Annotated in this window: 53 protein-coding genes (1 of these 53 running past the window's edge); 31 read left to right on the forward strand and 22 right to left on the reverse strand. The window is 46.6% G+C overall.

The window, feature by feature from the left end; translation table 11 throughout:
- From M1125_00005 to M1125_00020, 4 genes are all read left to right on the forward strand, one after another.
- Positions 1-4,106, forward strand: a 4,106-nt coding sequence (locus M1125_00005) for a YncE family protein (protein ID MCL5404211.1), incomplete at its 5' end; no start/stop codon positions are given.
- 156 nt (positions 4,107-4,262) lie between these two features.
- Complete coding sequence (locus tag M1125_00010) at positions 4,263-4,655, forward strand: hypothetical protein (GenBank protein ID MCL5404212.1); 393 nt, start codon at positions 4,263-4,265, stop codon at positions 4,653-4,655.
- A 159-nt stretch (positions 4,656-4,814) separates the two neighbouring features.
- Positions 4,815-6,938: a DEAD/DEAH box helicase gene (locus M1125_00015; protein MCL5404213.1), complete on the forward strand. Its 2,124-nt coding sequence runs from the start codon at positions 4,815-4,817 to the stop codon at positions 6,936-6,938.
- Positions 6,939-6,974: 36 nt separating this feature from the next.
- Entirely contained in the window at positions 6,975-7,859 is an 885-nt protein-coding gene (locus M1125_00020; GenBank protein MCL5404214.1) for a helix-turn-helix domain-containing protein, read from the forward strand.
- Positions 7,860-7,875: 16 nt separating this feature from the next.
- Here the strand turns inward: M1125_00020 and M1125_00025 are convergent, their stop codons facing one another.
- Positions 7,876-8,607: a hypothetical protein gene (locus M1125_00025; GenBank protein ID MCL5404215.1), complete on the reverse strand. Its 732-nt coding sequence runs from the start codon at positions 8,605-8,607 to the stop codon at positions 7,876-7,878.
- A gap of 77 nt (positions 8,608-8,684) precedes the next feature.
- Positions 8,685-9,569, reverse strand: a complete 885-nt coding sequence (locus M1125_00030) for a nucleoporin Nup120/160 (protein ID MCL5404216.1) — start codon at positions 9,567-9,569, stop codon at positions 8,685-8,687.
- A 97-nt stretch (positions 9,570-9,666) separates the two neighbouring features.
- On the opposite strand from M1125_00030, the gene M1125_00035 reads away from it, so the two are divergent.
- The 7 genes from M1125_00035 (at position 9,667) to map (ending at position 18,851) form a co-directional block, all read left to right on the forward strand.
- The gene (locus M1125_00035) at positions 9,667-11,091 is read left to right on the forward strand and encodes a glycoside hydrolase family 15 protein (GenBank protein MCL5404217.1); all 1,425 of its coding nucleotides are present in this window, start codon (positions 9,667-9,669) and stop codon (positions 11,089-11,091) included.
- Between the two features lie 77 nt (positions 11,092-11,168).
- Entirely contained in the window at positions 11,169-13,988 is a 2,820-nt protein-coding gene (gene leuS, locus M1125_00040) for a leucine--tRNA ligase (GenBank protein ID MCL5404218.1), read from the forward strand.
- Position 13,989: 1 nt separating this feature from the next.
- A complete protein-coding gene (locus M1125_00045; protein ID MCL5404219.1) occupies positions 13,990-14,649 on the forward strand; it encodes an HAD family hydrolase in 660 nt (219 codons plus the stop codon).
- A 38-nt stretch (positions 14,650-14,687) separates the two neighbouring features.
- The gene (locus tag M1125_00050) at positions 14,688-14,879 is read left to right on the forward strand and encodes a hypothetical protein (GenBank protein ID MCL5404220.1); all 192 of its coding nucleotides are present in this window, start codon (positions 14,688-14,690) and stop codon (positions 14,877-14,879) included.
- Between the two features lie 67 nt (positions 14,880-14,946).
- Entirely contained in the window at positions 14,947-15,369 is a 423-nt protein-coding gene (locus tag M1125_00055; GenBank protein ID MCL5404221.1) for a hypothetical protein, read from the forward strand.
- Positions 15,370-15,432: 63 nt separating this feature from the next.
- Positions 15,433-17,913: a DNA-directed DNA polymerase gene (locus M1125_00060; protein MCL5404222.1), complete on the forward strand. Its 2,481-nt coding sequence runs from the start codon at positions 15,433-15,435 to the stop codon at positions 17,911-17,913.
- A gap of 11 nt (positions 17,914-17,924) precedes the next feature.
- The gene (gene map, locus M1125_00065; GenBank protein MCL5404223.1) at positions 17,925-18,851 is read left to right on the forward strand and encodes a type II methionyl aminopeptidase; all 927 of its coding nucleotides are present in this window, start codon (positions 17,925-17,927) and stop codon (positions 18,849-18,851) included.
- A gap of 2 nt (positions 18,852-18,853) precedes the next feature.
- Here the strand turns inward: map and M1125_00070 are convergent, their stop codons facing one another.
- The 5 genes from M1125_00070 to M1125_00090 all read right to left on the reverse strand — a co-directional run bounded on the left by M1125_00070 (position 18,854) and on the right by M1125_00090 (position 26,694).
- Complete coding sequence (locus M1125_00070) at positions 18,854-19,756, reverse strand: lysophospholipase (protein ID MCL5404224.1); 903 nt, start codon at positions 19,754-19,756, stop codon at positions 18,854-18,856.
- A 6-nt stretch (positions 19,757-19,762) separates the two neighbouring features.
- Positions 19,763-21,679 carry a hypothetical protein gene (locus tag M1125_00075; protein ID MCL5404225.1) on the reverse strand — a complete coding sequence of 639 codons (1,917 nt, stop codon included), beginning with the start codon at positions 21,677-21,679 and terminating at the stop codon, positions 19,763-19,765.
- Positions 21,680-21,751: 72 nt separating this feature from the next.
- Entirely contained in the window at positions 21,752-23,662 is a 1,911-nt protein-coding gene (locus M1125_00080) for a hypothetical protein (protein ID MCL5404226.1), read from the reverse strand.
- Positions 23,663-23,758: 96 nt separating this feature from the next.
- Entirely contained in the window at positions 23,759-26,035 is a 2,277-nt protein-coding gene (locus M1125_00085; protein MCL5404227.1) for a vitamin B12-dependent ribonucleotide reductase, read from the reverse strand.
- Positions 26,036-26,226: 191 nt separating this feature from the next.
- A complete protein-coding gene (locus tag M1125_00090; GenBank protein MCL5404228.1) occupies positions 26,227-26,694 on the reverse strand; it encodes a hypothetical protein in 468 nt (155 codons plus the stop codon).
- 78 nt (positions 26,695-26,772) lie between these two features.
- Here M1125_00090 and M1125_00095 point away from each other — a divergent pair, with 78 nt between their 5' ends.
- Positions 26,773-27,186, forward strand: coding sequence for a hypothetical protein (locus tag M1125_00095; protein MCL5404229.1), 414 nt, complete (start codon positions 26,773-26,775; stop codon positions 27,184-27,186).
- A gap of 159 nt (positions 27,187-27,345) precedes the next feature.
- Here M1125_00095 and M1125_00100 read toward each other — a convergent pair whose 3' ends face one another.
- Together M1125_00100 and lonB are read right to left on the reverse strand one after the other, a co-directional pair.
- On the reverse strand, positions 27,346-28,479 hold the full coding sequence (locus M1125_00100; GenBank protein MCL5404230.1) for a DNA topoisomerase IV subunit A: 1,134 nt from the start codon (positions 28,477-28,479) through the stop codon (positions 27,346-27,348).
- A 1-nt stretch (position 28,480) separates the two neighbouring features.
- A complete protein-coding gene (gene lonB / locus M1125_00105; protein MCL5404231.1) occupies positions 28,481-30,415 on the reverse strand; it encodes an ATP-dependent protease LonB in 1,935 nt (644 codons plus the stop codon).
- Positions 30,416-30,662: 247 nt separating this feature from the next.
- Between lonB and M1125_00110 the strand changes: the two genes are divergently transcribed.
- From M1125_00110 to M1125_00120, 3 genes are all read left to right on the forward strand, one after another.
- On the forward strand, positions 30,663-31,598 hold the full coding sequence (locus M1125_00110; GenBank protein ID MCL5404232.1) for a hypothetical protein: 936 nt from the start codon (positions 30,663-30,665) through the stop codon (positions 31,596-31,598).
- Between the two features lie 63 nt (positions 31,599-31,661).
- Positions 31,662-32,942: a hypothetical protein gene (locus tag M1125_00115; GenBank protein MCL5404233.1), complete on the forward strand. Its 1,281-nt coding sequence runs from the start codon at positions 31,662-31,664 to the stop codon at positions 32,940-32,942.
- Positions 32,943-32,952: 10 nt separating this feature from the next.
- The gene (locus M1125_00120) at positions 32,953-33,240 is read left to right on the forward strand and encodes a hypothetical protein (protein ID MCL5404234.1); all 288 of its coding nucleotides are present in this window, start codon (positions 32,953-32,955) and stop codon (positions 33,238-33,240) included.
- 59 nt (positions 33,241-33,299) lie between these two features.
- Here the strand turns inward: M1125_00120 and M1125_00125 are convergent, their stop codons facing one another.
- Together M1125_00125 and M1125_00130 are read right to left on the reverse strand one after the other, a co-directional pair.
- Positions 33,300-33,773, reverse strand: a complete 474-nt coding sequence (locus M1125_00125) for a hypothetical protein (GenBank protein MCL5404235.1) — start codon at positions 33,771-33,773, stop codon at positions 33,300-33,302.
- Between the two features lie 63 nt (positions 33,774-33,836).
- Positions 33,837-34,790, reverse strand: coding sequence for a VIT1/CCC1 family protein (locus M1125_00130; GenBank protein MCL5404236.1), 954 nt, complete (start codon positions 34,788-34,790; stop codon positions 33,837-33,839).
- 54 nt (positions 34,791-34,844) lie between these two features.
- On the opposite strand from M1125_00130, the gene M1125_00135 reads away from it, so the two are divergent.
- Entirely contained in the window at positions 34,845-35,696 is an 852-nt protein-coding gene (locus M1125_00135) for a TSUP family transporter (protein MCL5404237.1), read from the forward strand.
- 71 nt (positions 35,697-35,767) lie between these two features.
- The gene (locus M1125_00140; protein ID MCL5404238.1) at positions 35,768-36,850 is read left to right on the forward strand and encodes a tyrosine--tRNA ligase; all 1,083 of its coding nucleotides are present in this window, start codon (positions 35,768-35,770) and stop codon (positions 36,848-36,850) included.
- A 10-nt stretch (positions 36,851-36,860) separates the two neighbouring features.
- Here M1125_00140 and M1125_00145 read toward each other — a convergent pair whose 3' ends face one another.
- The gene (locus tag M1125_00145; GenBank protein ID MCL5404239.1) at positions 36,861-37,205 is read right to left on the reverse strand and encodes a hypothetical protein; all 345 of its coding nucleotides are present in this window, start codon (positions 37,203-37,205) and stop codon (positions 36,861-36,863) included.
- Positions 37,206-37,225: 20 nt separating this feature from the next.
- On the reverse strand, positions 37,226-37,714 hold the full coding sequence (locus M1125_00150; protein ID MCL5404240.1) for a hypothetical protein: 489 nt from the start codon (positions 37,712-37,714) through the stop codon (positions 37,226-37,228).
- A gap of 113 nt (positions 37,715-37,827) precedes the next feature.
- On the opposite strand from M1125_00150, the gene M1125_00155 reads away from it, so the two are divergent.
- The gene (locus tag M1125_00155; GenBank protein ID MCL5404241.1) at positions 37,828-38,469 is read left to right on the forward strand and encodes a chlorite dismutase family protein; all 642 of its coding nucleotides are present in this window, start codon (positions 37,828-37,830) and stop codon (positions 38,467-38,469) included.
- Positions 38,469-39,365, forward strand: a complete 897-nt coding sequence (hemH, locus tag M1125_00160; GenBank protein ID MCL5404242.1) for a ferrochelatase — start codon at positions 38,469-38,471, stop codon at positions 39,363-39,365. The genes M1125_00155 and hemH overlap by 1 nt, the downstream gene beginning before the upstream one ends.
- On the opposite strand, the gene hemE is transcribed toward hemH, so the two are convergent.
- Complete coding sequence (hemE, locus tag M1125_00165; GenBank protein ID MCL5404243.1) at positions 39,352-40,398, reverse strand: uroporphyrinogen decarboxylase; 1,047 nt, start codon at positions 40,396-40,398, stop codon at positions 39,352-39,354. The genes hemH and hemE overlap by 14 nt on opposite strands.
- Entirely contained in the window at positions 40,399-41,121 is a 723-nt protein-coding gene (locus tag M1125_00170; GenBank protein MCL5404244.1) for a uroporphyrinogen-III synthase, read from the reverse strand.
- Between the two features lie 162 nt (positions 41,122-41,283).
- Here M1125_00170 and M1125_00175 point away from each other — a divergent pair, with 162 nt between their 5' ends.
- Positions 41,284-41,757 carry a methionine--tRNA ligase subunit beta gene (locus M1125_00175; GenBank protein ID MCL5404245.1) on the forward strand — a complete coding sequence of 158 codons (474 nt, stop codon included), beginning with the start codon at positions 41,284-41,286 and terminating at the stop codon, positions 41,755-41,757.
- A 32-nt stretch (positions 41,758-41,789) separates the two neighbouring features.
- Here M1125_00175 and M1125_00180 read toward each other — a convergent pair whose 3' ends face one another.
- The 3 genes from M1125_00180 to M1125_00190 form a co-directional block, all read right to left on the reverse strand.
- Positions 41,790-42,359: a hypothetical protein gene (locus M1125_00180; GenBank protein MCL5404246.1), complete on the reverse strand. Its 570-nt coding sequence runs from the start codon at positions 42,357-42,359 to the stop codon at positions 41,790-41,792.
- A 140-nt stretch (positions 42,360-42,499) separates the two neighbouring features.
- Positions 42,500-43,033 carry a peptidylprolyl isomerase gene (locus M1125_00185; GenBank protein ID MCL5404247.1) on the reverse strand — a complete coding sequence of 178 codons (534 nt, stop codon included), beginning with the start codon at positions 43,031-43,033 and terminating at the stop codon, positions 42,500-42,502.
- A gap of 56 nt (positions 43,034-43,089) precedes the next feature.
- Complete coding sequence (locus M1125_00190; GenBank protein MCL5404248.1) at positions 43,090-43,707, reverse strand: hypothetical protein; 618 nt, start codon at positions 43,705-43,707, stop codon at positions 43,090-43,092.
- A gap of 96 nt (positions 43,708-43,803) precedes the next feature.
- Here M1125_00190 and M1125_00195 point away from each other — a divergent pair, with 96 nt between their 5' ends.
- From M1125_00195 to M1125_00210, 4 genes are all read left to right on the forward strand, one after another.
- On the forward strand, positions 43,804-45,393 hold the full coding sequence (locus M1125_00195) for a hypothetical protein (protein ID MCL5404249.1): 1,590 nt from the start codon (positions 43,804-43,806) through the stop codon (positions 45,391-45,393).
- 79 nt (positions 45,394-45,472) lie between these two features.
- On the forward strand, positions 45,473-45,715 hold the full coding sequence (locus tag M1125_00200) for a hypothetical protein (protein MCL5404250.1): 243 nt from the start codon (positions 45,473-45,475) through the stop codon (positions 45,713-45,715).
- A gap of 158 nt (positions 45,716-45,873) precedes the next feature.
- On the forward strand, positions 45,874-46,707 hold the full coding sequence (locus tag M1125_00205; protein ID MCL5404251.1) for a hypothetical protein: 834 nt from the start codon (positions 45,874-45,876) through the stop codon (positions 46,705-46,707).
- 204 nt (positions 46,708-46,911) lie between these two features.
- Complete coding sequence (locus tag M1125_00210; GenBank protein ID MCL5404252.1) at positions 46,912-48,090, forward strand: MFS transporter; 1,179 nt, start codon at positions 46,912-46,914, stop codon at positions 48,088-48,090.
- 20 nt (positions 48,091-48,110) lie between these two features.
- Here M1125_00210 and M1125_00215 read toward each other — a convergent pair whose 3' ends face one another.
- From M1125_00215 to M1125_00225, 3 genes are read right to left on the reverse strand one after another with little or no spacing between them, the layout of a single operon-like run.
- Positions 48,111-48,902, reverse strand: a complete 792-nt coding sequence (locus M1125_00215; GenBank protein ID MCL5404253.1) for an ABC-2 family transporter protein — start codon at positions 48,900-48,902, stop codon at positions 48,111-48,113.
- Positions 48,903-49,697 carry an ABC-2 family transporter protein gene (locus M1125_00220; GenBank protein ID MCL5404254.1) on the reverse strand — a complete coding sequence of 265 codons (795 nt, stop codon included), beginning with the start codon at positions 49,695-49,697 and terminating at the stop codon, positions 48,903-48,905.
- The gene (locus tag M1125_00225) at positions 49,694-50,695 is read right to left on the reverse strand and encodes an ATP-binding cassette domain-containing protein (GenBank protein MCL5404255.1); all 1,002 of its coding nucleotides are present in this window, start codon (positions 50,693-50,695) and stop codon (positions 49,694-49,696) included. The genes M1125_00220 and M1125_00225 overlap by 4 nt, the downstream gene beginning before the upstream one ends.
- 183 nt (positions 50,696-50,878) lie before the next feature.
- Here M1125_00225 and M1125_00230 point away from each other — a divergent pair, with 183 nt between their 5' ends.
- The 5 genes from M1125_00230 to M1125_00250 all read left to right on the forward strand — a co-directional run bounded on the left by M1125_00230 (position 50,879) and on the right by M1125_00250 (position 55,679).
- A complete protein-coding gene (locus tag M1125_00230; GenBank protein MCL5404256.1) occupies positions 50,879-51,040 on the forward strand; it encodes a hypothetical protein in 162 nt (53 codons plus the stop codon).
- A gap of 190 nt (positions 51,041-51,230) precedes the next feature.
- Positions 51,231-51,875 (forward strand): nucleotidyltransferase, encoded by a 645-nt coding sequence (locus tag M1125_00235; protein MCL5404257.1) that lies wholly within the window; start codon positions 51,231-51,233, stop codon positions 51,873-51,875.
- Between the two features lie 568 nt (positions 51,876-52,443).
- Entirely contained in the window at positions 52,444-54,159 is a 1,716-nt protein-coding gene (locus M1125_00240; protein ID MCL5404258.1) for a Fic family protein, read from the forward strand.
- Between the two features lie 228 nt (positions 54,160-54,387).
- The gene (locus M1125_00245) at positions 54,388-54,996 is read left to right on the forward strand and encodes a 2'-5' RNA ligase family protein (GenBank protein ID MCL5404259.1); all 609 of its coding nucleotides are present in this window, start codon (positions 54,388-54,390) and stop codon (positions 54,994-54,996) included.
- A 227-nt stretch (positions 54,997-55,223) separates the two neighbouring features.
- Positions 55,224-55,679, forward strand: coding sequence for a GNAT family N-acetyltransferase (locus M1125_00250; GenBank protein MCL5404260.1), 456 nt, complete (start codon positions 55,224-55,226; stop codon positions 55,677-55,679).
- Positions 55,680-55,820: 141 nt separating this feature from the next.
- Here the strand turns inward: M1125_00250 and M1125_00255 are convergent, their stop codons facing one another.
- Complete coding sequence (locus tag M1125_00255) at positions 55,821-56,846, reverse strand: HD domain-containing protein (GenBank protein MCL5404261.1); 1,026 nt, start codon at positions 56,844-56,846, stop codon at positions 55,821-55,823.
- Between the two features lie 252 nt (positions 56,847-57,098).
- Between M1125_00255 and M1125_00260 the strand changes: the two genes are divergently transcribed.
- On the forward strand, positions 57,099-57,263 hold the full coding sequence (locus M1125_00260) for a hypothetical protein (protein ID MCL5404262.1): 165 nt from the start codon (positions 57,099-57,101) through the stop codon (positions 57,261-57,263).
- Between the two features lie 5 nt (positions 57,264-57,268).
- On the forward strand, positions 57,269-57,671 hold the 5' portion of the coding sequence (locus M1125_00265; protein ID MCL5404263.1) for a PIN domain-containing protein. 38 nt of this gene lie beyond the right edge of the window; 403 of the gene's 441 nt are visible here — the first part of the coding sequence; it begins with the start codon at positions 57,269-57,271; its stop codon lies off the right edge, out of view.

The raw sequence follows: 57,671 nt of genomic DNA on the forward strand, positions 1-57,671 counted from the left end.
TTGCAAACACTTTGACCGCAAACACTGCCTCTACATTCGATTTCGAGGCGTATGGCACGATACACTATTTAAATTCCAACGTGATTGCAGGCAATTCCTACGCAATAAACGCAATAAGCACCAATTCGGTGAATCTGGTGCCTCTTGGCTCTGCTCAAGGTAGTATTGGCTACATCGTATCCAATACAATTTCAGTTACAACTGCTTCTCCTCCACTAAACATATCAGTGCCTTTGGACAAAATGACCTTTGCCTATGGCACATTTACCCAGTTCAACCAGATACCGGTAAGCCTTTATGTCAATAATGCACTTGTATCAAACACGATAACTGGCATACATAATTCCACAATCTCCGGCATCTACAGCCCATATGGTGTAGCCTTCTCCCCCAACGGCGCCTATGCCTATGTGACAAATTTTTTTAGCGATGAGGTCAATATAATAAATACCTCTACAGCCAAAACTACAACCTCTGCGGTCTCTGGCGTAAACGTTCCATCTAGTGTAGCCTTCTCCCCCAACGGCGCCTATGCCTATGTGACGAATAACGGCAACAACACTATAAGCATAGTCAATACTTCAACCAAAACCATAGTATCTACCATCTCAGGCTTTGATGAACCATACGGTGTAGCTTTCTACCCCGACGGCGCATATGCATACGTTACGAATTATGGCAAAAATGATGTCAGCATAGTCAATACTTCAACCAAAACCATAGTATCTACCATCTCAGGCTTTGATGAACCATACGGTGTAGCATTTTCTCTCAGCGGCGCCTATGCCTATGTGACAAATGAACGCAACGGCACCATCAGCATAGTCAATACTTCTACTAGTTCCATAATTTCAACCATCTCAGGCTTCGATTATCCGGACGGTGTAGCATTTTCTCCCAACGGTGCCTACGCTTATGTGGCGGCCGGAGGCAATATCAGCATAGTCAATACTTATACCAAAACTATTGCCTCTACAATTTCCGGCTTCCACGATCCAGTCGGCGTAGCCTTCTCCCCAAACAGGGCTTATGCCTACGTGACGAATAACGGCAACAGTACTGTAAGCGTAATTAATACAGAATTCAACTCGTATAAATTTTCAGCAGCTGGAACATATTCACTGACTGCCAACACTCTTGGAAATTCCAACTACACATCCAATACTATATCCTTAACCTTTAATGTGATTAACGAATCAATCACCATAAATTTATCCGCCACAAGTAATACTTCGTACACATATAATACCAAAGCCCCATCAATTATCGCTTCTTTAAAAAGCAATTCGATTTCTGGCAACGTATTGAATTCGCTCGCATTCAATTTCAATTCCGGCACTGGCAACATTATAACTTATAACAATGGCAATTCCCTAAAAGTGCAGATGCCATCAAATTCTTCATTTGCTACTGCTGGAAATTACCTATATATTATATCTAGCAAGATGCAGAATGACTTTTTGAACAGCACCAACACAATAATAGTCTATAACGATATTATTCCCAACTCCATAAAGATATCAATACTCAAGGCTGCGCCTGCAGTATTGCTCAAGACTCCAAGGAATACAGTTTACAACGGTTCATCTGTTTTAACCTACTATGGCACATTTACCCAGTTCAACCAGATACCGGTTAGACTTTACGCAAACAACGCAATAGTGTCCAATACTGTAATAGGAATACTAAATTCAACAGTGTCTGGCAATTTTGATTTCCCTCTTGGAATAGCTATATCCCCCAACGGCGCCTACGCCTATGTAGTAAACAATGGCAATAGCAACATCAGCGTAATAAATACCTCTACCTCAAAAGTCGTGCGCACTATATCCGGTTTTAATTATTCGGATGGTGTAGCATTTTCTCCCAACGGCGCCTACGCCTATGTGTCATCAGACGCCTATTTATACGTGAATAGCGAAACTGCATTGTTACAAAGCGATAACCTAAGCATCGTGAACACTTCAACGGGTTCCAGAATCGGAACCATTGCAGGTTTTAATGAACCATTAAGCGTTGCTATTGCTCCTTCAGGCGCCTACGCCTACGTTATGAACAACCAAAACAACACAATTAGCATCGTGAACACTTCTACCCGCTCAATAATCGGAACGATCTCAGGTTTTTCATTTCCGTATGGAATGGCCATCTCATCAAATGGCACTAACGCTTATGTGTCAAATTATGGCGTATCCCAGGTTTGGTTGATTAATGGATTAACTCACTCCGGTTATGAACCAATAATTAGCATAATCTCCAGTTTTCCTTTTGCTGCTGGATTAGAAGGTGTTGCTTTCTTACCTACCGACTCATACATTTACGTTGCAGGTATCAATTATAACAAAATAGCAATAATAAATACATCTACCAACGAAGTGGTCAGTACTATACCGATTAGCTCGCCTGCATATATTGCAGTATCTCCTTCAGGCGCCTACGCATACGTGACAGACCCTACCGACAATTATATCAGCATAATAAACACCGGGTTTGGCTCGTATAAACTCTCTGCTGCAGGCACATACTCGCTTACTGCAAATACTCCAGGTAATGTAAATTATACCTCAAACACTGCCTCTGCGTCGTTCACAATTGCAAAAGCCACACCAACGCTGCAGTTGAATGTATGCAGCAACTACACGTACAGCGGCTCTGCGGGATGCCTAATCACTGCTTCCATAAATTCCTTTGGCAACCAGTTGAAGGGATACCTTTACATAAATGGCAATGTCGTTGCGAATTCAACATCTACATCAAATACAATAACGTTCACTGCACATGAAGGTGCTGGGAATTATTCAGTAGTCTTCAATACTACGGGAAACAGGAATTATACATCCAATTCCATAAAAAAGGACTTCACGATTGCGAAGGCCTCTCCATCAATAACATTTCCAGTTTTCCCGCAAAATTTTGTCTATAACGGTTCGACAGCTACTGTCGAAGCCGAAATATCCACGTATAACAACCAGTTGCAGGCAAACGCTTTTGTAAATAACGCTTTGGTAAGTTCGTTCTACTCCAGCAATGATTTTGCTGTTGGTCCAGCAGCAGGTAACTACACAATAACCGCAAATACGCTTGGCAATGGGAACTATACTCCTATTTCTGTGTCGAGAATATTTACAATAATTCCTGCGCCTGTGCATTCATCATCTTCAACATCATCGCTCTATATAACAGACAATGTAAATAAAACGTACGCGTCAAACAGGAGCGTGTTTGACGTATACCTGATAAACTATTCGGACAATGCAAAGGTGCTGAACATAACGTATTACCAGAATCAGCTGCCTGCAGAGATATCGTTCCCAGCGCATTACTACGTCAGGTTCAATTTTGCATGCGCTTTCACTGCAAACGGCAATTATTATGTCTCAAACAATACGTACGGCCTTCTTGATTCAGTGCCATGCGGCACAAATTACACAACCACTGGCGGTTCCTACAGTGCATATTATTTGAAAATGATAATCCCAACAACCACAACTACTACAACGACCACCACAACCGTAACTACTACAACACTTCCGTCAATATCCATCACAAACAAGGGCTATGAAGTATCGCTGAATATTGCGCCCCATGAACGATCAAAAATAACAATAACGCAACTGCACATAGCGCTTAACATATATTCCAACTACACAAAGAACATTACAGAAGATGTAACGATAAAGAACGTAACATCAACGATGCCTTCCGTGCCTATAAGCTATCATACAATTTCAGGCTTCAACATATCCGCAACGCCGAAGGTGCCTGCAATCAACACTACAGTGACATATGCGTGCTCTCTAAATCCATCGCAGATAAAGCCTCTTATGTTTGTAAATGGCACATGGATGCCAGTAACCGACTATTCAATCAACCAAAGCGCATGCAGCATTGCATTCTTCGCTTCTGCACCTGCAGTTGTCGCAGTAGCTACAACTCAGAATATCACTACCACAATTCCTGCTACCACTGCAACGACAACGATATTGCCGGTTGCGAAGCCAACTCCTAACTATGAAGAATACGCCATAATCGTCGTGATTGTCGTCCTGGCAATCATAATAATCGCATACGCAGCCATGAAGGCCACTGCAAAAGGCAGCAGGTAACACGTCCTAAAAAACGCTTAAGCATGCTTCTTGTCCTTCAATGCTGTGCATGATTGACGAAGAGTCAATGAAACCGGTATTTTCTGCAAAAGACGTTTTACCGAAAAGCTTAAAAAGCCTAAAAGAGTTTTAAAAGCGATCTATATGGCAACCCATATGAGACATAGTGGAACAGGACAGCTTGGCGGAGGCATTTTTGCTTTGGAGTTTATCGGAAGCCTCTTCTACCTCGCATTAGTATATCTGATGGCTATAGATGGAATGAAAGCAAGCACAGTATTTACTGGAGTGGGCGCGTTCTGGCTGCCAGTATTCGTCGGCGTGGCCGTAATATCTGCCATAGCATTGCTATTCTTCAGCTTCAGCTACATAACAGATTCAAAGCTGCTGATGGGCATGCACACGAAAAACCTAGGCCTGGTTCTTGCAGTTGCATCTGGAATAACTTTCCTGACGCTGACTGTTGGCTCTGCATATTTCCTGATAGCGCTGATAGGATTCCTTCTGTCGCTAGTGGGCGGAATGGCAGGCTATAAGCCACAACCATGAAAAGGGATTGTTTCCCTTTTTCTTTTTCTTTTTCTTCATTGCGTGATGTTATAAATTGAAGCCTTTTTGGCACTGGCTATAAAGGAATAATAAGTTTGCAGCATAAGCTTATTCCAGAGCAATGCTGCTTTTGCGGGCAGCAGCAAAAAGGCATGCATCATGGAAGTTAAAAGCATAAAGGGCATGATACCCAGCGAAGCGCTTGAGTCGATCATTGCACGAGGCATAACCGAATTCACGCCTCCTCAGGAGCTAGCCATAAGGGCTGGCCTTTTGGACGGTGCGAACATTCTGGTAGCTGCGCCCACTGCAAGCGGCAAGACGCTCATAGCTGAAATGGCATGCGTGAACTGCATGATAGCTTCCGGCAAGAAGGCTGTGTATGTTGCGCCTATGCGTGCCATAGTGTCTGAAAAGTATTCGGAATTCAGGGAGGCATACCCGTACATAAAGGCAGCCATATCAATGGGCGACCTTGATTCATCGGACCAGTGGCTTGCGGATTATGAGATGCTTTTCGTGTCCACTGAGAAGCTTGACAGCCTGATAAGGCACGGGGCGCAGTGGATAAGCACAATAGGCTGCATAGTGTTTGACGAGGTGCACATGCTTGCAGATGAAAGCAGGGGCCCAACGCTTGAGCTGCTGATAACAAAGCTGATGCATTCCGTGCATGCGCAGGTGATAGCGCTGAGCGCTACGATCGGCAACGCAGAGGAACTTGCAATGTGGCTAGGCGCAAAGCTTGTGACAAGCGACTACAGGCCAGTAAGGCTGCTGAAGGGGGTTTTCGACGGGAAGATGCTCCACTATTGGGATGGGCAAGGGAAGCTCCAAAAAGCGGAAATGAATGGCAAAAGCAAGATACCTGAGATAAGGATTGCAGAGGATACGCTGGCTTCAGGCAAGCAGGCGATAATATTCTATTCTACAAAGCGCAACGCCGAGGCAGGCGCCGTAAAGCTTTCGGCATACTTCAAGGAAAGGCTGGGCAAGGCGGACTTGGATGCATTGCAAAAGGCATCAGAAGAGGTGCTCAACGTGCTTGAGAGGCCCACAAGCCAGTGCCGCAAGCTGTCGGAATGCATAAAGGGCGGCGTCGCTTTCCACCATTCAGGGCTCGTGAATGCACAGCGCAGCTATGTTGAGCATTACTTCAAGGAGAACCGCATAAAGGTAATATGCGCCACTACAACAATAGGCTATGGGGTCAACCTGCCGGCGCACACTGTAGTAATCCGTGACCTGAGCAGGCACAACGGCATAAGCGCAGAGAGGCTAAGCGTGAACGAGGTGCTGCAGCTTTTCGGAAGGGCAGGCAGGCCAAAATACGACACTGAGGGAAGGGCAATACTGCTATCAGGCAACCGCTATAGCGTTCAGGAGCTTTACCTGCATTACATAATAGGCACTCCGGAGCCGATAGACTCTGCGCTTGGTGTGGCGTCAGTGCTGCGTACGCACATACTTGCCTTCATAGCAGAAGATTTCCTAAATTCAGGCGAAGCAATAGCAGCATTCATAAAGAAGACGCTTTACGGGCATCAGTACGGCAACGACCTCCATATAAGCACAATAGTGCGGCAGGTGCTGAAGGAGCTTGAAGAATGGGGATTCATAGCGCTAAGGGAAGGCTACTATACTGCTACAAGGCTTGGCAAGAGGATAAGCGAGCTTTACATCGATCCGCTTTCGGCAAAATGGATAATCGAGTTCATGCAGCATGCAAGGGACGAGACGTCAACGCTGTACCTGATTGCCAACACGGTAGAGATGCGCCCGTACCTTCGCCCAACGGAGGAGGCTGAAGCCGAGTACGTGTTCTACAAGAACAGGCTGGACAGCGAAGCGATATCAAAGTATGAGGAGTCGTCGTACGGCTATTACAATCCCCTGGAGCCTTTTGCTACAGCGCTGATGCTCAGGGACTGGATCAGCGAGACTGAAGAAGATTCTATAATAGCAAAATACAGAGTTACCCCCGGGGCGCTTTATTCGAAGCTGACAAACGCAGACTGGATAGCTTATTCAGCAATTGAAATAGCAAAGCTGATTCGCATGCCTGCAAGGGGCCTTGTGGACATCAGGGTAAGGATGCGCTACGGCATACGCTCAGAGCTGCTCGACCTGGTCAGGCTTGAGCAGATAGGGCGCGTAAGGGCCAGGAAGCTGTACGCAAATGGCATAAAAAGCGTTGCTGACATAAGGGCAAACAGGCAGAAGGTTGAGATGCTGCTTGGCAAAGACATATCCTCAAAGGTGTTTTCCCAGCTTGAGGGCTAGAGCAAGGATTAAGAATTATGCATGATAAATAGTATCATGGCAAACGCTAGGGAAAAGACGCTTGCGACATGCATGCGCATGCTAGAGCAGACCGGCTTCAGCAGCGTAAGCATTTCAAGATTCCATTCACCGTTCAGCGCGATAGCCAAGCGGAAGGAAGAAGTATACATATTCAAAGTGGTGCAGAACATAGATTCAATAAGCCAGGCTGAGGGCGAGGCGCTCACTAAGCTTTCGGTCTTTTTCAACGCCCACACATACATAATAGGCTCAGGATACAAGAGCAGCAAGGTTGAAGAGGGGATGGCCTTTTCGAGGCACGGCGTGGATTGCATATCGGCAAAGACTCTGGAGGACCTGCTTTCAAACAAAAAGCCAAGGCATGCAGACAAGTTCATCAGGGGCAAGATGCACATAAACGGCTATGAGCTTAGAAGGCTAAGGAAGCTTGCAGGGCTGAGCCAGCGCGGGCTTGCTGGGCTTTCAGGCCTGTCGAAGGACAGCATATACAAATACGAGCGCGGCAGCGCTGCCATAAGCTCGGAATCCCTTGAGCGGCTTGAGCGCGTGCTGCTTTCAAACCTTGGCACAGAGTCCTACGCGCAGGAGCGTAGCTTCAGTGCAGCAGGCCAGACAAAGGTCGGGGAATTGCTATTCATGGAGACTGACAGGGCTCCTTTCGAGGTTGTATGCCGCTTCAGGCACCGCTTTGAGTTTGCAAAGATGACAGACCAAAGGACTATGAAGAAGATAGCGGACTTTTACAAGGAGTTTGACGGCATCTTCAACGACAGGCAGTTCATCATAGCAGATTCCAGCAGGGCCGAGGCATTTGGCATTCCAATAATATCAAGGCAAGAGCTCAACGGCATAGCATCCGAAGCAGATCTGATCGAGATGGCCGAAGAACGCTCAAGCTAAAACTATTTTCCTAAACCTATTTTCTTTTAGCTGCTGAGCTTTTGCGTGGGCTTTTTTGTGCATGCATGCTCTTGCCCTCTATAGTACTTACTATCTTTTCAAAGTCTGCTACAAAATCCTTTGTAGACCTAAACATCATGCTCATTCCAACGCTTCCAAAAACCACTATCAACGAGGCCATCGAAACGAACAGTATCACTATGTACTCTGAAGAAGTTATAGGGTTTATGCCGTTGCCTACAACAACCGCAAGCCCTATTATGAAAATCACCCATAGCACGCTCGCGCCGTAGGCTATTTCGAAATAGCTGTGCTTGAACAGCATCCTTACCGAAGCATACAAGACCCACATAATCCCTCCGAAGGAGAAAAGCAGTATTATGGGCTCCAGGTAATAGTTTTGTATGAATATGGCAGGCAGTATGAACGCAAGAGCCCCTATCACCAGCGAGGTCATCCATATGCCCACATACTTGCTGTGCTTCTGATGCTCGACCATATTCATGTACTTTACCGATGATATATGGGCTTCGACGAAGCTCACTGTAAGCGTAAGCGCAGTTATCAGGATAAGCACGAACCAGAACAGCATTTCCACGAGCGGGCTTATTATGAAAAGCGATGCGAGCATCGATGTGAATATCATGCCTATTGCAAGGGCTATGGCAAATGTGAACATGGATATCCCCAATGCCCTCCTGTAAGCAAAAACCCAATAACGCTTTATATGCTCTCTGGCGTAATTCACACAATCACGATAATCATTATACCTTATTCATTAAAAAACTTTTCATAATGCGCTAAAGCGCCAGTGAATGGCAAACCCTAAATCGGCAGGCGCGGTATCAGCGTAAAAAGCACATTGCCATAGAGCACCAGCGCCAGTGCTCCAACGAAAATCGGCACAGCAAAAGGTATGCCTTTCTTGTACACAGGAAGCTTTCCTGAATATTTTTTCGCCAACTCCTTCAGTAGCTCTGGGGTAACGAGCCTGCCGAAGCCTTTTATCCTGCGCTTTAGGCTTTTAAGCTTCGTTTCGTCAATCATCTGCACCGCTATCATGTCCCCTGGCTCCATCATCCTGTAATTTACATACTGGACCATGTATGCCATTATCCGCTTCTCGTAAAGCAGCACCATGCCCGAACCTATTGCTATTACTATGAGAAGCGCAATCCCGAAAGCTGATGAATGCACCACTGCTATAAGGAAGAGCAGGAAGAAGAGATACACTACCAGTATCAAAATCGTCTTGAAATAGTCTGCAAAATGCGGCTGCACAGCCTTTGCATGCTTGAAACGCTTCCCGGATTTCGGTATATAGTAAAGCGGCACTATTATCAATGCAGCTATGCCGCTATTTATGGCAAGGGATATTACTGAAGGCAGGTATCCCTGCGGGAAGCTGTAGATTAGCCCTGTCTTCTGGAACGGCAGTATCAGGGAAATCGTTGCGAACTCTATCACATCTGCAGCGCCAAGCTGCCCTGCCCTATAAACTGCATAGCCGAGCCCGAGCACTATTGCGGCTATGACAGCGCTTATCGCTATTTCAGAGGCATTGAGATAGAGAACCGTAAGGGCAAGCCCGTAAAGCAGCGCCGCATACGCAAATATGTTTGGCACATTCCTGCTGTTGAAAATGTCGAATAGCATGTATATTAATGCGATTACTATGAGCGACGCTGCGCGCAAAACATAAAGGTCCATCAGGCATCAGGAGGTTATACAAAACTAAATTGTAATATTAGCTAAAGTATTTATTAATATCATGCAAGAGACTTTTAAGCAGAAGGCTGGTGTAATCTTGGAAACCGTTCTTTCCGACCGACGCGTTCCTTCCAGCTACGATTCACGAGCTTCGCTTACGCGGAACGAGCTCGCAGAAACGTACAAAAATGCATTGAAAGCCATAAGCCACATATATGACAATGTGGAGCCTGACGGCTTCATGGTCGCAGCGCCTGACTTCACATGGTACAAGCTCATGTGGTTCAGGGATTCCTCATTTGTTTCCTCATCGCTCTCTTACGCGTATAAGCACATGGCGTTTGAGAAGGATGACAATGAATATGCGCTGAAAGCCAGGGAAGCCTCCGGAAGGATACTCGGGAAGCTTTGGGATGTGATAGACCTGAACGGGCCGAGAATGAAGCACGCTGTGGACTGCGGGCTCGAATCTCTGGAATTCAAGCTCCTTGAAAACCATGTTGCTGCAAGATTCTATCATGACGGAAATCACGCTAATGTACTTATAGACGGCAGGCACGTAAATGATTCTGCAGAGCTCAAAAACCCGAATTCATGGCTCAAGCAGTTCGATTCCGTTCCGCTGGTGCTTTTTGCGACTGCAGAGTTTATAAGGAACGTTGGCGCCGAGCACATAAGCCATGGCACGATGGAGAAAATCGGGCGAAACCTGGACCTGGCATGCTCGTACATAATTAATACATACAAATGCCCGTCGGCAGGCCCCTGGGAGCAGTATCCGCAAATGCTGCATTCATACACGGTTGCGTCCGCATTCGCAGGCCTAAAGGCAGCGCTGGAAATATCAGAGGCCACTGGCGTGCCAGTAGAAAGGGGCAGGATCCTTGATTCGCTGTATGCAAAGGATTACAACGGCATAGCGTTCTTCTTAAACAAGCTCTTCGTAGACGATGGCATACTGCACAAGTTCAGGCCTGAATTCGGCACGGAACCTGTAAAAACTCCGAAAGCAGATGCAGCATCGTACCTTGTATTCGCTCTTTTCAACGGCGACGGCCAGCTTTTCAGCAATGAAGTTGTTGAAAAAACAGTGAAGGAGCTTGAGAATAACCATGTCTTCTATTCATACAAGTCAAACAAGTTCCATGTCGACGAAGCGCCTAAAAGGTATGAAGGTGACAAGTACTTCGGCGGCTCCGGATGGCTTCTTGCAGAGGCGGCTGAAGGATTCCTAAGCCTGAAGATGGGCAGGGCAGAAGAAGCGACGCGCAAGCTTAAAGACCTGAACATGCAAGTATCCAGCTCCATTTCAAAATTCGGGGAGCTTAGGCTTCCTGAGCAAAAGATGCTGGACGAGGAGTTCCTAAACCCGGTTCGCGAGTCCGAAAGCGATGCCATAGGCAAGCTGCCTGCGCAGGATCTTATATGGAGCGCCGGCGAATACCTTAGGCTTGCTTCAGGCTTCCTGGAGAATTATTATTCCAGCAAATATACGCCAATGCTGCGCAATGGGAATAAGTAGGCTTGCAGCAGCTCGTACAAACGCTTTTTATTGATTGCCACATTAATATCATCTGAAACCAACAAAGGTGCTTATCCATGTTTTCCTATAACGATATTGAAGAGAAGTGGCAGAAGGAATGGAGATCTGCAAAGGCTGACGAATCAGACCAAAACGACAAGCCTTCGCTTCTGGTCACGGCTGCGTGGCCTTATGTCAACATGCCTCCGCACATGGGCCATATGAAGACTTACAGCATAGCGGATTTTTATGCAAGGTATATGCGCATGCGCGGCTTCAACGTCCTATTCCCCATGGGCTGGCATTATACCGGCACCCCGATACTCGCGATTGCAAAAAGGCTAATGCGAGGCGACAAAGACCTGCTTGAAGAGCTTAGCGCATTCGGCATAACCGAGGAGGTAAGCAAAGAGCTGACAGACCCGCTGAAAATAGCCGACTATTTCAGGAACAGCTTTAAGGAGGGCTTTACAATGGCGGGTTACAGCATAGACTGGAGAAGGGAATTCAACTCGATAGACCCATTATTCAGCAAAATGGTCGAGTGGCAATTCGGCAAGCTCATAGAGCACGGCCTGATAGTCAAGGGTACGCACCCTGTGGGCTGGTGCAACAACGAGGGCAACGCAGTGGGCCAGCACGACACCAAGGGCGACACACAGCCTGAGATAGAAAGCATGTACGCAATAAAATTCTCATCTTATGGCGAGGAAGCCAGCTTCGTGTGCGCAACGTACAGGCCTGAAACGCTCTATGGCGCAACGAACCTTTTTATAAACAAGGACGCCGAGTACGTCCTTGCAAAGCACGGCTCCGAGAAGTACTATATCTCTAAGGAGTCATTCGAGAACCTGGCGGCGCAAATAGACATCGTCATGGAGAGGCCAGTAGAGCCCGGGGAGCTGCTTTCAAAGAATGCCGTCAATCCCATAAACGGCGAGCACATACCTGTGCTCAACGGGAATTTTGTCAAGCCTGACTTCGGCACAGGCGTTGTGATGGCAGTGCCAGCGCATGCGCCCTTCGACTATTTTGCCCTGAAGAAAATCGAAAACGGCCCTAAGGATTTCAAGAAGGTCATAAAGCTCAGCGCGGAAAAAGAAGCTGGCGATGAAATCCCCGCCCTTGCATATGTGAAGGGCTTTGCAAAAGACATTGAAAATCCCAGCGCAGAGCAGCTTGAAAATGCTACAAAGAAGCTCTACAAGGACGAGCTTGCGTATGGCATAATGGCCGAAGGCGAGTTTGCAGGGGAGCCGGTAAGCTCTGCACGCAGCAAGATAGCGGAAAAGCTCGGCTCTGAAGGAAAGCTGTTCGAAATGTACGTGCTTGTAAACGATAAGCCCCTGTATTGCAGGTGCGGCTATAAGGTCGTTGTGAAGCTCATAAAGGACCAATGGTTCATAGATTATGGCAATAGGGAGTGGAAGGCCAAGGTGCTTGAGCATCTGCCTGCACTTAAGATATATCCCGAGAAGCTCATGGCCTCATTCAATGCCGCAGTCGAATGGATAAATCTGCGCGCGACAGAGAGGGCGCAAGGCCTTGGCACAAGGTTCCCGTTAAACAAGGACCATATTATAGAGTCGCTGTCGGATTCGACAATCTACATGTCATTCTACACGTTCGCAAACATTCTGCGCCAGTACGGAGTCAACGCGGAGCAGCTGAAGCCGGAGTTCTTCGATTACGTTTTTAATGGCAAAGGCAATGCAGAAGAGCTCGCAAAAAGCGCATCCATAGAAATCGACGCAATAAAAAAGTGCCGTGAATCGTTCAGCTACTGGTACAGGTTTACCTCCCGCCATTCGGCATCCGAGCTGCTTCCCAGCCACATAACGATGTACGTGTTCAACCACGTGGCTGTTTTCGACAAGCCGTATTGGCCAAAGCAGATAGTGCTTAACGGCGTTGTGCTCTTTGAAGGCAAGAAGATGAGCAAGAGCCTCGGAAATGTAATCCCCATGGCCAAGGCCATAAAAGATTATGGCGCAGACCCAATAAGATTCCTGATGGTGGCAAACAGCGACCTCAGCACCGACACCGACTTCACAAACGAAGGCGTCAACGGGATAAGATCAAAAATCGCGTACCTGTACGATATAATAAACGCAGCCAATGACATGGATGCCGGAGCGCTGGTGCATATAGACTACTGGCTATACTCCAAGCTCAATTCAAAGATCAAAAAAGCCACAGAGTACATGGAAGTCCTTTCGCTGAGGAATGCCTACGTGGAGATATTTTATGAATCCGTAAATGAGCTAAAGTGGTACATTGACAGGAATGGAAGAAACCAGATGGCATTAATGGACTTCATCGAGAAGCTAATCCTAATGCTGGCTCCTGCGATGCCTCACGTAGCAGAGGAGTTCTGGCACATGATAGGCAGGAGCACACTTGTAGTAAAGGAGCAGTGGCCTGTGGCTGACGAGTCAATGATAAGCGAAAAGGAGGAATTCATCGAGGATGTAATAAGGTCGACCCTGGAGGATGTCGAAAAGGCGGTGCGCCTTACCGCGCCAAAAGGCAGTGAAGGCACAAAGCCAAAGCGCATTCACATAATAATGCCTGCTGCGTACAAGCTTAAGGCCTATAACGAGCTCGCCTCTTCAAAAAGCATAGCTAAGACAATGGATGCAATGAATATGAAGGAGCAGGGGTCTAAGGAAAAGCTCGCGGCGTTCCTTTCAAGGTATTCCAAATCTATGAATTCGCTTGTGCCGATCCCGCAGCTCTCGCAGAACGACATGTATGAAAGCTTTGCCCAGGCCGAGGGCTTTCTTTCAGCAAAAACAGGCTCCGGAATTAAAATAGAAAGGGAAGAGGATTCAGCGTCCAAAAGGGCAGACAGGGCCGAGCCGTCAAGGCCTGCCATAGACATAGAGTGGGGTTGAGATGCCAAGGGGTATAAAGGACTTCAAAGCTTACATCTTCGACTGGGACGGCACGCTGAACAGCCCTACGATAATAAACCATCCGTTTTGGCTCAAATTCAAAAAGTTCAGATTCATATCGGAATTCCCTCCAGACGAAAAGGAGCTGGCAGCCTCTGAGGAGCGTGTCCTTTTCCTAAAGGCCAGAAAAGACTTCACCGACATTGAGGAATCGCTGTTTGTAAAGCTTGCAGACGTAGCGTTCTCAATGCTGAAGCCGAGGTTTCATAATGGCTCAAGGGAGCTTCTTGATTACCTCAACAGCACAGGCAAAAGCGTGGCATTATTCACAGACGGCGGGCTAAAAAGGGTGTACGTGGAGATAAAGCACCTGAAGGCATTCAATTATTTCGATGTCATAGTGAGCGCGCAGTCCATAAAGAGGATAAAGCCGGATCCGACAGGCCTGAAGATAATCGAGCGAGTGCTGAACCTTGAAAGCTCATCATGCATATACTTTGGTGACAGACCCGAGGACATAGCCGCTGCGCATGGCGCAGGCATGAAGGCAGCCGCTATGCTTAACGGGTTCTCCAACCCTGAAGCCCTAAAGGCGGAGAAGCCTGAATACGTATTCAATAGCATGGAGGAGGTGCTGGCCGCATGCAGGGGTAAAAAGTAATAAATATATGAATATACATGAATTGGATAGGGATTTTAATGGAAAAGGAAAAGACACCACCTCCGTGCAAACAGCAAAAAATAAAGGAATTTGACGAAACAGGCATGTTGCGCTACAAGGAAGAGCCGCAGAGCGCTCCAGTGCGCAGGGCTTCAAAAAGCAATCCTGAGACCGATCCGCTGTACGGTGTTGGGTCGTCCGAGGAAAGGGCAGATGTGGAAAGGTATTGAACAGCCGAAGCAGCCCGTCTGCTAACCTTTAAATATATTATTCCTAAAATTGATTAAGAGTGATAAAATGATAACAGCATTCAACATATCAAACGTAGAAGGCAAGATATCAGACATGAGCTCTCTCCCGCAGCAGAGATTCCCAAAGCTCAATATAAATGTAGAAGATGTTTCTTCAAAGGGCAACAAGCTCAATATCTCATATTCGTTTGTGGCTGACTACTTCGCAGGAGACGACGAAAAATCTCCGAGCGTTGGCCAGATAAAGCTCAGCGGCACCATAGAGATGGACGAAAAAGCCGATGCCATTGCAGAAGTCATCAAGAAGTGGAACGAGAGCCACACGCTGCCCGTAGACATGGCCGAAGAAGTGATAAACGGCCTGAATTTCAGGTGCAGTGCAACAGGCACACTGATTGCATATTCGCTAGGGCTTATACCACCACTTGTAATAACAAGGACAAAGATAGAAGAGCAGGGCAAGGCCTGAAATGCTTTGCGCTTTCTATTCCTGTGCACCGCAGCAAGATATTTAGCAATAAGGCGGTGAAATATGACTATGCCTACTACTGATGCCGCCAGCACTGCAGGCGGCTCAAAAAGCAGAAGACTTGACATAGAGGGTTTTCTGCTTGATGTTGATTATGTCACCCTGAACGAAAAGACCAAAATCAGGCTGACTGTGAAGGGCAAGGACGGAAAGGCGTACGAGATAATAGACACCGCGTTCAGGCCATATTTCTATTTTGTCCCTGAAAGCGGCAGGCAGCAGGACATGGCAGGAATCCGCATAGGCTCAGACCGCGGCATTATAAAGGCCGAAGAGATAGTGGAAGAGCCGCGCGGCATACTTGGCCACGCCGCAAATTCTTATAGGATATACGTTTCAAATCCTGCAGATGTGCCAAAGCTTAGCGACGCATTTTCCGCATACGGGGACATATACGAATATGATATCCCGTTTTCAAAAAGGTACCTGATAGACAACAGCATAACGCCATTGCGCAATATGATATTCAGCGTTGAGGAAGAGAACGGAATGCTGAGGCTTGTTGGCGCCTCGCCAGCGCCGGATGGCCCGGATGAACTATCGCTCAACATCATGTGCTTTGACATAGAGACCTACAATCCCTTAGGCGTGCCCAGGCCGAGCAAAGACCCTGTCATAATGCTCAGCTATTCCTACGTCTCAAACGGGAAGAAGGGCTCCGGCGTAATAACATTCAAGCGCATAGACAGGGAATTTGTGGAATATGTAAATGACGAGCACGAGCTCTACGCCCTTTTCATGAGGAAGCTAGACGAGCTTGACATCGACGTGATTTCAGGCTACAATTCCGCAAACTTCGACATAAGGTATATGATAGAGCGCGCCAAGGCAATCGGTATAGACTTTAACCTGAGCAGGTTCAAGGGCGAAACCAGGACTGAGCGCCACGGGCTTGTGGACAAGGTCAAGATAGGTGGCAGGGTGCATGTAGACATGTACCTGGTAGTAAAGTTCATAGCGGTGGTAGGCGCAGCCGAAAGCATCCTCAAGCTCAACAGCTACACTCTCAAAAACGTCTACGAAGCTGTGTCAAACACAAAGAAGACAAACGTAGAAAAGCGGGACATATACAAGCTCTGGGACGGCAGCAAAGAAGAAATAGAGGAGCTTGCAGACTACAACCTGAGCGACTCAGATGCGCTTAGGAAGGTTTTCGACACTTTTATGCCGATCATGATAGAGCTTTCAAGGACCACCGGGAACGCCCTTGGGGATGTTGCTGTTTCAACGACTGGCCAGCTTGTAGAATTCATGCTCATGAAGTATGCGCATGCGTTCAACGAGCTGATACCGAACAAGCCTTCTGAGAGGGAGATAAGGTCGAGGCTTGCAAACCCTATAGAGGGCGCATATGTAAAGACTCCAGATCCAGGCATCTACGAGCGCCTGGCCATATTCGATTTCCGCGGATTGTATCCTTCCATAATAATATCGCACAATATAGACCCATCGTCACTGTGCGACAAATGCGATGACTATTACGAATCGCCCACAGGCGCAAAGTTTTCAAAGTCGAAAAACGCGATAATGCCCACAATACTGAAGCTGCTGATAGCGCAGAGGGCAGAGGTAAAAAAGCTCTACAAAGTGGACAAGGGCAACATATTCCTTGGCTCAAGGTCGCAGGCGCTTAAGATAACGTCGAATTCGTTCTACGGCTATTTGGGCTATGCAAGGTCCAGGTGGTATTCCAGGGACTGTGCAGCAAGCGTGACCGCGTATGGAAGGCAGTACATACATGATACCATACAGGAGGCCGAGGCCAATGGATTCAAGGTCATATACGGGGATACGGATTCGATTGTGATGCTGCTCGGCGACAGGACGAAAGAGGACGCCATAGGGTTTGTCAAGAAATTCAATGGCAAGCTGCCGGGCTCGATGGAGCTTGAGCTAGAGGATTTCTACAGCAGGGGCATTTTCGTCGGCAAGAAAACCGAGAAAGGCGCAACCACTGGCGCAAAGAAGAAATATGCATTGATAACCGAAAGCGGCTACATAAAAATCCGTGGCTTTGAGCTCGTCAGGAGAGACTGGTCAAAGGTGGCAAGGACCACGCAGCGCCGCGTGCTGGAGACAATACTAAAAGAGGGCAGCGCTGAAAAAGCGATTGGAATAGTGAAGGACGTGATAAAGGAGCTGAAGGAGGGCAAAACGCCGATATCCGAGCTTGCGATAAGCACGCAGCTTAGGAAGAGCATAGACAGCTACGATGCGAAATCGCCTGAGCTCGCCGCTGCGAAGAAGGCGGTTGAGCAGGGGCTTAAAAGCCGCGAAGAGGTAGAGCACGGAGTCATAAGCTACGTAATAACCAAGCATGGCAGCAGCATATCGGATAAAGCTGAATTGGAGGAGTTTGCAAAGGACTACGACCCTGACTATTACATCAACAACCAAGTGATACCCGCAACGATGCGCATACTTAGCGAGCTGAATTACAATGAGGATGAAATAAAAGGGCTGGGGAAGCAAAAGAAATTATGAGGCGCAATATAATGGAAGACAAAAATGATGACGAAAGCATTGGGGATTTCAGGGCGAAGGCCATAGAGGTTGGATCCGCATCGTACAAGGCGTTGAAAAATGCCGAAAGGCTTGTGAAGCCAGGTGCAAGCTTGTTGGAAGTGGCAGAGCAGGCAGAGAAGTACCTTAAGGACAACGGCTTTGAAACTGCTTTTCCGATAAACCTTTCGATAGGCAACCAGGCAGCGCATTATACGCCGTCGATGGGCGATGAGGCCAGATTCGCTGAAAAGGACATAGTCAAGATCGATTTCGGCGCTGCCAAGGACGGTGTGCTTGGAGACTGCGCGCTTACCGTAGACTTTTCCGGAGAGTATGGCAAGCTTGTGGAAGCGACTTCGAAGGCCCTTGAGAATGCAATTGCAAAGGTGAAGGCAGGCGTTGCAGTGCGTGAGATAGGGCGCGAGATAAGCAGCACGATAGAGGGCATGGGATTCAAGCCAATCCGCAACCTTGGAGGGCACGGAGTCGGGGTCCACAACCTGCACGACAGCCCATTCATACCGAATTATGACAACGGCGACGAGGACGAGCTGCAGGAAGGGACTGTTGTAGCAATAGAGCCGTTTGCAACGCTCAACGAGGGCAAGGGCATGGTGGCCAATGGCGAGACTGCAGAGATCTACAGCTTTGCTGCGGATGTGCAGCCAAGGATGCAGAGCTCAAGGGCGTTGCTCAAGGAGATAAAAGAAAGGTTCAGCAGCGAGCCCTTTGCGGCCAGATGGCTTAAGGATGCAGTTGGCGGCAAGTTCGAGCTTTATTCAGGGCTTCAGGAGCTTGAAAGACTGTATGCGCTGGAGCCGCATCCAGTGCTTATAGAAATGTCCGGCAAGCCTGTCGCTCAGACAGAGGCAGCAGTATACGTCACAAAGGATGGCTGCGAGGTTGTCACAAAATAGCGTTAAAGCAATCTGCTGTAGAAGCTAGCAATGGTTTCTGCCACGCGCAGTCTCTTTCCATGGAAGGTATGGCCTGTCCCGCTTATCACTGCACATTCGATGCTAGGCCCGCTGTACTGATGCTTCAGCTTCCCAACAGCAGCATTGACACTTGTATCTGTCATGTATTCGTCTTTCGAGCCGAACACCGCAAGCATCGGCACATTTAACCCTTGTATGTAACTCATATTCTTGAGCCTGTAGTTCAGTATCCTTGCTTCAGGCCTTTCTGGCATTGCAGTGCTCAAGAACCTTTCAACCCCTATTATGCTGTTGCTTCCCACCAAGCTTTTCGGCATCAGCAGCTCCTTCTTTTTCTTCAGCTTGAGCGCATGGTTCACAAGGCTTGCGTGCCTTTTGCCGTAGGCAAGCCTGTCATAATTGTAGTCGTCGACAGGTGCCAGCAGTGCAATGCCTGCAACGCCTTTCCTGTATGCCTGGAATCTCTTTGAATTCATGAAGTACAGCACCTTCTGGCATCCTGTGCTATGCCCTTCAAGGAAGAATCTCCTATAGCCCATGCGCTTGAGCATTGCAATTGCGCCTGCAATATCGTATATGCAATCCTCAAAGCGCTCCAGCGCCGAGCCTGCGAGGATGCCGGAATGTTTCCCTGCAGAGCTGAACTCTTCGATAACGTAGCTGCCGCGGTTGAGTATTGATAAGAACGATATGCCGATGCCGCTGCATGCTCCTGCTATCTCTGGGATGCTGTTGCTATTGTAAAAGCTACCGCCAAGGCCATGCACATGTATGACTGCGGCCTTTGGTTTTCTTGGCTCCACAAGCATGCCTGCAAGGCTAATGCCGTCAGCAGCGTCGAATCCGACCAATGTGGCATTCTTGGCTATGATCCTTGTCTTCATGAACGTCTACCCTATGGTTATACTGCGGCATTCATACACGTAATCCTCTTTGTATATGAAGCACCTCAGGGAAAGCCCAGTGCTTGAATTGTAGTATGGCAGCTTCAGCTTAACCATGTAGCTAGTGCCGTTCAGGTGCAGTATGTTGTAGTTTATCGGGTTGCGCTCCTGGCACTGTGCATTGCATGAGCTCATGTTGGTTATTGTAGTATTGTTTCCTATGTTTAAGCCTTCGGTTGCCTGGCCGTGCTCCTTGTAGAAATAAAATGCCAAAATGCTGACGTTCTGCGTCTTAGGCCCAACATTCTTCAGGTTTAGCATGTCGTAGCCTGAATAGTTGTGGATAACAAGCGTTTGGTTTGTTATGCTTATCCCGAAATTGCTCTCGTATGCATTGTGATAATAGGAAATGCCGCCGAACAGGATAGCGACAAACGCAACAAGCATTATGCCAAACCCAAGGCTTTGGCTTATGCCAAGCTTAGCAATCAAAGCCCTGAAGTAGTTTTTCCTCAGCGCCATTGCAGGCATCAGCAATACAAGCGGGATAATTGTTATAAACACAGAGTAATACGCTATCAGGGCATGGTAAAGCATGTAATAGGAGAATATGCTCATCACAACTATGAAGAGCCTGCTTGACATGTACATTACGACAAGCGCCGATATTATCACGGAGAAATAGAATATGAACTCCATCCCGCCTATCGATATGGGGTAGAAGCGCTGCAAAAGCTGCGGGAACGGCGACAGGTAATACGGCAGCAGCGCTCCGTTAACCGGCTTGAACACAGCGCCTATGTACGTAGATGGGGATTGCGCTATGAAGTATGCGTTTATCGCAAGGAACAGGAGCACAGCGGCGCCCACCATCTTCGCAGTGTGCTTTGCGCCATGCCTGCTGTATATGTATGCAACTGCAAGCACTATCGGGACCCAGAGTATTTCCTGCAGCGATGCGGCAAGGCCCATCCACACCCATACGTATTTGCTGTCGATCTCAAGTAGCATTATGATGAGTAGTGCAAGCATCAGCAAGTATTGCGTTGAGGCTATCTGCAGGAATACCATTACATAAAGAGCTATTGCAGGAGCTATGTAAGCAATGCGCTTAAGGTTGTCCTTGCTTATGGCATAGGCAAATGCGAAAATGGCCATAAACATGAAAACTACGTACGCTGCAGTATTCCCATATGTTATTATGCTTCCGGGCGTTCCATGCAAGGCGATATAGAATGGTATGGCAGACAGAAGGTACAGCGCAGGGTAGTCGAACCTGCCCACAACGCTGTTGTTGGTGAGCAGCGTGAAGCCGTATCTTGAGGAGTTTGTAACCAGCACGTTTGCTATATTTACGTTATACGGATTTGCGTGCACTAGCAGCGCCTTGAACGCATAATAGGAAAGCGCCATTTCATCGTCTGCGTCTATCCCCTTGAGGCCGAACCCATATAACTGGTAGTATAAGAACAAGCCCAGCGCAGCGATTATAGCTATCGCAGCCAGGTATTTCGAAGCCCTTCCGAACGGCTTTATCCTAAGGGCATAAAATGCAAATATAAGGAATACCAGCGTTGGCACTGCGATCGTGTAATTTACTGCCATGCCAAATGCCACTTGCGTTACCGAGCCCAAATCCATGTAGCTGCCTATTATCTCTACCAGCCAGACGAACAGTGCAGCCTGCAGCACTAGCATGCCTGCGCCTGCATAGCAGAAGCGTTTGCTTTTCACAAAAAGCGCGTATGCTATGACATACGCTAAGTATGTCACCATTACAAGGTCTGCCACATAGCTCAGGGTCCCTGAAATGTAAACTATGTTGAAATACGGCTCCATATCAGCCAAAAATATGATGCTTATGATTACAAACAGTACCGTATTCAAGTGTGCAGCCTTTGTAAGGCTTTTTGTCCGGTGCATTTTAGCATGCCTCTGCATCAAGCGCATATAACCTTATTCCTACATCATAATAATAAAACTTTACTAAAGGCATCAGCCCAAAAATATGTTCCTGCATTCATATGCATAACCCTCCTTGTAGATGAAACAGCTCACTGAAGTCCTGTTCCCTGCATAAACAGGAATGGCCAGCTTAACCCTGTAGCCAGTGCCGTTAAGATGCAGTATGTTGTAGTTTATCGGGTTGCGCTCCTGGCACTGTGCATTGCATGAGCTCATGTTCGTTATGGTGCTTAAGTTGCTCACGCTCAGCCCTTCTATATTCATGCTGGAGCCATTGTAGAAATAAAATGCCAAAATGCTGACGTTCTGCACCTTTGGGCCTTCATTGCTAATGTTAAGCAGTGCGTATGTGCTCCCGTTGTGCATTGTAATGCCGTACACCTTTGCCGATATGCCGAAGTTGCTCTCATATGCTGCATGATAGGCTATAACTGCCAGCGCAATGCCTGCTATGCACAGCCCGAGCGCAAAGTAGAAAGCTGCCCTGTGCCTGCGCAGCGGCATTGCAGTGCGTTTGGCCCTTGCAGCGACCGGCATGCTTTTGTCAATGATCAGCGCAAGAGGTATAATTGCTATAAACATGGCATAGTATACTACAAGTGCATGATACAGCACGAAATAGCAGACTGCGCTCATTGCAAGAATGGCAATTAAATTCCTTGAATACAACACCACCAGTATTGAAATGAGGATTGCAATGTAAAAAAGAACGCTCATTCCGCCTATCGATATGGGGTAGAAGCGCTGCAAAAGCTGCGGGAACGGCGACAGGTAATACGGCAGCAGCGCTCCGTTAACCGGCTTGAACACAGCGCCTATGTACGTAGATGGGGATTGCGCTATGAAGTATGCGTTTATCGCAAGGAACAGGAGCACAGCGGCGCCCACCATCTTCGCAGTGTGCTTTGCGCCATGCCTGCTGTATATGTATGCAACTGCAAGCACTATCGGGACCCAGAGTATTTCCTGCAGCGATGCGGCAAGGCCCATCCACACCCATACGTATTTGCTGTCGATCTCAAGCAGCATTATGATGAGTAGCGCAAGCATCAGGAAATACTGCGGCGATGCGATTTGTATGAAGAAGCTGATGAATAGGAGTATTGCAGGCGCCAGATACCAAAGGCGGTCCAGCCTCTCCTTTGGAACGGTGTAGCAGAATGCGAATGCTGCTACAAGCATGAAAACAAGGTAACTGACAGTATTCGCATTTTCCATTATAGCTCTTGCCGTGCCGGAAAAGACTGCATAAAATGGCGCTTCGACAAGCATGAAGAGCGCAGGATAGTCGAACCTGCCCACAACGCTGTTGTTGGTGAGCAGCGTGAAGCCATAGCTGGTGTAGTTAGTTGCAAGTATGCCTGAAATGTTTATGCTGTATATGTTCGTGTGGGCTGCAAGCGCCTTGAACGCGTAATAGGCAAGCGCCATTTCATCGTCTGAATTTATCTTGCCAAGCTTGAACGCATAAAGCTGGTACGAGAAGAAAACAACCAGCGCTATCACAATCATAATGGCAGCCAGATACTTTGAGGCATCTCCGAGCGGCTTTTTCCTTATCATGTAGAACCCGAACAGCAGTATCACGATCGTAGGCAGCATTATCGTGTAAAGCACTATTTCGAACGACGCTACTTCCCTTATAAAGATCAAATCATGGAACCCTGCAAGAATCATTATGAAAGCCGTGCACAGAGCGGCAAACGCCGCAATCACACCTGCACCGGCATATTCCGCAAGCCTGGAATCGCTGCAAAAGGCAAAGACCAGCATGTAAAAAATGTAAAGCAGCATCAGCGCGTCAGCAATGTATGAAAGCGTCCCGGAAAGATAGATAAAGTCGTAGTAAAGAACAAGGAAAAAGAGCAGGATTATGCTCACTGCTACGAATATCAGCGTATTGGCCCTTGCAGCTGCATCCTTGTCAATGCTTTTGCGCATTTGCAATCTCTGCCTATGGGTCTTTAAAAATTAATAAGCCTTTACAATATTGGGCCTAAGCGCACCAAAAAATAAAAAAAGAAGAAGGGCAAGCGCTCAATCGCACTTGCTGTAGCCGCATTTAGGGCATGTGTAGCAGCCTTCGCTAGCCACCATGGCGTTGCCGCATTCCGGGCATTTGACCTCCTCCTTGGCTGAGATAACATAGCTGCTTGCACCGTTGTGTATGTATTCCATGTCTACGGCCTTCTGCTCAGACTTTGCAGCCATGTGCTCCTCCTTCATCTGCATTATCGTCTTTTGGTTCTGCGCCTTGTCGACTGCCTGCAGCACCTGCACGCTCTTGCTGCTGTCCCTGTATACTGTTATGCCCTTGCAGCCAAGGTCGTACGCCAGAACATATGCCCTTTCTATGTCCTGCGGCGTGGCCCAGCTTGGGAAGTTTATGGTCTTTGAAACTGCATTGTCTGTGTATTTCTGGAAAGCGGCCTGCATCTTCACATGCCATTCGGGCTCTATGTCATATGCAGTGACGAAAAGCTGCCTTACCTCCTTTGGCACCTCTTCTACGTTCTGTATAGAGACCATGCCTGCAAGCTTCTTCATGAGCTCTTCAGAATAGAAGTTGTTCTGTATCGCATACTGCTCGAACTCGTTGTTCACCTCTATGAGGTTTGAGCCAAGGCTTTCATGGACGTTCCTCATGTACACTACCGAGAATATAGGCTCTATGCCCTGAGATGCGCCCCCTGATATTATGCTTATCGTGCCTGTAGGCGCTATTGTGGTGACTGTGGAGTTCCTGAGCGGCTTGAATCCAAGCTTGTACCATATGCTGTTCTTGAATTCAGGGAAGGGCCCTCTTTCAACCGCAAGCTCTTGGCTCATCTCCCTGGCATTCTGGGTTATGAAGGACATCACGCGCTCCGCAAGCAGCAATGCTTCGTTGCTGTTGTACTTTATGCCTAGCCTTATTAGCATGTCGGCCCATCCCATGACACCCAGGCCCACACGGCGTATCGCTTTTGAAACTTCATCTATTTCCTTAAGCGGATAGGAATTGGCATCTATCACATCGTCAAGGAACCTGATCCCGAGCCTGACGGTTCTCTTTAGCTCTTCCCAGTCGACCTCGAAGTGGCCATCCACTGGCTTGAGCATGCGGGCCAGGTTTATGGAGCCCAGGTTGCACGAATCGTACGGATACAATGGCTGTTCGCCGCATGGGTTAGTTGATTCTATGGGGCCCCTTGACGGCACTGGATTCGCGTAGCTGCTGTTCATCCTGTCTATGAAAACAAGGCCAGGGTCGCCAGTCTTCCATGCCATTGTGACGATAAGATTCCATACTGCCCTTGCGTTTAGCCTGCCAACCACCTTGCTGTTGCGCGGGTTTACAAGCTCGTATTCCTTATTGTGATGCAGAGCGTCCATGAACTTCTCTGTTATTGCCACAGATATGTTGAAATTCCTCAAAGTGCCTTCATTCTCCTTTGCAACTATGAAATCCAGTATATCAGGGTGGTCAACTCGCAGTATGCCCATGTTTGCGCCCCTGCGCTTGCCGCCCTGCTTTATCTGCTCGGTTGCGGCATCGAAAACCTTCATGAACGATATCGGCCCTGATGCTACGCCGCCTGTGCTTCTTACAAGGTCGTTTGCAGGCCTCAGCCTGGAAAAGGAGAAGCCAGTACCACCGCCGGACTGGTGCACTAGCGCAGCGTTTTTGACGGATTCAAATATCTCAGGCAGCGAATCGCCCACAGGCAGGACGAAGCAAGCGCTCAGCTGGCCAAGCTTCGTGCCTGCATTCATAAGCGTCGGGGAATTTGGCATGAACTTGAAATTTACCATGGCATTGTAGAAGCTTTCCTCTATTTCTGCCACAGCATTGTCATCCTTGCCGTAGTTCCTTTCGGAATTTGCTATCGCTCTTGCGACGCGCCTGAACATCTGCTTCGGCGTTTCTGCAAGCTTGCCGTTGGCGTCCTTGAGCAGGTATCTGGCAGCAAGCACTATCAAAGTATTTATGGGCAGCTTCAGGTCATCATTGTCTATGCCCAGGGATGCCTTGTATGCCCTGACTTCTGCCCTCTTGTGCCTGTACAAAATGTAGGATTTTGCTACGGATGGGTCTTTTTCCATAAGCACCTTTTCAACAATGTCCTGTATCTCCTCCACATGCACGTTTTCCTTACCTAGGCTACCTACCATATCGGTAACCTCCTTGCTTATCGCCTTTGCCTCGTCCATATTTTTGCTTTCATCACGCCTTACATAAGTGTCACAAAAGGCCCTGTATATTGCGCTCGTTATCTTTTCCTCGTCAAAATCCACTTTCTCGTTATTCCTTTTTATTACGCTGGTCACCATTCACACACCCCTAATTTGTTGCAGTTGAATATTTTAAAATAAGATTTAAAAATCAATACATAAAGCGCATTTACTTAATATACAATGTTCACTTCCGCTATTAATTTAAAGCTTTTCAAAACTGTCGTGGAAGCTCCAATTTGCTTTACTTCCGCTATTCAAAAATATTACTCTAAAACAGCCTTTGCGATTCAGTTACTGCTTTGTTCAAGCTCATCGCATGCTCCTTCAAAAACTTTTTGCAGTTCCTTCCAGGCATTCTTATAGAGCTGCTGCTTGCTCTTATCAACGTTGAGGAAGAGCCACCTGTAAAATATAGAAGTTGGGACTGGTATGCTGGCAAGCTCTTCAAGATCATAAATTGATACGTTTTTCCAACGGCTGTTTTCAGCTTCCAAATACTCGTTTTTTATTTCTGCAGTGTCGAACCTGCCATTGCGGCTTTCAAGGCATTTATGCGTCTGCCAGGAATGGCTTGACGAAAATGAGGCTATTATGACAGCAAGCGCCTTTAGTGACTGTTCGTTCTTCTCAAGCTCCACGCCGTTATGCTTCTGCTGCAATGCGGAATAAGCTTGGTGGGCGTTGCATTTGAGCACGAGCTTGTGTATTTCACCGACCAGCATATCATAGTTCGTACGATTATACTTTATCGGCATGCACTACACTTATTTATAATTGTATAAAAACATATAAAAGCGTAATTGCAAATATAATTGCTGATTAAAGGCGATACGATGGCGTTGTTCAACATATTTGGCAAGAAAGATGCATCCGAGGACCTTGTGAAGCGTGTGCCTTACAAGATAACCACTGAGCTTGTTCCGTACAAGCTTTATTCAAGCAGGAAAAGCCAAGCGTCTCTGTTTCTCAAGGTCAAGAACCTTACAAAGGAGGTGCTTATGACCTCCATAGTGCTGGAGCTGCCAGACATGCTTGGATTTGACGAGATGGGCATGGCCAAGCAAAAAGAGCTGAGGGTTGGCGACATAAATCCAGGAGAGGAGCGCGAAGCGCGCGTTGACATATACAATTCGCTGAATGCTGACCCTGGCGAATATACGATAGCAATAACTACAATATCCCATTACAGGGACTACGGCCATGTTCTCAACGCAGTAAAAAAGAAGGCGACCATAAACGTAGTCTGAATCGCATACCTTATGCCGAACGACGGCTTTGGCGCTGCATCAAAACGCTTAAATATACCTCGTGCAGCCTTTTTATCATTTCTGCATGCGTGAAACGAACAGCTTCACATCGAAGTAAATGAAGGACGCGCTTACCGAAGCCTGGAATTCAACTTGATATCACGGCAGAAACTCCTTGTTCTTTATCTTCTCCTTGATATAATCGTCAACAAAAGTAAGCCTGGGCCCCTGAAGCGTGTCCTGCTCCAGTTTTTTCTTTGTACGCAGCACCTCCTTTAATTCGTTAACCCATTCTTTGTGCATGTTTATCCATGGGTAATTCAGCATTTCCTGGGCCCTTTTGAGGTCTATATCAGTTGCGCGCATGGTCATGTTCTTCAGGAATTCGTACCTGTCCAAATCCGCCATTGTGACTCCGATAAACCTGGCTTCGGGAGTTGCAATGTCCCTGCCTATGTATGCCAGGTTCATGCTTCCAGTCTTTATGGTCCAGTATATGTACCAGCCCCAGGCATCGCCGTCGTTGAAAACATATATCGGCAGATCCATGTCCGCAAGCTTCCTGATGAGCCTGCGCGTTCCGCGCGCGGCCTGTCCCTGCGGGCTTATAAGTATCGCATTTTCCTTCTTCCAAAAACCGTCCTCATTGAGGCGCTGCCACAGGGCGTCCTTCTCAACAACAAGCACGTATTTCGCCTTGACATCTACGAACTCTATGTCGTTGTCCACATCGCTTGGTATTGCCCATCCGCTTCTTCCCATCTTGCTGGTATCTATCTCTATGCGCTCATTGCCGAAGCTGTCCAATATGCGCATGTTGCCAGTAAGCACGCCTTTCCTGTTTGCATTCAGGTGCAGGTTCTCCCTCTTCATGTTCAGCGCCACTTCAAGGTCCTCTATAAGCGGGTTTGATTCGCTCTGCTCATTGAATATGTTCTCGTCAATGTCCTCGCCAAGCGAGTATTTAAGCTGGTAAAAGAGGCCCCTTATGGTCGTGTGCAGGTTCTGCTTTACGAAATCGTGGCATTTTGAAGCTATGGCTACGGTCTGCATGAAGCGCTTCGCCTGGGCCATGTTTATGAAGCTATGCTCCTCCTCTGCGCTGCCAAGCTTCAGGAACCCGTTCTTTTCATCGTACACTATGTTTGACCTGGTCCTGGTGATGACTTTGAAAGACGGGTTTTTCTTCTTCTTAATGTCTTCCAGTATGCTTTTACCAAAACCTTCTATGTTTTCTGCAGCGTTCCCGGCATCGTTGCTTACGCCGTGACTTGCCGCCTTTTCCTTTGCCATGTCAAGTGCCCTCGTATCGTTTAAGCTCCCTTATTATGTCATCGCGCCTCTTGCTCTTCTTTATCGCGTAGTTTAGCACTTCGGCAAAGCTCTTCACAGCAACTATGCGTATGCGCTTCCTGATGTCTTTGCCTAAATATACATCGTCCTTGTTTGCATAGGGTATTATGACTGTATGCATTCCAGCGCCTATCGCAGCCTCAACCTTGCTTGTCACGCCACCTACTGGAAGCACAGCGCCACGCACCGAAAGCGATCCCGTCATTGCCAGCGACTGGTCCACAGGCAGGCTTTCCATCGCAGATATTATGCTTACTGCTACGGATATGCTTGCGCTGTCGCCCTCAACGCCTTCGTATGTCTGCAGGAACTGGACGTGCATATCGTAGTTTGCCACGTCCCTGCCCATGTGCTTCTTTATTATCGCGCTTACGTTCTTTACGGCTTCGCTTGCTATCTTTCCAAGCTTGCCGGTAGGTATGAACCTGCCCTCGCTCCTGGAGCTTGCAGGCGTTACCTCTGCAACAATCGGTATTATTATGCCTGCGGTCATTACGGACGAGCCTACAACCGCAAGGCCGTTTACACGTCCTATTGCATAGCCCTTGCTGCTGAATACCTTGTAATCCTTCCTGTAGTCTATCTCCTGCGTTATGATCTGCGCTTCAACAGGCATTGCCAGCCTTTTAGCATCCTGCACTTCAGCTGCACTGACTGTTTTTTTGCCTCGTTCTACCGCAAGGTCCCCGGCAGCCCTTACGAGCCCGCCAAGATCCCTAAGTATCAGGCTTAGCCTGTTTTTCCTTCCTGCACGTCGCCTGGCCTCCTCTATTATTGCTTCGACTGCGTTTTTTTCGAACGGCGGTATCTTGTTGTCCTTCTTTACCTCCTGTGCCACAAACTGCGTCAGCAGCTTCCTGTTTTGAGGCGTGTCCGGCATTGAGGAATCCATAAACACCTCATAGCCGTAACCTCTTATCCTGGAGCGAAGCGCCGGATGCATGTGCTGTATGTCCTGTATGTTGCCAGCTGCTACAAGTATGAAATCGCACGGCACTGGCTCTGTTTTCACCAGCGCTCCAGAACTCATTTCACTCTGGCCAGTTATAGGATACTTCTTTTCCTGCATTGCAGTCAACAGTTCCTGCTGCGATTTCGGGTCTAGGCTTGATATCTCATCGATGAACAATACTCCTTTGTTTGCCCTGTGTATGCCTCCGCTTTCTACGCGCAAGTGTGCAGGTGTGCCCAGGCCTCCAGTCTGCAGCGGATCGTGCCTGACATCTCCGAATAATGCACCTGCCTTCGACCCTGTTGCATCTATAAACGGCGCATTAGTGCGGCCGCTGTTGTCCACTATAAGCTTTGGCTCATTGCCGTCTCCCATTCCAGGCACTCCTACGCGCCTTGTCAGCCCTGTCATAAAAAGCACTATTGAGCCAAATATCATTATGCCCAGGATGAGTGCAGCGAGCACTATTATCTCATAGCCCTTTATGTAGCCGCTCAACGAAAGCGCGAAGAGCGCTATTACGAGGATGAAAACTATAGGCATCACTATCGAGTTGCTTTTGCTTAGGCTCATGCGGTTGCTCATCCGCTCCTTCATAACTATTTGCCTTCCCTGCCCATCTCCATGCTTTTGGCGCTCCTCTTCGGTCTTATAAGTTTTTACTGTCTTTATCAGCGGTGTATTCTCATCGTTTGGGTTCCTGTACACGAGAATGTCTTCAAGCTCTGCTATAGGCAGCAGCTCGGCCATAGCCTGCGCAAGCATTGTCTTGCCTGTGCCTGGGTCGCCTATCAGCAGCACATTCCTGCCCTGCTTCGCAGCCTTTTTGATTATGTCAACTGCGTTTTTTTGGCCGATTACCTGGTCTATAAGCTTGTCAGGTATCTTTATGTCATCGGTTGTTTTAAAAGTATTTTCGCTCATAATACGCCCTGTAGAAAGCAATATGGATTTTCTAATAAAGTTATTTAACCCTTTTGTAAACCCGTTTAATATTAAACTATTGTACAAATTGAATGCGCGAAGCGCGGCCTAGGCTTTGCAGCAGTACACGATCCTTAGATATACCAATTGAAAGCTACTAGAGCCAGTTAAATTTATATATTATATGTGTCATTTAATTACGCAGCCCATCTAGTCATGCTATTTGTGCTGTGTCGGGTGAAGATATATGAAGCAAAAAGCAAAAAGAGAATTTCTAAAGCGTGAGATATTCAGGATCGGAAAGTTATCGTTTCCAGCATGGATGCTGATAGCAATAGCGGCAATAAGCATAACCGGAGCAGCGAGCGTAGTTACCTATTATGCCACAGTGGCCCATGTTACGCAGACGTCAAATGTCATATCTCCGATAGTCGTGAACACTTTTGCGATAAACGGCATATCTGACGCAGTGAATGCGTCTGCATCTGGAAGCAGCAGCTTTACAATCCCTGCAGGCTCATCGTTCATATTTTATGTCAATGTATCTAACAGGGCAAACAGGCCTGTAAATACCACAATCGTGAATATTGTAAACGAATCGCAGAGTTCCGGTTATGAGCTTCCTGTGAGCGTCTATTACCTTGGCAGCGCTGCAAACGTGCTCGTAGGCCCAAGTGTTCCTGCAACGCCAAACTCCATACTGGCAGGCTCAGCGTCATGCCCGGGCACCGCCAGCAGCTCGGCCAACAACATAGTTTCTTCTAACGAGAGCATAGGCAACTACTACAACATACTGAATGCCCTGTATGCCAAGAGGATACCAAGCAATTTTTACACATACAATGTGCCGGCTAGCGGCCCGTCAGGCCAAAGCATTTTCGGTACTAATTCAAATTCAATAACATCGGTTTGCAACTGGATAGGTAACCAGACGGCGTACATGCCTTCGAACAGCGTGGCATACTACTACCTGCTTGGCAATCCTCTGGTTCCAGGCCAGCCGCCAGTCACGCAGAATTCCGTAACCGGCCAGTTAGTGTTCCCATCAAACGCATTCAGCTATTACATGCCAGGGAACCAGCCTACGTACGTGCTTGGGGTCATAATGCCTGCAACGTACAATGGCATAGCAACCATAACAACGAAGGCAGTGGTAAGCAGCATGGCTCTCAGCAACACGTGATTTTTTCATTTTTGGCTTTTTGCCATTTTATTTACCCATTGGCCCGGTGATTGGATAAAGTGCATGGTTTGCGCAGCTTTTGTCTTATTCGCACTAGCCATTGGCGCAGCTACAAGCTACGCAGCTTATGTGCCCAGCACCATAATAGCGGGCAGCTACTATCCAGACATAACGACAAACTTCTCGGGATATGGGCTCACTACGGCAAACATAACCGTGCTTTCGCGCATAAATACCACCAACCAGTACTTTTTCTACTTCAATGAGACCGTAAACGGCAAGCCGCTTTCATGCTCTGTGCCATACCTCAATGGCAGCTCCATGGACTACTTATGCTTTGGATACAATATGAGCATTAGGCACAATACTATACTCAACCTTTATGGGCTTCTCGGCACTCCGAGAAACGAGCTGGACCAAAACCTTTCAATACTGGCAGTAACGCCGGAGCACGCGTACAGCATAACTACGCTCATATACTTGAACGGCAATGTAGTCTCGAACGAGACCGTCACTACGAAGCTGGTCAAGATAAACAGCACGGCGCAAATAGGGTATACACACATAGGCAACGCATCGGTCAACTGCTCCGACATAAAACCAGTATACGTGACAGGCAACCTGTCGGTAAGCCTTGTGCCGTATTCATGCTATTACAACAGCTCAAAGCTTTACAGCGCCAATTCGATAAATCAGAGCGTGAACAGGACTGTTTTGGACAACTTCTATTCTGGCAACATAATAAACCGAAGCGTTGTCAGCGGCATAAACATAAGCATATACGATCCGAATTCCACTTTGATTGATTCGGCGATGCCTTCAGGCTATGGCGAGTTCTATGCTATAGGTGTCAATGCCGTAACAGGCAGCAAAAACATGCTGTCATATGCCCTTGTGAACGCTACATATGCATGCAATGCCCCAAATGGCCCTCTTGGCGCTATGACCGTGCGCAACGGCACTGCAAGCTACATATCGCTGCGCCTTGGCACTCACGGTTTGCTATGCTATGCGAGCTTTCTTGCTCCTGTAGGCGTTAACGCTTCGATAATATTCAAAATACCGTCCGGCACTACCACCTCTTCGACTACCTCGTCCACTACCACTACGTCGTCAATAGCATATCACCAGCAAGCTTCTACCTCGGTGGCAACCACAACTTCAACAACCACTTCAACGACTACATCAACAACAACAGTGAAGCCCGCTACTACAACCATACAGCCGCTGCCGAACAAGGCGGCGCAGGAAAGGAAGACAAGGGATGCTGCCGATGTTACTGTCGCGATAACTTCTGCCTCTACTGCCTCAATAGGCAGCATAAGGCGTTTTAGCAGAAGATAGGGTGAACGAAATGAAAAAGTCCCAAGAATACCTGATATCCGTGCTTGGCATGCTGGGCGTAATAATAGCAATATTCTCTATTATATACGGCAGCAACGACCTTGCTTTGATTTCTTCGCTGGTGGCCATTGCCGCAATTTCCGTGTCAATGTACTTCGTTTACATAGAAGAGGAAGAGATACAGGTCGAAAAGAAGGAAATAAGCAAGGAGCAAAGCGAAATCAACAAGGAGAAGGACACAATAAGCAAGGACGAAAATGAAGCTTCATCGCGCAGGCGCCAAAGCCGCAGCAGCTGAGCCCTATTAAGGGCTGCCTGTGCTGTGCTTTCTGCAGTATTGCATATTGAAGAGTGCGGTCATCCTAAGGATTTCATTGCAGGTCCTGACAGTATGGCGTCGACCAGTTCCTTCGCTTTCTCGTTGTTTGACTCTACGTTCTTTACAAAATATTCTACCATATATGTATTGCTAAGCACTGCGGCATTATAGACTGCGCCGGTAACGATGCTGGAATTCATGTTTATGCTGACTATATTCTTATCCATTTTTTCAAGTATTGGCATTATGTCAATCCCGTATAGCTTTGACACCGTATCTGCCAAGTTTGAGTGGTTTGCGGCGTACTTCCTGGCTTCTTCCGAATTCATTTCACTGAAGCATTTTTTCAGCTCTTTGTATTCCTCTGTATGCTTCATAAAAAGCTTCTTTTCGCTTCTTAAAAAGCCAAACACGCCAAGTATATTGTATTCAATCTGTATTGCTTTCTCATAATTCTTTGGCTGTATCCCAACTTCAGTGCGCGGCTGTGCCTGTTTTTCTATTGACGCCATATATACACCATAGCATAATAGCAAAAAGCCTATAATATATTTAAGCCTTTTTACAGGGTACGCCTATGCTGAAATGGCTATTCCGAACACCACCCTCACTATGAAGCCTATAAGCGCAGTAACGAATGCAGTGCCAAGGGATAGCACGAGCATCTCTCCAACGCGCCGCTTTATGCTTGTATCGCTTATCAGCGCTATCATGGACGAGGCTATGGATAAAACTATGGCTACAGACACTACAGAGATTGCAATGCCAGCATAGCCTGAAAAGCCCAGTATGAACGGGTATGTTGCTACCAGCGCACCCGCAAAATAGAATATGCCCGTATAATATGCTTCGTTGGTTGGCTTTGTAGGCACTGAGCTGGTTTCTTCAAGCGATTCCTGCATGACTCGCTCGGATTTTGACGATATATATGCTCCGGCCGCCATGGAAAGGGTGCCTGAGACCCCAACAATAATGCCTGTAAGCGCAACTATAAGGCTTGACGTAGCTATCATTGCAAGCCCAGCAATCACTGCAAGTATCTCTACGAGGCCGTCATTCATGCCAAAGATTATCGATCTCGTATAGTTGAGCCTTCCCTCGTGCTTTTGTGTTTCCTCAAGCAGCATGCTTTCATGCTCCTCCTCGTCGCGTATTATTTCGCGTACCTTTTCCATCGTGGATTCTTCAAACTTGACGCTTTTGATCGCGTTTTTGTACTCCTGGAGCCCTAGCCTTTCGTTCCTCTCCAGCAGCTTTGTTACGAAAGCTATCCCGAAAAGCCGCCTGCCAAGCACGTACAGCCATATCTTCAGCCTTGTCAGCGCGCCAAGACTGACGCTGCCTGCCCTGACGCCAAGGATTGAGGCCCATATCTTTGTGTGCTTCAGTTCCGTATCCTTCAGCTTTCTTACAAGCTTCTTTGTTTCAGGGTTTTTTTCGCTCCTGTATATGCTGCTATAAAGCGTGAAATCTGATATCTCATCCTTAAGGAAGTCGAATTCGCGTTCCCTTGCGCTCTTTTTCTGCATAATCCACCAACTGCTATATAGTCTTTAATACTTGCCATCTGCAAATATTAAAATATGATGCTCTTATACGAGCTTGCAGTATTCTTTATCGCTGCCCTGGGCATAAGCATAATAGGAAACATCGTAGGCATAGGCGGTGGCGTTTTCCTAATGGTAATATTCCTATTCGCCTTCAAGCTGAGCCCCGTATTCGCAGGCGGATTAAGCCTTGTAACAATAATAGCCAGCACGGCTGCAGGATCGGTCTTCAACAGCAAGGAAGGAGCAATAAGCAGGAGCCTGTTCTATGCAGTGGCCATAGCGGCGTCATTGGGAGCAATAGCCGGCTCCGTAACGAGCTATTTCGTGCCTATAAAGTCTTTCGATGTGGTATTCGGTGCGATAATATTCTTGGTGGGCCTTTTTTCGTTGGTTTCTACAAGGCTTGAGGTAAAGCGCAACAGATCAAAAAGCTACATACGCAGGAGCTTTGCGGACTATGCGAGGAGCAAGGCTTCAATGCGCAGCATAACCTCATTGCACGTAGGCAAGGACGTATACGCCATCTCTTTCATAGCAGGCATAATATCCGGCCTTTTCGGCATAGGAATAGGCGGAATCATGGGCACCTTCCTGACTGCAATAAAGCATGTGCAGCCAAAAGTTGCCTTCTCGACCATCGTCGCTGCAATGATAGCAACATCGGTTGTAGGCGCTGTGGTCCATTTCATAAAGCCAGGGGTAGAGTTATCCGAACTGTGGCTTGCCGTCCCGCTGATACTGGGAGCAGTGATAGGAGGCGCCACTGGCGCAAAGGTTTCTGAAAAGATAAATTTCACGCATTTGAGGAGCTTTCAGGCAAGCGTGGTAATGTTTTTCGGGGCATTGTCATTGCTGATCGGCCTGCTGTCATACATCGCTGCATAAGCCATGCAATGCGCTCCATGGTGCCTGCACAAAATAAATAAATAATTAGATTAGAAATTTGAAGTGATTTTATGGATGTCGAATCAAAAATAGCAGTATTGAAGAGCTTTGCAGCTGAAATAGTGACGGAGCAGGAGCTTGAAGAGCTGCTTGGCTCAAACGCGCATCCGCTCGTGTACGACGGCTTCGAGCCTTCCGGCCTTGCGCATCTTCCATTCGGCATCTACAGGTCCAAGAACATAAAAAAGATGCTTGACATAGGCATGAAGTTCAACATTTACATTGCGGACTATTTTGCATTTGTTAACAAGAAGATGGGCGGAAACATAGACCACATACGCGATGTGGGCAGATACTTTATAGAAGTATGGAAGGCCGCAGGGATAGATAGCAGCAAGGTGAACATAGTTTGGTCAAAGGATCTTATGAACGATTTCGGGTACTGGGAGTGCTTCATGACCGCAGGAAAGCAGATATCCCTTGACAGGGTGAGGCGCGCGACAACCATAATGGGCAGGAAGGAAGGCGAAGCCCTGGAAGCCGCACAGCTATTCTACCCCGTAATGCAGGTGACTGACGTAATAAGGATGGGCATTGACATATGCCAGCTAGGTATGGACCAGCGAAAGGCAAACATGCTTGCAAGGGAGGTTACAAAAAAACTTGGCCTTAAAGTGCCGGTCGCAGTGCACCACAAGTATATACTTGGCCTAAAGGGTGCGCCCAAAAACCTTATGTCCATGAGCGACGACGAAGCCATTTCATACAAGATGTCAAAGTCAGATCCGAAAAGCAGCATACTGGTACATGATTCTGAGGAAACAATAAAAGAAAAGGTCATGTCGGCATATTGCCCTGAGCGCGTCATAGAGGGCAATCCCATGTTTGATTATCTGGAAAACCTGATAGTGGATGACAAAGGCGCCCCGATAAGGATTGAACGCTCCGAGAAGTATGGCGGGCCAATCGAGGCAAAGGATTACGAAGAACTAGAAAGGCTTTACAGGGAGGGCAAAGTGCACCCATATGACCTTAAAATGTACGTGGCTGAGGCATTGAATGTACTTGTCAAGCCGATAAGGGAGCATTTCGAAAAGAACAAGGCTGCAAAAGAACTGTACGAAAAGGTTAAATCTTACCAGATAACGCGCTGAGCATGCAGGCTTAGCCGCCTATCTGGTCTATGCTTTTTAAAGTCAGTGCTTTTAGGTACTCTTTCTTGACCTCAATCAAAACGCTCTTTATTATTGTATTGTCCGAGCTCTCTGAAATCTTTGCATTAAGCATTCTTATTATAACACTGGGCTTTTCTATCTTGATATTGAGGTCAAGAAGGCCTTTCTCAAGCTTTTTAATGTAAGCATCAATATCATCCTTGCTGATCGACGGGCTTTCTACGATCTCGGTCACCGTTTCGTCAAGCAACTTTTTGGCTCTCTCTATTGCATTCAAGTCTGTAAGCTTGATGTCTTTGAAGCCTGGTTTTCTTTGCTTTGTCCTGCTTGCCATGTTATGCACTTTTTGCTGCATTATTTGCGCAGCATAGCTTTTGAATTCTTCATGCCGTTAAGCTCCGCCTTTATCTCTTCTATTACAACATTGAACTCTTTGCTTGATACAATATCCTTATAAGCCGGATCATTGAGGTTATTGCCCCTTATAAGTGTGCGCGTAAGATGTGTTTCGAAATCCCTTTTCAGGCTAAGTTCTTCATTCTGCCACAATTTTATCGCATTATCTAGAGAGGTTGCATATTCGTCCGCATTGCCCCTTCTTTTGACGTATGCCGTAAATACTTCACTGATTATGGCTATCTGGGTATGCATCTTGTCCAACGTCCTTTCCTTCAACTCTTCTATCCTGCTGGATTTTACTGCAATCGGCTCCTTTTTAATTCTGTATTCGGCGATTTCAGCTATTGACTTGTATATGATTGTTGCAATACCCTCTTCTTTCTCAACCGGGGACAGTCCAGTGAGTTTTACCTCTACGTTTTCGTAATTTTTATATCCCTTCATTAGCTCACTACGCCTATTTAATATACCTTTTATTATTTATTTAAATGTTTTTATGAGCCGGTTTATAAATTATTCGGATTAATTTATAAATTAATATACATACGCGATGCACGATGGAAAATCTCATTTCGGAAGTGCTCTCCTATTCGATGGATAGCACATGGTGGGCGCTGAATGCCAACAAAAGAAAAGAAGTGCTCGAAAACGCTGCATTGCTGCTTTCATCATGGAAGCGGAAGAGCAATGCGGCAAAGGCAGGCATCTACGCTTCGCTTAGGCACGATTCAGACCTGATAGTTTGGCTTATGGCCCCTGAAGCGGAGTCAATCCTCAATGCAAAGGCGCAGATTGAAAAGCTGTTTTCGAAATATGGCACACACGCTGACGGATTCCTTTCAGTATATGCGCAGGGAAAGGAGCGCCTGCCTACAAAACAGCACCGTTACTTTGTTGCCTACCCGATGAGCAAGCTTCCGGAATGGTACCTGCTTGGCGAATCGGAGCGGAAAGCCATAGTGGCTGAGCATGTGAAAATTGCGGTTAACAGCAGCCATAACAACGGTGTTATCTCTTATACAACTGAATCTTTCGGAATAGGCGACAATGAATTTGTGGTTATCTATGAGCTCAAGGACCTTCCCAGTTGGGTCAGCGTCACTAAGGAGCTCAGAAGCGCAAGGGCCAGGAAGTGGATAAGCAACGAATCGCCAATATTGGTTGGCGCCAATGATCTAAGCGCATTGTGGTGCAAGTGATGTACGGAGTATTGCTGATGGCTTATGGAACGCCCCAAGGGTTGAATGGCATAAGCGACTATTATACAAACATAATGAAAGGCAAAAGCCCCACTAAAGAGCAGCTTAAGCGCCTTACTGACAGGTATAAGGCCATCGGAGGCAAATCGCCGCTGCTGGAAGTTACAAGAAGCCAGGCCGAAAAGCTTCAGAAAAAGATTGCACGTTCAGATTCTGAGACCAAGGTTTTCTACGGCATGAAGTATTCAAAGCCTTACGTGTACGATGCGCTTTTGGAAGCAAAGTCCTTTGACGTGGACAAGCTGATATGCATTCCCATAGCGCCGTTCTACTCTGCAATAGGCACTGGAAGCTATTATGAGCATGTGGACAATGCGCTTGCGGCTTTGAGCTACAAGCCGGCGCTAATCAAGGTAGCCTCATGGAACTTGCAAACAGGCTTAATAAAGGCATGGACCGACTGCGTTTCGGCATTGAAGCTTGGAAAGAGCGACGTAATGGTCTTCACCGCACACAGCATGCCTGCCACAAAACGCGATGACCTGTCAGTGTACAGGAAGCAGATCCTTCAGACATGCAATGCTGTCCAAAGCAGTTTCGGAAACCGATGGGCATTGAGCTTCCAAAGCGCTGCGGACATGCCTGGCAATTGGATAGGGCCTGATGCAGGCACCCAGATAAGCGGCCTTGCGCGCAACGGCGTGAAAAGCATTGCAATAATACCGATAGGCTTTGTCGCGGACAACCTTGAAACGATGTATGATGTTGGCATTGCCTACAAGGCCCTTGCGGAAGGCCTTGGAATGAAGTGCAAGATTTCAGGAATGCCAAACGATTCGGAAGGGATAATAGATGCACTTTATGGCGTGTATGCAGATGCGATCAGGCGCTTCTAGCTTTTATCTGCGTTGACTTGACAATCTCAACAACCTGCTTAAGGTTCTGGTATGGCGTTTCCTTAAGCACACCATGCCCAAGGTTGAAGATGAATCCGTATCTGTCTCCTGCTGCTTCAAGGATATCTTTTGTTGCGCGAACCATTTCATCGCCGCCCTTCACTGCAAGCTCTGGGCTCAGGTTGCCCTGTATTGCTACTTTATCGCCTATTGCTTCGATAGCTTCGCCAATGCTGATGTCAGACCCTATGCTTATTGCGTTGCATCCGAGGCCTGAGAATTCCTTCAAAAATCCTCCTGTTCGCGAAGAAAAGTATATTTTCGGAACGTTTGATGGCAGCCCTTCAAATACAAGCTTGGCATAAGGCATTACGTGCTTTACGTATAATTCTTTCGGGAGCAGGCCTGCCCAGCTGTCAAATAGCTGCACCGCATCTGCGCCTGCACGTATCTGGGAATGCAAATAGCCCAACGTCATTTCCGTAGCAAATGACATAGCCTTGTGCCATTCCCTCTGGCTGTTCCGCATGAGCCCTATGCAGCGTTCGAAGGTCCTGGAAGGCCTGCCCTCAAAAACGTAGCTGAGCAGGGTAAAAGGCCCTGCAGCGAAGCCTATCAATGGTATTGAAGCCGGCAACGCCGATTTTACCGCCTCGATGTTTTTGAGCACATACGGTGCGTTGTACTCGCATTTAAACTGCGACAATTCCTTGAGTTCATCTGCGCTCTCGATAAGCCTGCCCATTACCGGGCCTATGCTTTCCTCAATCCTAACGTCATAGCCGGATGCCTTAAGCGGTATCATTATGTCTGCGTATAATATCGCGGCGTCTACTCCAAGCATTTCTATCGGCAGCATGGTTATCCTAGATGCAGCGACAGGATTTGCTTGTATATCGAGCACGTTTATGCCATTTTTTATCTGGTTGTATCCTGGAAGATAGCGCCCTGCCTGGCGCATAAACCATACCGGATGCCTTTCAACGCTCTTGCCGAAGCATGCACGCATAAATATGCTGTCCCTCGCTTCCATTTACCCACCATTTACCATTTTTAGCGCTCCTTCTACGGTATTGCTGCCTGTAAGCTTTCTGATCCTGAAAAGGCTTTTTGCCATGTCATACGTTGCACGGCCTATGCATATTGCCGTTTTGGATTTCAGGGCCTCGATTTGCCGCGCGTCAATGCTTGCCCTAAGCGCTTCCACCTCTGAAGGGCTGAATAGCATAACATGCGTTATGCTTGACAGCTCCTTGGGACTAAGCTCAACCTTGTTGATCAAAGTGTCATATATATGGGCTTCCTCCACTGTTGCACCGCGAGCAAGAATTGCACCATAGTCGTTTTTGCTCAAATTGCTGCCGAATACCACAACAATTTTGCCTTTTAATCTCTCGGCAAGAAGCCTGGCTATTATTTTCGAAATTCCGCCGGTTCGCGGCGCAAAGGCAACGCGCACGCCTAAGCCCTTCAATAGCCCTGCGGTGGTTGTGCCGCTTGCAAATACCTTAGATCTGCATTTTTTAAGCGCAGGCATGGATGTTTCCATGCAGTGCACAGCGTTCCTGGAAGAAAATATTACGTATGCAGCTGCACTAGCCATCGCGCATAGCTTTTCCTTGTCGATGCTGTTGCATTTTATTTTTATTGCCTCTTTTGCCACGACTCCAAGCCCTGACGATCTTATCATATGGATGGCGCCGCGGCTCTCTGCTTCAGGCCTGAGCAACAATATGACCGCTTTTTTACCCTTCATTCAAGTGCACCACACTTGCCTGCTTAGCTAACACTATTTTACCATGCCAAGTTTAAATGTTTTAGGCATTTGGCAAGGGAACGCCAATGAGGAAAAAGTAATTTAGCATTAACCACATCAATAGTATGGAGTCATTTTGTTTGACTTGGCAGGTGCGCACATATGATGCATAAAAAAACAAAGGACATTGACAGCTTAATGAATGATATAAGCGAGGCCGAAAGCAAGGACAGCGCTGGTACGGGCGAAAGCAGTATTGAAACGCTTGAAAACGCGCCTTATGCATCCGAGAGCGTTGAAGAGCATGGAAGAATCAACTTTGACAAGTTCAATGCGGTTGATTTAAGGGTTGCAAAGATAATAGGCGTGGAAAAGCACCCAGGCACCAGGAAAGCAATGTACAAGCTAACTGTAGATCTTGGGCCGCTTGGAATAAGAACCATAGTGGCTGGAATAGCAGACTTTTACGGAAGGGACGAACTTTTGGGCAAAAAAATAATAGTGGTTGCAAATCTGGCGCCAAGGGAGATTGCAGGGATCGTCTCGGATGGCATGCTTCTTGCAGCAGAGGACGAGCTCAATATAGCGCTTATAGTGCCCGACAAGGATGCAGCCCCAGGAAGCAGGATTCATTAAATAGGACAAAAAGCCTTGTTTTATCTGCAGGTTTAATACTTACCTTCGTTGCTGTCATCATCGTTTTCCGCTTTGCGCTTCAGCTTTTTGTAAGCATCGTAATCGCTTGTTATTCCAACAGAGTATTTTTTCCCGTATTTGCCTGGCGGCTTTAGCTCTTTTCCATCAATGTACGATTTTACCCCAAGAGAATTATCAATTGCTGCAGAGTCTCTCAGGATATCGTTTCCTCGTTCATTCATGACTACAAAATTAATTTCAGCTATAACGCCGGTGAGCAGTTCCTCAACCTTATTTAAAGATTCCGCTGCATTATTGCCGCCTTTGTACTTTTCGTCGTAAAAACGTTTTGTTTCTTCTAAAAACTTTTTTGCCTGATCGGTATTGAAAAAATACTCGGTAATATCTTTTGGGTTCCTCATGCCTTTCTCATATTCGCTTAATGCGAACTTTTTTGCTTCCTCTAACGTCTGTGCAACAAGCGTTGCAAATTCCCTGTTTTCAAGTATTGATTTGTCTTTGACCCTTACATCAAACGTTTCCCCGTATTCGCTTTTGCCATTTGCTTTTTTGTCATCTTCTTTTTTTCTTTTTGGTGCCATAGAGCTGCCTCTTAAAATTGAATTATAGGATTGCGAGGTTCCAGATATTTATCCTTTTTGGCTGCGCTGCCAAGGCTACAATGCTAGATCCTTAGGCAGGCCCAGGAATGGAAAAGCATTGCGATGCAACGCCCTGCGGATTAGCTGCTTTTTATTTTTACTACCTCTATCTGGAACACAAGGGTTTTGCCTGCTAGCAGCGGGTTGAAATCCACAATGGCATTGCTCGTAGTCACGTTCGTTACTATGCCCTGCGCGCCAGTCTGCGTTGTGACCACCATGCCGGTTTGCACGGTCTTGTTGCCGAATTCCGACAACGGCACGCTTATTATAAGGCTGTTGTTAACCGGGCCATAAGCCTCAGAAGGCGGCAGCGTGACTGTTTTGTTCTCTCCTACGCGCATGCCTATGATTGCATTCTGGAATCCAGGTATTACCTCGTTGCTGCCTACCGTAAAGTTGAATGGAGCCTTTCCTACATTCGAGTTAAATACGGTGCCATTGGTAAAGCTGCCAGTATAGTAGACGCTGACAATGTCGCCGCTCTTGACAACTGCAGGGCTACTGCTTGAAGCCGCAGCGTACGCCACTATAGCCAATACCGCCACGACTGCCACGATTATCGCAACATAGGCAGCTTTATGCTGCATCATGCCTGTTTTTTTGCCTTCCATTAAATCACTTCATATATGGCAATCATAATTAAAATGATTTGCTAAACCGTTTGCACCTACTTTTCCATTGCTGCCTGCAGAAGGGCTTTTGTTGCCTCAACCGCGTAAATGTGCTTGCACTTGCCGCCTACGGTGTTTTTCCTGTATTTGAAGTCCCTGCAGGCGCATATGGGCGTTCCGTTATTGAAAATGACTGCGTACCAAAGGTTCCTTTCGGAATGGGAATGCACATGCCACTCCGTCTGGCTTACCTTCTCTATGAACGGCTTCCCTCCAAGTGTTACCAAGAGCTCTATCCCCTGCCCTTTCTGGCCGTAGTGTATTACGAGCTCGCCTCTCTTGACTACAGAACCGCCCCTGAGCTCGCGCTTCAGCTTCTCTATTGCAAGCTGAAAACTTTCGTCGCCAAATTCTTTCATGTACTTGTCAGTCCAATAATTGAGGTCATGCTTCCTGTTTGTCCAGTCAAGCTTCAGTATATAGCCTGCTATGGAAAGCGCAGCCTCCTCGCTGCCGCTTGAGTAAAGCTCTGCAATGGACTTGGCTATTCCATAGGCCATGTCCTTGTTTGTTACGGTATAAAGCTTCCTAAGCAGGTTGCTGCTATTGGCATCACGGCTTTCTTGGGCGCCCTGTTTTTCCGCTTCTTTGATGTTTGCCTTTTTATTTTGCATAGGACCAGTGATACACTCTATTTTATTATATATAAATATTTGCCATGAATCAAAAGCTTTATAATAATAAGGAGATTTTAATCACTAAATGATAGGATGGGTAAAGTTTCTGCCAAAGGCGTACGGGCACAATCCGCAATGGAATATCTGCTAACATACGGATGGGCGATAATACTGATAGTGGTATTCCTGGGCGCAATGTTCTATATTGGCCTATTCAATCCTGGCAGGCTTGTAAGCACAACGTGCTTTGCGAATTCGGGATTCCTCTGCAGTTCACCAAACGCGTATGGCACAACCTTTAGCGCAACAATAGGCCAAGCCACAGGAAACGACTGGAACAACGTCATAGTCTGTTTTGTGCCGAGCAATGTGTCTTACCCCGATTCCTGCAACGCATATCCTTCATACATTGTAGGCACTCTGAAGAGCGGCCAGAGCCACAGGAGCTTACTGACGATAGATTCCCCATCCGGAACAGCATATGGCACGCTTTGGGCAGAATACAGCTTTGGGAGCTACTCCAACCTTATGACCGAAATAGCTACAGTAAGGGTAAAGGGCCTTAGTGCAGTGAGCCCGCCTGCGCCAGCGCCTGTAAACATCACGCTTCAGACAGGCATAATCGCTTATGCTAAAATAGTCGTGGCAAACCTGCAAAATGCCTCTACGCCTGCGCCGTTCCAGCAACTCATACAGCTGCCTGAATCAGCTTACAACAACTATATAGAATACAATCCAGGACAGGCAAATTTTGAATTCTTTTACCCTAACGGGACAATAATACCTGCCTGGATTGAGGGCAACAGTTCAAGCACTTTGATAGTATGGCTTAACCTGAAGCGAGGCATACCTGCGGACAACAGCACATTGTTTTACATAGGCTTTGCCAACAAGACAGCAAACCTGCTGTCAAGCTCTGGAAGCAACGGAATAGGAGAAGCGCCTGAGCTCACTGCGCAGTATGCAGAATACGACGACGGAGCAAGCGTTTTTGATGCATACTTCAACGGGCTTGAAAGCGCATCCAACTTCACTCTCATGCCATATGCAAGCATGAATAGCGTAAACGCATCATATTGCAGCAGCATAGGCACAGCGGAATTTTGCAATAGGATAAAGGCGCTGCAGTTCGAGATCAGCAACACGTCAAAATACTCGTATGACTGGGTATACAAGACCGCAATACCGAACATGAATGGCTACATACTTGAAGCAAATTTTGAATCTGCAGGAAACCCTAATCCTATAGACGTGGCAGGGCTGTCAAGCAGCGATGCAAGCAATTCCACGCAGAGCACCACCATATCACTGGCTACCCAGGAGGACGGGTCACTTTTCAGCATAAACGCCCAAGCTGCAAATAGCATATATTTCGTTGATAAGAACGTAGGGACGTATACTCCTGAATGGCGCTACATGAACCTTACCTATTTTGGGCCTGAGAGCGCAACTGTGGACCAGGGCTATTCTTCCATCAACCTGTATGAAGTAAACTCCTCTGGCGAGTACAGCAGTTCCTATGTGGCACCGCTGATGAAGCCATACGCAAGCGTTTTTGTAGGGACTGACAGTTTTTCCACAGTGCCTGGGGCATCTGTAGAATACAATTGGGTAAGGGTCAGGGCCATGCCTCCGAACCTCGCGATGCCTGCGGTTTTCTTAGGACAAGCTTATGCTTCTTAGCAGGGGCAGGCCGCTTGATTGTCGTAGTCTATAGCAATCTTTAAATAAAACGATCATAGATTGATTGCCTTGTGGTTTTATGGAAAAAAACATCAGAACGGACGATAGCATAAGCAGTGAAATACTCCCGCATATAAATTCACTGCGAAGGGGAAGCAGCAGCATAAGCACCGACGATGCGCGTGTAGCAGAAAAGACAAAGGCAGCCAACAGGGCATGGCAGGAAAAGGAAAAGCACGTTAACGATCTAAAGAATAGTGGCGAGAAAAATGAGGCAGACCGGGTTGACGTGCTTAGCGACCTTATCGCCAGCCTGCTGTGAACTTGCATTACGGCTAGCCAGAGCCTGACGGCTCTGGCATAAAAAGCAGCCTTTGACCTAAGGAACCCGTACTGACACTTAATTGCTTGCAATGTCAGCTATAAGAAAAAAATAAATATATGAACAACGCTCATTACCCCTATTACGTGGCATTTAGAATGAAAGCACAAAAAAATAAATTTACAATAAGCCTAAAGGGCGACGTTGCACACGGACTCAGGGAAATATCCGGCATCGCAGGTGAAAACCCAGTGGAGTTCCTGGGCAAATTGCTGAACGGCGATAAGCGTGTGCTCTCATTCCTGAAAGACATAAACGATCCAAAAACCGCGCTCCTTATACAGAAAATGAGGCCTGACGGGCAGGTGTACATGGATACATCTGGCTTGCTCAGCGACTTTGAAATAAAGAAGGCAGTGGCAGACAAGCAGCCTATGCCTGTAGAACTGCAGATGAAGTTCGCGGTAAGCACTTCGCTTGCGACAAGGATAGCGCTTGCCGAAAATTCGAACCTTGCAGAAAATGTTCAGCTGGCACTAGCATGTGACCAGAGCATTCAGGTCCGTAAAGCGCTTGCAGCAAATGAATGCATAAAGCTCGGGACGCAGAAGCTGTTGCATGCATATGGGATTGAATCTATAGACATTGCCTTGGCAAGCAATCGTAGCCTGCAAAAAGAGATGCAGTTTGAATTTTTAAAATCGGGTTATAAGGTAAGAATGGCACTGTCACAAAATACCGGGCTTGTCGAAGATGTCCAAAGCGCGCTTGCCGAGGATCCTGTAGGCAACGTGCGTTGCGCACTTGCACCAAACGCTGCCTTGACTGAAAAGGTTCAGCTAAAGCTCCTCAATGGCAATGGAATTAAAATCTGGTACTACGACTGGGGAATAAAAACGAGGAGCCACTCTGATGTAATATCCGCCCTGATGAAAAACCCTGGCCTGAAAGAAACACTTCGCATAAGGCTAAGGAATCCCCTAAGGAAATAGCAAGCCAAGCGATAGTTTAATATATTTGGAAATGCGCCTTATATATAGCTGTGGGGGGTGGATTAGGAAGCAGGGTCTAAAGCTGGCTCGGCTGCGTGCTGTCAGTATTGCGGCCGGGTCTTGCTTTATGCTTGCATCGCCAGAATCAGCCGGGCAAATACGCTTATTGGTAACTATTAAATTGTTTAACGCCTAATGGCAATTATGGCCAGCTGGCTGACAAGAGACGTATTGCTAATATCTTTGTCAGCATTCTTTGCAGATGCAGGCTACCAGGCGCTGATAGCCGGGTTTCCGATATTCCTTGTGCTCTATCTTAGGGCCCCAGTATACTACCTAGGAATAGCAATGGCGCTTGCATATGGCATAGGCTCTGTTTTTGCTTATTACGGAGGTAGGCTTGCCGACAGGTACGGCAAGAAGAAAATAGCGATACTCGGCAATATTTTGATACCAGTGCTCTCATTTACCGGATTTGCCTCGTTCGCTGCGGAGGCCGCAGCCATATTCTCCGCGGGCTGGTGGGCGCGCAATTTCAGGACGCCTGCAAGAAGGGCCATGATCGGAGACATATCAAGCAGGCTTGACAAGCCAAAGGTTTACGGATTCCTTAATGCTTTAGACGTCGGCGGCGGCATCGTCGCTGTTTCTTACCTTGCCCTAGGCATATATCTGGGCGTCGCACTTAAGCTGATATTCCTCGCTACGGCCATACCTATACTGATATCATCGCTATGCCTTTTCCTGGTCAGTTACAAGGGCCTTCCATCGCATGGAAAGCGCAGCAAAAAGAGCATGCCTGTAAAATCAGCAGCCAAGGCAGTGCAAGCTAAAGCCGGCCCGTATAAAGGCGTAATACTCGCAACAGCCATATACGGCCTGAGCTTTTACAGCATGAGCTTTCCCGTTCTCACAATAGCCCAGCAGTCTACAGATTTATATGGAGCGCTGTCGTATGCAGTATTCCTTCTGGTGTCTGCGGCATTCGGTTATGTGGCTGGCGTCTTTACAAGAAGGGTTGTAAGGAATCTTGCAGTATTCGGCTATTTTCTTGCAGGCATAGGGTCGCTAATAATAGGCTTGTCATTCCATTTCGGCCTCGGTGCCGTTGCATCGTATGCTGGAATATTCGTGATAGGGATAGCAGTAGGCACTATAGAGACATTGGAGCCCACAATAGTAGCGCTTGCAAAAACAGCTGCCAGTTCAGGAAGCGGAATGGGCGCATTGACTTCGTCACGCAGCATAGGCCTTTTCATTGCCAACCTGGCATTGGGTTTCTTCTACGTCTTAGGGCCGCTGTATGCATACGGTTTTGCGGCATTCATGGCCATGCTTGCAGGTATAGTCCTTCTGGCCTTTGGCTTTAAGTCGAAAATCTGATTGGCGTGCTGCATTGCGCGTCAGCCGCCGCCGCTCCTATACTTTTTCACAAGCCACTTGCAAGCGTAGTAATAAACCGCTACGGTAAAAGCTTCGATTACTACCACAAGAACAATTGATATGGGGCTTATCTTACCGAAAACCAATGCCGAAGGGTAGAATGCCGCAAGGCCTACTGGCAATCCGACAGTGAAAAGCAGGATGCCAGGCAGCCCATATATCGTCAGCGGATACTGGGCAGCCCTGGAAGCTATATTTGCTACCCACTGCATGTACCCTGCGCTGTTGAAAAGGGTATAAGATATGAGGGTAATCATAAGGAGGAACATAGTCAGCGAAACGACCCCTAGCGCAAATATTATGATTATCCCCAAAATTCCAATGGCGCTTACGCCAGCCATGTAGGCAGCATATCCGAAGACCAGCGCTCCGCTTATCACGCTGCCTATGGAAGTCTTGGTCCCGTAAAGCGATAGCATCGTAAAGACAGGATTGTAAGGTTTGAGTATGTGCTGGTCAAACTGTCCGTTGCGCATTGTCTTTGCCAGCCTTTGTGGCGATATGTTGTAAAGCACCATTCCTATCATCATGTTGGCAAGCGAGCTCACAACGAGCATTTGGTAATAGCTCCATCCTGCCACTCCGCTTGAGACGTCGTATATTATGGTTATTGTTACTACGCTGGCTACAGTGCTAAGCATGAAAACAAATATCCAAACGGCGAACTGCGTCCTGTAAATTGCTATGTCCTTCCAAAGTATCTTCTGAGATGCATAGTACATCTTCAGGTTCCTGGATACGCTTTCAAGCATTCAAACACCTACTGCGTTTATGTCCCTGCTTACACGCCTCCATATGACAACCGCGACTACAAAGAGTACCAATGCCCAGATGGCTCCTTCTGCCACGAGCCCAGGCAGCTGCGCCGCGGTGATGATCCCTGTGAATGTCCCACCCGGGACATAGTAAAGGAACGGAAATGGTGTGAGCATCAGTATCCCGTAAAATAGCTTCGGATAGAGCAGCAGTGGCATGATTCCACCACCCAGCAGCGAAAACATCCACGTAACTCCGCTTAATATGCCATATATGTCGGTCAGGTAAATCGAGAGCGAGCCTATTATGAAGCCTATGAAGTTTATTATCAGGTAGGCAAGCATCATTTCTATTGCGAGCATCAAGACCTGCATTGCAGTAAGGTGCAGCCCTGCGATTATGTAAATTATTATGAATATGGGAAGCGTTCCGGCCAGTGAGAATATAAGGTTTTCCGGTATCTCCCTTATGAAGGCTGCATATGGGTATTTTATCGGCCGTATCAGCGAGCTTGCTATCTCGCCGCTGCGCATGTCAGATTCCAGGACGTTGGCTACTCCGGGCCATGAGAGGAACCCTATGCTGCCTATCGCAAAAAGGTAAACCGTCATGCTGCTTATTGTTATTCCGTTTATGCTTGTGAGTGCTGAGAAATGATAAACTGCTATCCACACTATTACCATTACCAGCGAGCTGAGCATGTAGAATGTTGCATCTAGGGCTATCTCTGCCCTGTACGCCATTGCATTTTTCAGGAAAACCTTGAATACGGAGAAGTACTTTCCATTCATTCCTCAGACCTTTTGTTCGAGTCTATGTATTTGTAAGTGCTCTCAAGTATGCTGCTGAGCCCAGGCTCTGATAGCCTGTAATCCTCTATGTTCCCATCTTCGAATATGGAGGCGAACGCATCGCTCTTTGTTATGTTTGGGTCTACCTTTAATCCAATATAGCCGTCCTTTTTGGAGAAAACCTTTCCCAAAGACTCGTATTTTGCGTAATCGAATTTTGCTTCCGGCTTGAAGTATAGCTCCAGTATGGCGTATTTCCCGAACCTCTTCTTGAGCTCTTCCTGCTTTCCATCGAAAAGCTTCATTCCCTTGTCCAGAAGTATTATCCTGTCGGCTATTGCTATGTCGTCAACTACGTGCGTCGTAAGAACGAACGTTATGCCAAATTTTTCCCTTAGATCAATGACTGCCCTGCTTATGGCCATCCTGGAGGGGAGGTCTACTCCCACTGTGGGCTCGTCCATGAACACAATCTTTGGCATGTGCAGTATTGAGGCGGTGAACTCGCATTTCATTCTCTCGCCCAGGGACAGCTGTCTAGTCTGCCTCTTATAAACATTGTCTATGCTGAGTATTTTTTTGAGGTATGCAAGCCTGGAATCATAGTCCTTCTGGCTTATGCCATAAAGCTCTTTCACGTATATGAATGTATCCAGTGGGGGCAGGTCCCAGAACAGCTGCGGATGCGTCGAGCCGAAGACCACGCCTATATTCATTGCAAGCTTTGTTCTTTCCTTCCACGGGTCCATGCCCAAAACTTTTATGCTTCCGCTGTCTGGATACAATATGCCGCTCATAAGCTTTATCATTGTTGACTTGCCGCTTCCATTCCTGCCGAGCAGTGCCACTACCTCTGACTCCTTCACGTTCAGGCTTACGCCCTTCAGGGCCTTTTTCATGAACGACTTTCTTCTGAGCGATCCAAAAAAGCCTTTTCTATTTTCGTAAGTCCTGAAGCTTTTCACTGCGCCCTTGACTTCTACTATGCTCCTAGGCAAAGCTTCACCTGCTTGTTTTACCAAGATTTTGAAATGTCAAGAATAATAACGTTATGTGCAATAGCAAGGCATCTACATTTCTGTTGGAAAATGCCAACTAAACTTCTTACATACGCTGCATATGCATAACGGCAAGGGTTAAATCCCTTTTCCTGCCCTTATAAGCCATATCAGGTGATGAAAATGCCAGTAAAGACAGGAGAATACAAAGGATTCCCAACAATAAGCCTGCTGAAAGACGAGCAGGATGCACGCCCGTTCACGTTCGGCCTTGGAAAAGCCAAGCTGATAATCGAGAACATAGAGGAGATAAAAAAATTCGTGGAAGAGAACGCCAAGCCATAAAGCCCATGGCTTTGGCAGTCTTGGCTGCATCCGAATGCGGCAGCCATGACGCCATGCACTTCTGCAAGACAAAAGAGTGCGTATACCTGGCTAAAAAACGCATATTCAGGCCATTTTTGACACAAACATGGCCAAATAGAAGGTATAAATATTAAAAAGTCGCCAAATATTAATGCGAGCAGGTGTACAAATGAATTACAATCAAAAAGCTTACAATCAAAGGTATAAATATAACATACCAGTATCGGTATTTGCGGATATTTATTCCAGGCTTACCGAAGGCTTTGGAGAAATGCCTGTAGTGATAGGTGGAAGAGCGGTAAACATCCTCTGTTTTAATGAAACGAGGTTTACTCACGATGTCGATGTGGTACTGTCAAAGGACCCATCAGAACGTAAGGAAAATCTCGAAAAAGAGAATTTCATGATAAAAAGGAATGAGAGAGGCAAGATTGTCGGTGCTGAAGATTTGAAAGATCATTCCTACGATCCCATAACTCTTGATTTTTACTATTCTAGGCCAATAAACGGCATAACTATAAAAGAGATATTAAAAAATGTTGAGGAGGTAAACGTTGCCCATACTAAAGTGCTAGTTCCAAAGCCTCCGATAATGCTAATGCTGAAATATGATGCCGGAAGGCTAAAGGACATAAAGGACTTTGAGCTTCTTTTGAGAAATTTTTATGGAAGCAAAAAAGAATCCCTTTTCGAAAATGAAAAAAAGTTATTCGATGAGCTTCTCGAAAACCACAAAGGCGACAAAAAGGGGATGAACAGGCTGTTGTCCGAATATTACTATTATAACCAGGCAAAGTCCCAACTAAGGAAATAAACCATTTTGCTATCTTGCGTAATACTATTATTCGAGGCTTCTTAGTTCCGCCCGGCCTCAAGCTTCGGCATTCTTTGTGCATCAGCAAAGCTATGGGCTGAATAAAGAGTACTACTTGGTCTTTCCGGCAACACAAAACGTCAGTTGGCTGCAGTGGGTTACGTCAGCAAACAAACGCACCTAATATCTTTAATAAATTAGTTACCAAATTAAAGAGCGTGATATCTATCTGCATACAATGAGAAATCAAAGGAAGCAGCCTGGAAAAGATATTATCAGTAAGCAGTTGTTTTGGCTGTGTGGATGCCTGACGCTCAAAATAATTGGCTTTGGCGCCAGAAAGTGCAGTATGCATTGTATCACTGCATCTACAATCCGCGCTTTCTAATAAAAGGTGGCTTTAATGGATATTTCTGGAATCGAGGAAGCAGGAAAGTTATATGGTACAATTGCAGGAATGCTCTCCCCAACTGGGCGAGGACGTTTTTTTATAAGAGAGGATATTACCAGAATCATTTTTTATTCTAGTGCCATTGAAGGCAATAAACTTGATGAATCAGAAGCCCTTATGCTCATAAACGGCGATCTTGAGATAGGAAGTGGAAGACTTACCGATTACATTGAGCTGCTAAATCACAAAGATGTTTACAACCGCATCGCGCAAATAGGCGATAATGAAATTACCTTGGATGACATCATAGAGCTGAGAAAACTGCTTTTTTCCAATATTCTGGACAATCTGCATTACGGCCTTAGAAGATCCATGACATCTGTGGGGGACCAGATCACGGAAAGCGCGTCTAAACTACCAAAGGAAATGGATGAACTAATAGAGATTCTGAACAGAAAGCCATCAAATGCATCAGATGCATTTTCAAATGCTGTGGAATTTCACCTTCTTTTTGTAGACAAGCATCCGTTTGAAGACGGAAACGGGAGAACTGTCAGGTTGCTGATGAACTGGTATCTGATCAAAAACGGGCTTGCGCCAATAACAGTTACCAGAGAGGACAAGAAGGAATACTTCAATAGCATAAGCCCTTTCCATTTCTGCGGTTACACCGATGCGTTTGCATCATTTATGCTTTATTCGGCACTGAAGACAGCCGGAATCCCAGTTGCAAAGTTCTCTGAAGGAATCGAAAAGGAAAGCATGATAAAGGATTTCCTTTCAATGTTTGACGGAAAGATTGATGAGGCTTCACTCTCCAGAAAGGTTTCGTCTTATTATTCTTCTGGAAACAAGAAGCAAAAGCTTGGCGCCATATGGATTGCAGGCCACTTAAATGTTCAATCTCCAGAGCTTTCCATTGCAGCCCAGGAAGATGACCCAGAAATCGTATCCATGGCATTGCTGGCAATGCAGAATAGGGCTTTAAACGGGTTTGAAAAAAGCATTGAAGAACTGGATAAGTTTACCGAAAGAATAAGGGAACTGGCAATAGCTGGCAGAGAAGAGCGTGAGCAACTGCTTGCTATAAGCCTTTTGGGTAAAATAAGCGCACTAGATAACGATACTGTACATAAGATAATTGAAGGGCAGAAGGATTACCGGATAATAGCCCAGACATTCAATGCGCTTAGGTATAACCAGACCAACCTAGATTCCGTTGCTTTACTGGAGGAATATTTAAGCAGCAGCAACCCTGATCTTGCCGAAAATGCTTACGCCGCGTTAATAGCCAATGCCCCGGTTCCGCTTATCGAAAAGCACCTAGAAGGCATTTGCAACGAAGAGGAAGTGGTAAAGGACGAAATAATAAAATGGCTTAGCAGAATAAGAAAAAAAGCAGGACAGGACAAAACCAGCGCCATGAATTTAGACGGCATAGCAAAAATGCTCGTAAATGCAGCCATTAAGGACGACCGCATAAGGATGCTGCTCTTGGGTCATTTATCCTCCGCAGACAGTCTAAATCCTGTATACTTGGATACGCTGAAGCGTATCCTTAAAGATCCGGCGTACAGCGACGTTGAAAAATCATATGCGGCATACTGCATAGGCATCAATATGGGATATGATTACCTGCGTTCGGAAACTGGGATATTGGTTCAGAGAACAAACGGGAAGCTTTTGAATATGTCTGCTTTTATTGCGCTGACTAAAGGCAAAGCCAAAAAACGAGAAATACTAGATGTGCTGGATATCAAGCAGAATTCGATAAGCAGTATTGATGCAATAAGCATGAAGAACATGCTTGAAAAAAACAGATTCGGGACGGATTTTTTATCGCTGTGCGAGAAAAACTTTTCTGCATGGAACAATATGCAGACAGGGAATTGACGGTGTAAGCTTTTATGATTTTGGAGGAAAGGATAAATAGAGCCATATCGTCTGAAAAACGCGGCATGCTTCTCTTAAGGATAGATAAAGGCAAATTCCGACATCGCGAAAAGACGAGTATAATTGCTATAAAACTGCAGACATCTGAAACAGCTTTGACACTATTAATTTTGCCTTTTTCCGTTGCTACTGATGTCATAATTTATATTTGTAATGCTTATTCCGATTATGACCGACACGAGGATTATACAGATATGCCCGCCACAAAGGCTCAGGAAAGAGATTATTGCAATAATGAGCGATTTTGCCAACAGGTACAGGGTTTACCGCGATGCCAGCAGGAAAAATCCCCATATTACCCTGCTTGACATTTCCGGATACGCGTACCGGCAAGATTCTCTTCTAGATAAGATAGGGAAGATAACAAAAGATGTAAAGCCATTCAAAGTATACATCGACGGGGTATCCGCGTTTGACGAGCCAAACAGGAGCGATGGTCCAATGCGAAGGCGCCATAATTATGTGATATACCTGCACGTGGTTGAGAATCGTGATATATCATTGTTGCATAAAAAGCTGGTTGCAGGTTTTGGCGAGGACAAGATGAATCAAAGGGAATTCGTACCGCATATAACGATATCCCACAAGGATCTGGACAAGAGAGGTTTTGAAAAGGCGCTCAGGGAATACGGGGCGTTACACTTCAAGCACGGTTTTACAGTCAACGGGGTATACCTGTACACTTATGCGGAAGGCTCGAAACCCAGCAGCAGATATATAAAATTTGGTTCAGTCAGACAAACAAGCCTACATTCAAAAAAATATATCAGAAGATAGGATTGCATACCATAGGAGAAGCAGCCCGAGTGAATCTGCTAGCAACCCGTAAAGCACATGAAAATATATTTTTACATGTTGCGATACTGACATATGATAAACACAGGTTTTCAATTGCCTGTGCAGACAAGGCAAATCCACCCAATTCGCTCATGATAACGAAAAGATGCGCAGTGAAGGGGATATGTGGAATGGTATTAAATTTTAAGGCTGCTTTAATTGATTATATGGAAGTGATAAGGGCGAAGCAGGGCGACAGGTATATTGCAGATGCGCTGAAGATAGCGCAAGGCCTCAAGGAATGGTTCAACAAGAACGGGCTGAAGAGCATTGAGACCGACCTTTTCTTCAACAACGTGGCTGTGGCAGTAGACGGAGATGAAACTCTCGGCTTCGCATGCTATAGCTCCTATGACGGCATAATGCAACTGGTCTGGATGGCAGTTGAAAGAAACCATCAGGGAATGGGCATAGGCACTATGCTTCTCAAATGGGTGGAGGATGAGGCAAGGAGCCATGGCCTGACGCTCATACAGGTAGAGACGCTGCCTGAAGAGGACAGCTACGAGCCCTACAAGCTGACAAGGAAGTTCTATTACGACAACGGATTCGTCAGGATCGCATACAAGAAAGCGAGGCTGGAGGGCTGGGACGACCAGATAGTTCTGGAAAAGAGATTATAAGAGGCATTGGCATAGTGTGTCTAGCTGTACCAGTAACGCACATGCCCGTTACAAACGTGAATGTAAAAGCACATCACCACATAATTTGCTCCCTATAATAAAAAGATATGGAGAGAAAGAAGCTTCGACGCATATTTCGGTTCATATTTCTATCGGCAGCTTTATTCCCTCTAAGCTCCTCAGCCTTATGCCTCCCTTGTTTAATGCCCTATTGCGCTCTATCCTATTTGCAAAGTCCGAATCAGCTTCACTTACCCTCAAAAGCTTTCTATCCTTCAAAAAGAACGGATCGATATATCTGAACTTAGAGTATATTACTACTTTTGGCTCATCCTTGTCAGCTAGCTCATATTTGATCTCTCCCTTATGGTTTGCTAGATATTCCAAAAGCGTGTCAACTTGCTCTATTGCAGTATTTTCAAGCTTTTTCAGAAACTCTGCATCCGTAAGGTCGAAATCAGCTTTTGAAATAGTTCCATTTTTCATTGCTATCTTTATGGCAGCGCCGAATATGTACCACCTTATGTCCAAGTCTGCCCTGTGCGGGTTTTCTGGAACTTCCGGAACTCTCCTTTCGTGTCTAATTGCAAAGTCCTTGGCTATATCCTTCTCTTTGAAGGCGAGATATCCTTCGTACGCGATTAGGGATTCCAGGGTTCTTCTCACTGCTTCAGAGCCCTCTTCCTCCGCCCAAAGCCTGGCTGTACTGTCGAATCTATCTGCGCACAGATAGGGCTGTTCCCTCTCAAGCAGGCCGAAATTCTTGGGATCTGAAATCTTTTCAGGGTCCATTCCGTTTGATTTAAGTATCTCGTATAGCTCACTGCCCTTTCCGAAAAATCTAGAGTGTATGCTGTCTTGGTAATCTTCCTTGACGCCATTACCTATGACATAATCCGCCATGTGCGAAAAGGCAGTATGCGAAACATCATGCAGAAGCCCTGCCACTTGCTCTTCTAGGCTGGCACCCACCCTTCTCAGTGCAAGCATGACACCTGCGGAATGGTCGAACCTGGAATAATCAACCTCGAAATCTGCTATGTACTTCTTGGGGACACCTTGATTGCATATTGCTTTTATCCTTTGCATTGGCTTTGATTCAACCAATTCCTTAATCACTGGATTTTCTACATCTACGCTTCCATGCACCACGTCCTTGAATATCATAATATTACCTTTCCAATCTGCAATTGTATATGTATAAGAATTATTTTAAAAGTAAGCCTTGCCAACAATACCGTCATCGTGTGGCGACTTTAGACAAAAACATGCTGCCATAAGGGACAAGATAGGCTACAAGACCAAAGAGCTTGTGAAAGAGCCGGATCTGGATTAACGGAGATAGTTTTAAAATTTCTATTGAAAATGTCAGACCATAATTCTTTTATATGTATACATACATTATACATATGTGTTGCGATGGCCAGACAGATATCAGTCTCAAATGAAGTTTATATAGAATTGTCTAGGAGAAAGGGCAAGCGCAGCTTTTCTGAAGTCATAAAGAGCGCGATAGAAGCAAGCAGCGATAAGTTGAATGACGAAAGGCTATCCGCTCGGCAAGATAACCAAAAGCAGAGATGAATGGTATGGCCGCTGACCTATTCTTTGACACTTCTGTAATTGTCTATGCGTTTGACAGCGGCGAAGCTGAAAAGCATAGCATTGCATTGAAGCTGATTGAAAAGGCCATGGATGAAGGAAACGGAGTAATATCAAGCCAGGTACTTTTGGAGCTTTACAATGTCTTAACTAGATTCGTAGCAAATCCTTTGCCGCGCAAAGATGCCGAGCGCATAATAAAAGATTTTGCTAAAGCTTCTTCTTGGCGCAAGCTCGATTATAGCGTTTCCACTGCCATGAGCGCTGTTGAAACCTCTGCTCGGCTCAAGACAGGCATTTGGGATACTCTGATAACAGAGACGATGAAAGAAAACAATGTTTATACTATAGTCACTGAGAATGAAAAAGATTTCAAGAAGATCAATGGGA

It is taken from the genome of Candidatus Marsarchaeota archaeon, assembly GCA_023485295.1.
GTDB lineage: Archaea > Micrarchaeota > Micrarchaeia > Micrarchaeales > Micrarchaeaceae > Micrarchaeum_A.

Coding starts and splice junctions, on each gene's coding strand:
- M1125_00010 (MCL5404212.1), top strand. CDS start 4,263: ATGAGACATAGTGGAACAGGACAGCTTGGCGGAGGCATTTTTGCTTTG.
- M1125_00015 (MCL5404213.1), top strand. CDS start 4,815: ATGGAAGTTAAAAGCATAAAGGGCATGATACCCAGCGAAGCGCTTGAG.
- M1125_00020 (MCL5404214.1), top strand. CDS start 6,975: ATGGCAAACGCTAGGGAAAAGACGCTTGCGACATGCATGCGCATGCTA.
- M1125_00030 (MCL5404216.1), bottom strand. CDS start 9,569: ATGGACCTTTATGTTTTGCGCGCAGCGTCGCTCATAGTAATCGCATTA.
- leuS (MCL5404218.1), top strand. CDS start 11,169: ATGTTTTCCTATAACGATATTGAAGAGAAGTGGCAGAAGGAATGGAGA.
- M1125_00045 (MCL5404219.1), top strand. CDS start 13,990: ATGCCAAGGGGTATAAAGGACTTCAAAGCTTACATCTTCGACTGGGAC.
- M1125_00050 (MCL5404220.1), top strand. CDS start 14,688: ATGGAAAAGGAAAAGACACCACCTCCGTGCAAACAGCAAAAAATAAAG.
- M1125_00055 (MCL5404221.1), top strand. CDS start 14,947: ATGATAACAGCATTCAACATATCAAACGTAGAAGGCAAGATATCAGAC.
- M1125_00060 (MCL5404222.1), top strand. CDS start 15,433: ATGACTATGCCTACTACTGATGCCGCCAGCACTGCAGGCGGCTCAAAA.
- map (MCL5404223.1), top strand. CDS start 17,925: ATGGAAGACAAAAATGATGACGAAAGCATTGGGGATTTCAGGGCGAAG.
- M1125_00070 (MCL5404224.1), bottom strand. CDS start 19,756: ATGAAGACAAGGATCATAGCCAAGAATGCCACATTGGTCGGATTCGAC.
- M1125_00075 (MCL5404225.1), bottom strand. CDS start 21,679: ATGCACCGGACAAAAAGCCTTACAAAGGCTGCACACTTGAATACGGTA.
- M1125_00080 (MCL5404226.1), bottom strand. CDS start 23,662: ATGCGCAAAAGCATTGACAAGGATGCAGCTGCAAGGGCCAATACGCTG.
- M1125_00085 (MCL5404227.1), bottom strand. CDS start 26,035: ATGGTGACCAGCGTAATAAAAAGGAATAACGAGAAAGTGGATTTTGAC.
- M1125_00090 (MCL5404228.1), bottom strand. CDS start 26,694: ATGCCGATAAAGTATAATCGTACGAACTATGATATGCTGGTCGGTGAA.
- M1125_00095 (MCL5404229.1), top strand. CDS start 26,773: ATGGCGTTGTTCAACATATTTGGCAAGAAAGATGCATCCGAGGACCTT.
- M1125_00100 (MCL5404230.1), bottom strand. CDS start 28,479: ATGGCAAAGGAAAAGGCGGCAAGTCACGGCGTAAGCAACGATGCCGGG.
- lonB (MCL5404231.1), bottom strand. CDS start 30,415: ATGAGCGAAAATACTTTTAAAACAACCGATGACATAAAGATACCTGAC.
- M1125_00110 (MCL5404232.1), top strand. CDS start 30,663: ATGAAGCAAAAAGCAAAAAGAGAATTTCTAAAGCGTGAGATATTCAGG.
- M1125_00115 (MCL5404233.1), top strand. CDS start 31,662: ATGGTTTGCGCAGCTTTTGTCTTATTCGCACTAGCCATTGGCGCAGCT.
- M1125_00120 (MCL5404234.1), top strand. CDS start 32,953: ATGAAAAAGTCCCAAGAATACCTGATATCCGTGCTTGGCATGCTGGGC.
- M1125_00125 (MCL5404235.1), bottom strand. CDS start 33,773: ATGGCGTCAATAGAAAAACAGGCACAGCCGCGCACTGAAGTTGGGATA.
- M1125_00130 (MCL5404236.1), bottom strand. CDS start 34,790: ATGCAGAAAAAGAGCGCAAGGGAACGCGAATTCGACTTCCTTAAGGAT.
- M1125_00135 (MCL5404237.1), top strand. CDS start 34,845: ATGATGCTCTTATACGAGCTTGCAGTATTCTTTATCGCTGCCCTGGGC.
- M1125_00140 (MCL5404238.1), top strand. CDS start 35,768: ATGGATGTCGAATCAAAAATAGCAGTATTGAAGAGCTTTGCAGCTGAA.
- M1125_00145 (MCL5404239.1), bottom strand. CDS start 37,205: ATGGCAAGCAGGACAAAGCAAAGAAAACCAGGCTTCAAAGACATCAAG.
- M1125_00150 (MCL5404240.1), bottom strand. CDS start 37,714: ATGAAGGGATATAAAAATTACGAAAACGTAGAGGTAAAACTCACTGGA.
- M1125_00155 (MCL5404241.1), top strand. CDS start 37,828: ATGGAAAATCTCATTTCGGAAGTGCTCTCCTATTCGATGGATAGCACA.
- hemH (MCL5404242.1), top strand. CDS start 38,469: ATGTACGGAGTATTGCTGATGGCTTATGGAACGCCCCAAGGGTTGAAT.
- hemE (MCL5404243.1), bottom strand. CDS start 40,398: ATGGAAGCGAGGGACAGCATATTTATGCGTGCATGCTTCGGCAAGAGC.
- M1125_00170 (MCL5404244.1), bottom strand. CDS start 41,121: ATGAAGGGTAAAAAAGCGGTCATATTGTTGCTCAGGCCTGAAGCAGAG.
- M1125_00175 (MCL5404245.1), top strand. CDS start 41,284: ATGATGCATAAAAAAACAAAGGACATTGACAGCTTAATGAATGATATA.
- M1125_00180 (MCL5404246.1), bottom strand. CDS start 42,359: ATGGCACCAAAAAGAAAAAAAGAAGATGACAAAAAAGCAAATGGCAAA.
- M1125_00185 (MCL5404247.1), bottom strand. CDS start 43,033: ATGGAAGGCAAAAAAACAGGCATGATGCAGCATAAAGCTGCCTATGTT.
- M1125_00190 (MCL5404248.1), bottom strand. CDS start 43,707: ATGCAAAATAAAAAGGCAAACATCAAAGAAGCGGAAAAACAGGGCGCC.
- M1125_00195 (MCL5404249.1), top strand. CDS start 43,804: ATGGGTAAAGTTTCTGCCAAAGGCGTACGGGCACAATCCGCAATGGAA.
- M1125_00200 (MCL5404250.1), top strand. CDS start 45,473: ATGGAAAAAAACATCAGAACGGACGATAGCATAAGCAGTGAAATACTC.
- M1125_00205 (MCL5404251.1), top strand. CDS start 45,874: ATGAAAGCACAAAAAAATAAATTTACAATAAGCCTAAAGGGCGACGTT.
- M1125_00210 (MCL5404252.1), top strand. CDS start 46,912: ATGGCCAGCTGGCTGACAAGAGACGTATTGCTAATATCTTTGTCAGCA.
- M1125_00215 (MCL5404253.1), bottom strand. CDS start 48,902: ATGCTTGAAAGCGTATCCAGGAACCTGAAGATGTACTATGCATCTCAG.
- M1125_00220 (MCL5404254.1), bottom strand. CDS start 49,697: ATGAATGGAAAGTACTTCTCCGTATTCAAGGTTTTCCTGAAAAATGCA.
- M1125_00230 (MCL5404256.1), top strand. CDS start 50,879: ATGCCAGTAAAGACAGGAGAATACAAAGGATTCCCAACAATAAGCCTG.
- M1125_00235 (MCL5404257.1), top strand. CDS start 51,231: ATGAATTACAATCAAAAAGCTTACAATCAAAGGTATAAATATAACATA.
- M1125_00240 (MCL5404258.1), top strand. CDS start 52,444: ATGCTCATAAACGGCGATCTTGAGATAGGAAGTGGAAGACTTACCGAT.
- M1125_00245 (MCL5404259.1), top strand. CDS start 54,388: ATGACCGACACGAGGATTATACAGATATGCCCGCCACAAAGGCTCAGG.
- M1125_00250 (MCL5404260.1), top strand. CDS start 55,224: ATGGAAGTGATAAGGGCGAAGCAGGGCGACAGGTATATTGCAGATGCG.
- M1125_00255 (MCL5404261.1), bottom strand. CDS start 56,846: ATGATATTCAAGGACGTGGTGCATGGAAGCGTAGATGTAGAAAATCCA.
- M1125_00260 (MCL5404262.1), top strand. CDS start 57,099: ATGGCCAGACAGATATCAGTCTCAAATGAAGTTTATATAGAATTGTCT.